The sequence below is a fragment of the Nostoc sp. genome, assembly GCF_036917535.1.
Classification (GTDB): Bacteria; Cyanobacteriota; Cyanobacteriia; order Cyanobacteriales; family Nostocaceae; genus Nostoc.
This window is the reverse complement of sequence record NZ_JBALDA010000058.1, coordinates 1-49404: the sequence shown is the minus strand read 5'-3', so window position 1 is coordinate 49404 and position 49404 is coordinate 1. Positions and strand designations below refer to the sequence as shown.

Annotated in this window: 45 protein-coding genes, 1 tRNA gene and 3 pseudogenes; 31 read left to right on the top strand and 18 right to left on the bottom strand. The window is 41.8% G+C overall.

The features are described from left to right. On the top strand, positions 1-424 hold a 424-nt coding region (locus tag V7K56_RS19355), incomplete at its 5' end, for a hypothetical protein (RefSeq protein ID WP_334912589.1). A 103-nt stretch (positions 425-527) separates the two neighbouring features. Next, the gene (locus tag V7K56_RS19350) at positions 528-2666 is read left to right on the top strand and encodes a tetratricopeptide repeat protein (RefSeq protein ID WP_334912587.1); all 2139 of its coding nucleotides are present in this window, start codon (positions 528-530) and stop codon (positions 2664-2666) included. Between the two features lie 199 nt (positions 2667-2865). Here V7K56_RS19350 and V7K56_RS19345 read toward each other — a convergent pair whose 3' ends face one another. The 4 genes from V7K56_RS19345 to lepA all read right to left on the bottom strand — a co-directional run bounded on the left by V7K56_RS19345 (position 2866) and on the right by lepA (position 9628). After that, on the bottom strand, positions 2866-3909 hold the full coding sequence (locus V7K56_RS19345; protein ID WP_334912585.1) for a cyanophycinase: 1044 nt from the start codon (positions 3907-3909) through the stop codon (positions 2866-2868). A 438-nt stretch (positions 3910-4347) separates the two neighbouring features. Continuing rightward, positions 4348-6195, bottom strand: coding sequence for an alpha-amylase family glycosyl hydrolase (locus V7K56_RS19340; RefSeq protein ID WP_334912583.1), 1848 nt, complete (start codon positions 6193-6195; stop codon positions 4348-4350). Positions 6196-6397: 202 nt separating this feature from the next. After that, positions 6398-7585: a glycosyltransferase family 4 protein gene (locus V7K56_RS19335; protein ID WP_334912581.1), complete on the bottom strand. Its 1188-nt coding sequence runs from the start codon at positions 7583-7585 to the stop codon at positions 6398-6400. Positions 7586-7816: 231 nt separating this feature from the next. Beyond that, the gene (gene lepA / locus V7K56_RS19330) at positions 7817-9628 is read right to left on the bottom strand and encodes a translation elongation factor 4 (RefSeq protein ID WP_334912579.1); all 1812 of its coding nucleotides are present in this window, start codon (positions 9626-9628) and stop codon (positions 7817-7819) included. A gap of 614 nt (positions 9629-10242) precedes the next feature. Between lepA and V7K56_RS19325 the strand changes: the two genes are divergently transcribed. Continuing rightward, positions 10243-10479: a hypothetical protein gene (locus tag V7K56_RS19325; protein ID WP_334912577.1), complete on the top strand. Its 237-nt coding sequence runs from the start codon at positions 10243-10245 to the stop codon at positions 10477-10479. Positions 10480-10652: 173 nt separating this feature from the next. After that, positions 10653-12434 (top strand): sensor histidine kinase, encoded by a 1782-nt coding sequence (locus tag V7K56_RS19320; RefSeq protein ID WP_334912575.1) that lies wholly within the window; start codon positions 10653-10655, stop codon positions 12432-12434. A gap of 249 nt (positions 12435-12683) precedes the next feature. On the opposite strand, the gene V7K56_RS19315 is transcribed toward V7K56_RS19320, so the two are convergent. Beyond that, complete coding sequence (locus tag V7K56_RS19315; RefSeq protein ID WP_334912573.1) at positions 12684-13052, bottom strand: ArsR/SmtB family transcription factor; 369 nt, start codon at positions 13050-13052, stop codon at positions 12684-12686. Between the two features lie 219 nt (positions 13053-13271). On the opposite strand from V7K56_RS19315, the gene V7K56_RS19310 reads away from it, so the two are divergent. The 3 genes from V7K56_RS19310 (at position 13272) to V7K56_RS19300 (ending at position 14449) form a co-directional block, all read left to right on the top strand. Beyond that, entirely contained in the window at positions 13272-13382 is a 111-nt protein-coding gene (locus V7K56_RS19310) for a heavy-metal-associated domain-containing protein (RefSeq protein ID WP_334912571.1), read from the top strand. 55 nt (positions 13383-13437) lie between these two features. Further along, a complete protein-coding gene (locus tag V7K56_RS19305; RefSeq protein ID WP_334912569.1) occupies positions 13438-13587 on the top strand; it encodes a heavy metal-associated domain-containing protein in 150 nt (49 codons plus the stop codon). Positions 13588-13669: 82 nt separating this feature from the next. Further along, positions 13670-14449: an OBAP family protein gene (locus V7K56_RS19300; protein WP_334912567.1), complete on the top strand. Its 780-nt coding sequence runs from the start codon at positions 13670-13672 to the stop codon at positions 14447-14449. A gap of 41 nt (positions 14450-14490) precedes the next feature. On the opposite strand, the gene V7K56_RS19295 is transcribed toward V7K56_RS19300, so the two are convergent. After that, positions 14491-14739, bottom strand: coding sequence for a transposase (locus tag V7K56_RS19295; protein WP_334912565.1), 249 nt, complete (start codon positions 14737-14739; stop codon positions 14491-14493). Positions 14740-15155: 416 nt separating this feature from the next. Here V7K56_RS19295 and V7K56_RS19290 point away from each other — a divergent pair, with 416 nt between their 5' ends. From V7K56_RS19290 to V7K56_RS19275, 4 genes are all read left to right on the top strand, one after another. Further along, positions 15156-15386 (top strand): NifU family protein, encoded by a 231-nt coding sequence (locus V7K56_RS19290; RefSeq protein ID WP_012408256.1) that lies wholly within the window; start codon positions 15156-15158, stop codon positions 15384-15386. Between the two features lie 78 nt (positions 15387-15464). Further along, on the top strand, positions 15465-17699 hold the full coding sequence (locus tag V7K56_RS19285; RefSeq protein ID WP_334912563.1) for a glycoside hydrolase: 2235 nt from the start codon (positions 15465-15467) through the stop codon (positions 17697-17699). A gap of 184 nt (positions 17700-17883) precedes the next feature. Next, positions 17884-18510: a DUF1003 domain-containing protein gene (locus V7K56_RS19280; protein WP_334912561.1), complete on the top strand. Its 627-nt coding sequence runs from the start codon at positions 17884-17886 to the stop codon at positions 18508-18510. 114 nt (positions 18511-18624) lie between these two features. Then, complete coding sequence (locus tag V7K56_RS19275; RefSeq protein ID WP_334912559.1) at positions 18625-20103, top strand: alpha-amylase; 1479 nt, start codon at positions 18625-18627, stop codon at positions 20101-20103. A 394-nt stretch (positions 20104-20497) separates the two neighbouring features. Here the strand turns inward: V7K56_RS19275 and V7K56_RS19270 are convergent. After that, positions 20498-20582: transfer RNA gene (locus V7K56_RS19270), tRNA-Ser, on the bottom strand. 106 nt (positions 20583-20688) lie between these two features. On the opposite strand from V7K56_RS19270, the gene V7K56_RS19265 reads away from it, so the two are divergent. The 5 genes from V7K56_RS19265 to V7K56_RS19245 all read left to right on the top strand — a co-directional run bounded on the left by V7K56_RS19265 (position 20689) and on the right by V7K56_RS19245 (position 24919). Beyond that, complete coding sequence (locus V7K56_RS19265; protein WP_292867508.1) at positions 20689-21057, top strand: 2Fe-2S iron-sulfur cluster-binding protein; 369 nt, start codon at positions 20689-20691, stop codon at positions 21055-21057. 70 nt (positions 21058-21127) lie between these two features. Continuing rightward, on the top strand, positions 21128-21673 hold the full coding sequence (locus tag V7K56_RS19260; protein WP_334912599.1) for a thermonuclease family protein: 546 nt from the start codon (positions 21128-21130) through the stop codon (positions 21671-21673). Between the two features lie 192 nt (positions 21674-21865). Next, on the top strand, positions 21866-22678 hold the full coding sequence (locus V7K56_RS19255) for an inositol monophosphatase family protein (RefSeq protein ID WP_334912557.1): 813 nt from the start codon (positions 21866-21868) through the stop codon (positions 22676-22678). Positions 22679-22751: 73 nt separating this feature from the next. Then, positions 22752-23705 carry a J domain-containing protein gene (locus tag V7K56_RS19250; RefSeq protein WP_334912555.1) on the top strand — a complete coding sequence of 318 codons (954 nt, stop codon included), beginning with the start codon at positions 22752-22754 and terminating at the stop codon, positions 23703-23705. Further along, positions 23705-24919, top strand: a complete 1215-nt coding sequence (locus V7K56_RS19245; protein ID WP_334912553.1) for an ATP phosphoribosyltransferase regulatory subunit — start codon at positions 23705-23707, stop codon at positions 24917-24919. The genes V7K56_RS19250 and V7K56_RS19245 overlap by 1 nt, the downstream gene beginning before the upstream one ends. 189 nt (positions 24920-25108) lie before the next feature. On the opposite strand, the gene V7K56_RS37160 is transcribed toward V7K56_RS19245, so the two are convergent. Both V7K56_RS37160 and V7K56_RS19240 read right to left on the bottom strand, forming a co-directional pair. Further along, positions 25109-25195: a hypothetical protein gene (locus V7K56_RS37160; protein ID WP_442940104.1), complete on the bottom strand. Its 87-nt coding sequence runs from the start codon at positions 25193-25195 to the stop codon at positions 25109-25111. Positions 25196-25220: 25 nt separating this feature from the next. Further along, positions 25221-25613 (bottom strand): hypothetical protein, encoded by a 393-nt coding sequence (locus V7K56_RS19240; protein WP_334912551.1) that lies wholly within the window; start codon positions 25611-25613, stop codon positions 25221-25223. 763 nt (positions 25614-26376) lie between these two features. Here V7K56_RS19240 and V7K56_RS19235 point away from each other — a divergent pair. Next, complete coding sequence (locus V7K56_RS19235) at positions 26377-26769, top strand: MarR family winged helix-turn-helix transcriptional regulator (RefSeq protein ID WP_334912597.1); 393 nt, start codon at positions 26377-26379, stop codon at positions 26767-26769. An 18-nt stretch (positions 26770-26787) separates the two neighbouring features. Here the strand turns inward: V7K56_RS19235 and V7K56_RS19230 are convergent, their stop codons facing one another. Beyond that, positions 26788-27093, bottom strand: coding sequence for a hypothetical protein (locus tag V7K56_RS19230; RefSeq protein WP_334912601.1), 306 nt, complete (start codon positions 27091-27093; stop codon positions 26788-26790). On the opposite strand from V7K56_RS19230, the gene V7K56_RS19225 reads away from it, so the two are divergent. The 3 genes from V7K56_RS19225 to V7K56_RS19215 all read left to right on the top strand — a co-directional run bounded on the left by V7K56_RS19225 (position 26999) and on the right by V7K56_RS19215 (position 28602). Continuing rightward, positions 26999-27829 (top strand): NmrA family NAD(P)-binding protein, encoded by an 831-nt coding sequence (locus tag V7K56_RS19225; protein ID WP_334912595.1) that lies wholly within the window; start codon positions 26999-27001, stop codon positions 27827-27829. The genes V7K56_RS19230 and V7K56_RS19225 overlap by 95 nt on opposite strands. Before the next feature lie 80 nt (positions 27830-27909). Then, positions 27910-28092 carry a hypothetical protein gene (locus V7K56_RS19220; RefSeq protein WP_334912549.1) on the top strand — a complete coding sequence of 61 codons (183 nt, stop codon included), beginning with the start codon at positions 27910-27912 and terminating at the stop codon, positions 28090-28092. 63 nt (positions 28093-28155) lie between these two features. Further along, positions 28156-28602, top strand: a complete 447-nt coding sequence (locus V7K56_RS19215; protein WP_334912547.1) for a hypothetical protein — start codon at positions 28156-28158, stop codon at positions 28600-28602. Between the two features lie 369 nt (positions 28603-28971). On the opposite strand, the gene V7K56_RS19210 is transcribed toward V7K56_RS19215, so the two are convergent. Continuing rightward, on the bottom strand, positions 28972-29259 hold the full coding sequence (locus tag V7K56_RS19210) for a hypothetical protein (RefSeq protein WP_334912545.1): 288 nt from the start codon (positions 29257-29259) through the stop codon (positions 28972-28974). 76 nt (positions 29260-29335) lie between these two features. On the opposite strand from V7K56_RS19210, the gene V7K56_RS19205 reads away from it, so the two are divergent. The 3 genes and pseudogenes from V7K56_RS19205 to V7K56_RS19195 all read left to right on the top strand — a co-directional run. Then, positions 29336-29560: an indolepyruvate ferredoxin oxidoreductase subunit alpha gene (locus V7K56_RS19205; RefSeq protein ID WP_104907250.1), complete on the top strand. Its 225-nt coding sequence runs from the start codon at positions 29336-29338 to the stop codon at positions 29558-29560. 77 nt (positions 29561-29637) lie between these two features. Then, on the top strand, positions 29638-30366 hold the full coding sequence (locus V7K56_RS19200) for an ABC transporter ATP-binding protein (protein WP_334912543.1): 729 nt from the start codon (positions 29638-29640) through the stop codon (positions 30364-30366). Positions 30367-30952: 586 nt separating this feature from the next. Beyond that, positions 30953-31176: pseudogene (locus V7K56_RS19195) on the top strand (IS4 family transposase); the annotation flags it as partial. Between the two features lie 87 nt (positions 31177-31263). On the opposite strand, the gene V7K56_RS19190 reads toward V7K56_RS19195, so the two are convergent. Next, a complete protein-coding gene (locus V7K56_RS19190) occupies positions 31264-32796 on the bottom strand; it encodes a SagB/ThcOx family dehydrogenase (RefSeq protein ID WP_334912593.1) in 1533 nt (510 codons plus the stop codon). Positions 32797-33086: 290 nt separating this feature from the next. Between V7K56_RS19190 and V7K56_RS19185 the strand changes: the two genes are divergently transcribed. The 7 genes from V7K56_RS19185 to V7K56_RS19155 all read left to right on the top strand — a co-directional run bounded on the left by V7K56_RS19185 (position 33087) and on the right by V7K56_RS19155 (position 41114). Next, positions 33087-33935, top strand: coding sequence for an alpha/beta fold hydrolase (locus tag V7K56_RS19185; RefSeq protein ID WP_334912591.1), 849 nt, complete (start codon positions 33087-33089; stop codon positions 33933-33935). Between the two features lie 222 nt (positions 33936-34157). Continuing rightward, on the top strand, positions 34158-35879 hold the full coding sequence (locus tag V7K56_RS19180) for a serine/threonine-protein kinase (protein WP_334912541.1): 1722 nt from the start codon (positions 34158-34160) through the stop codon (positions 35877-35879). Positions 35880-35920: 41 nt separating this feature from the next. Beyond that, the gene (locus tag V7K56_RS19175; RefSeq protein ID WP_334912539.1) at positions 35921-36130 is read left to right on the top strand and encodes a hypothetical protein; all 210 of its coding nucleotides are present in this window, start codon (positions 35921-35923) and stop codon (positions 36128-36130) included. Positions 36131-36452: 322 nt separating this feature from the next. Next, positions 36453-36767, top strand: coding sequence for a YkvA family protein (locus V7K56_RS19170; RefSeq protein ID WP_322729522.1), 315 nt, complete (start codon positions 36453-36455; stop codon positions 36765-36767). A 428-nt stretch (positions 36768-37195) separates the two neighbouring features. Continuing rightward, positions 37196-39013 carry a tetratricopeptide repeat protein gene (locus V7K56_RS19165; protein WP_334912536.1) on the top strand — a complete coding sequence of 606 codons (1818 nt, stop codon included), beginning with the start codon at positions 37196-37198 and terminating at the stop codon, positions 39011-39013. 18 nt (positions 39014-39031) lie between these two features. Beyond that, on the top strand, positions 39032-39712 hold the full coding sequence (locus V7K56_RS19160) for a hypothetical protein (RefSeq protein WP_334912534.1): 681 nt from the start codon (positions 39032-39034) through the stop codon (positions 39710-39712). A 28-nt stretch (positions 39713-39740) separates the two neighbouring features. Next, positions 39741-41114, top strand: coding sequence for a hypothetical protein (locus tag V7K56_RS19155; protein WP_334912532.1), 1374 nt, complete (start codon positions 39741-39743; stop codon positions 41112-41114). Positions 41115-41137: 23 nt separating this feature from the next. Here V7K56_RS19155 and V7K56_RS19150 read toward each other — a convergent pair. The 6 genes and pseudogenes from V7K56_RS19150 to V7K56_RS19125 form a co-directional block, all read right to left on the bottom strand. After that, positions 41138-41278, bottom strand: a pseudogene (locus V7K56_RS19150) (hypothetical protein); the annotation flags it as partial. A 16-nt stretch (positions 41279-41294) separates the two neighbouring features. Beyond that, positions 41295-41681, bottom strand: coding sequence for a DUF3368 domain-containing protein (locus tag V7K56_RS19145; protein ID WP_334912528.1), 387 nt, complete (start codon positions 41679-41681; stop codon positions 41295-41297). A 64-nt stretch (positions 41682-41745) separates the two neighbouring features. Further along, positions 41746-41964, bottom strand: a complete 219-nt coding sequence (locus tag V7K56_RS19140) for a UPF0175 family protein (RefSeq protein WP_334912526.1) — start codon at positions 41962-41964, stop codon at positions 41746-41748. A 93-nt stretch (positions 41965-42057) separates the two neighbouring features. Beyond that, a complete protein-coding gene (locus V7K56_RS19135; protein WP_334912524.1) occupies positions 42058-45270 on the bottom strand; it encodes a glycoside hydrolase family 15 protein in 3213 nt (1070 codons plus the stop codon). 572 nt (positions 45271-45842) lie between these two features. Further along, positions 45843-45932 (bottom strand): annotated as a pseudogene (locus V7K56_RS19130) (ABC transporter ATP-binding protein); the annotation flags it as partial. 156 nt (positions 45933-46088) lie between these two features. Continuing rightward, on the bottom strand, positions 46089-47123 hold the full coding sequence (locus V7K56_RS19125; RefSeq protein WP_334912522.1) for a fatty acid desaturase family protein: 1035 nt from the start codon (positions 47121-47123) through the stop codon (positions 46089-46091). A gap of 752 nt (positions 47124-47875) precedes the next feature. Here V7K56_RS19125 and mgtE point away from each other — a divergent pair. Then, positions 47876-49228: a magnesium transporter gene (gene mgtE / locus V7K56_RS19120; RefSeq protein WP_334912520.1), complete on the top strand. Its 1353-nt coding sequence runs from the start codon at positions 47876-47878 to the stop codon at positions 49226-49228. Positions 49229-49404: the final 176 nt, after the last annotated feature.

Here is a 49404-nt window from a genome sequence, read left to right as displayed (position 1 = left end):
TGCACCTTTTTGCTTGAACGTTGAACCTTTGAACTCGAAAGTTGCACCTTTTTGCTTGAACGTTGAACCTTTGAACTCGAAAGTTGCACCTTTTTACTTGAACGTTGAACCTTTGAACTCGGAAGTTGCACCTTTTTGCTTGAACGTTGAACCTTTGAACTCGAAAGTTGCACCTTTTTGCTTGAACGTTGAGCCTTTGAACTCGGAAGTTGCACCTTTTTGCTTGAACGTTGAACCTTTGAACTCGGAAGTTGCACCTTTTTGCTTGAACGTTGAACCTTTGAACTCGAAAGTTGCACCTTTTTGCTTGAGCGTTGAACCTTTGAACTCGGAAGTTGCACCTTTTTGCTTGAGCGTTGAACCTTTGAACTCGGAAGTTGCACCTTTTTGCTTGGACGTTGAACCTTTGAACTCGAAACTTTAACCTTAGCACTCAACACTCAGCACTCAGCAGTCCCCAATCCCCATTCCTCCAACCTGTGGCAAGATTGAAATCAGATCGCATCGCACTTAACTAGGCAAACGAGATGCTGGGAAACATACTTGTAGGAAGATACCAAATTATTAGTAACTTAGGAGGTGGGGGTTTTGGTGAAACTTTTGTGGCTTGTGATACCCAATTACCCGGTTCACCTCTATGTGTTGTTAAGAGACTCAAACCCCAGGCAAGCGATCCGGTAACTTTGGAAACAGCTAGGCGTTTATTTGATACGGAAGCACAAGTTCTGTATAAATTAGGAACTCACGATCGCATTCCCCAACTTTTAGCTTACTTTGAGGAAAATGCCGAATTCTATCTTGTACAGGAATTGATCGAAGGTCATGACCTGAGCCAAGAATTAACATCAGGTAAAATCCTCAGTCAAGAGGAAGTCATTTCACTTTTACAAGAACTTTTGACAATCTTAGAATTTGTCCATCAACAGAATGTAATTCATCGTGATGTCAATCCCCACAATATCCTCAGACGCCAACCAGATGGCAAATTAATTTTAATTGATTTTGGTGCAGTGAAACAAATTGCTACTCAAGTTATTACTCCTCAAGGTCAAACTCTCGCAACAGTAGCTATTGGTACGCCTGGATATATTCCTGGCGAACAAGCTCATGGTACGCCAAAATTAAGCAGTGATATCTATGCTGCGGGAATAATTGCTATTCAAGCTCTCACTGGATTATCAGCAGAGGAAATAGTAAAAGATGCTGATACTAATGAAATTATCTGGCATGATAAAGCCACAGTAACACCAGAATTTGCTCAATTCTTAGATAAAATGGTGTGCTACGACTTTCGGCAACGCTATGCTTCGGCAACTGTCGCATTACAAGCGCTGAAAGAGTTAAGACAACCACCTGTTCAGACAATAGCGTTAACTCCTCCTTCTCCACCAAAAAATATTAACAAATCTCAACCCAAAAAAGGTATATTAGGTAAAATTTTACTAACAATATTTTTCCTGACTGTTGGCGGAGTAGCATCAATATTTATTTGGAGTTACATTAATTCAAATAATGCCATAGAATTATCTAAACAAGGAAATACGTTTTTTGATTTACAACGTTATCAAGACGCGCTAGAAGTATATGAAAAAGCCGTTAATCTTAGACCAGATTATGCTCAAGCTTGGAATGGTCAAGGCAAAACACTAAATAAATTAAGAAAATACAAAGAAGCATTAGTGGCTTATGACAAAGCAATTCAAATTCAGCCAGATTATTTAGATGCTTGGATTGGACGTGGCACTGTATTGGGAAATTTACAGCGATATCAAGAAGCGATCGCCTCTTTTGACAAAGCCTTAGAATTAAATAATGGCAATTCAGAAGTCTGGAATGCTAAAGGTGAAGCTTTTAGTAATTTAAACCAATATGACCAAGCAATTAAGTCTTATGAAAAGGCGATTGAACTCAAACCAGATAATTATGAAGCTTGGTATAAAAAAGGATTAGCTTTGCAGAATTCTAGGCAATATGAAGAAGCGATCGCAGCCTATCAAAAAGTCGTTGATTTAAAACCAGACTACGAGCAAGCCTGGTATAATCTAGGAAATGCACTAGTCAATTTAAAACGCTATCAAGATGCATTTACAGCTTATGATAAATCGGTACAATATCAGCCAGATTATTACCAAGCTTGGTTGTCTAGAGGTAATATACTACTGAATTTACAACATTATCCAGAAGCAATTGAATCTTTTAATCAAGTAATTAAATATAGTCCCAGAAACTATCAAGCTTGGTATAATTTGGGCTGGTCACTGCATCAAAACCAACGCTATGAAGAAGCAATAAAAGCTTATAATAAAGCGGCAACAATTAAGCAAAATGACTATCAACTCTGGTATAATTTGGGAAATTCACAATACATATTGCAGAAATACGAAGATGCGATCGCGTCTTATAATAAGGCAGTTCGTTATAAACCAGACCATTCCGAAAGCTGGTTTAGCAGAGGCAATGCTCTATTAAATTTGAAACGGTTTCAAGATGCGATCGCTTCTTACGATCGAGCAATAAAATACAAGCCTAATTACCAACAAGCAATAGACGGTCGCAATCAAGCCCAAATTCAACTGCAAGGCGTGCAAGGCGAAAAACCAAAGCCTGTAATTGTACCAACTCTTCCATTTCCTAATTCCACCAATCCACCGCAGACGACACCCTAAGCAACCTATCAAATTGACGGTTTAGGATTGATAAGCTGTTACGCATTTAAGTTGTATGTTTACTCGTCAGGGTTGTCATTAGTCATTAGTTATTAGTCATTAGTTATTAGTCATTTGTTATTTGTATTTCAAAAGACAAATGACCAATGACAAAGGACACTCTTAAAGGCTTAGGGAATAAAACAGTTCTGCTCCTTATTCAATAGGGATTTGAATCAATCCGTCCCCTTTTGACACTCCTGAGATAGTACCCAGAGGTTGGTCTGTTTCTCAAGTTGAAGGTGTCGCCACTGCGAACTTTCCAAATTTTGTAATTGGAAAAGGTCAAAGGCGTTCGGGGTTCGCATACTTCCGGCAGATGATTGCCAAGTACAAAGTATGCCGCACCCCTACCCATAACTTTCACCAAACCGTTTTTATCCACAAGAACCGATGTACTTTCACTAACCGCTATACCTAAAACACTGCTAGATACACCGTCTTTAATTTGACGGGCAATGAAAGTCATAATTCGACCCATTCTTTCCCGCCTGTCGAAGTGCGTATCTACGATAGTTCCCTTTAAATTACTCCAATTGAAAAAGTTGTAAGTAAAAGTAATGTCCCGGTAAGGATCTTCGAGTGCGTCTCTAGTTTCAATGCCTTTTTCGGAAGAAGCGCAAGCATCGTAAACATACTCACTTTGAATCATTGCACCCGCACTGGTGCCACCAACACCACCTCCCTTAAGGTAAACTGACTTAACGGCAGTTTCCAGCTTGGTATCTTTCCAGTTGCGGATGTATTGACATTGGTCGCCGCCAGCAAAGAAAACTACATCAGCATTTTTGACTTTTTCAAAAATCTCGGCTTTGTTTGCCTCTTGTCTATTTCTAACCACAAGAGTTTCTACAGAGTTTACGCCCCTCATGGCATAAATTAGCCGATTGTAATCGTAATTACCATTAGTGCGGAGAACTACAACATTAACTTTAGTACCAGAGTTACGACCTCCCCTAACTTGGTTAATCATCCACTGGATAGCATCATCGACATCGGGGCCTCCCCCACCTAAACTCAGGACTGGGCCCGCTAAGGAGGAACGGACATCAAAGGAGGGGGAGGGGCGGATATCAACAGTGTCACCCAGGAAGAAGCGTTTCCAGCTTTCGATAAAACGGGTTATGAGGAAGGTTCCCATGTTCAATAACTTGATTCCTGTACTTTTCAAGCGCCTTGCTTTGCTTGGGAATGCCTTTGTCATACTAAACTTCTGGAGCAAACTGCAATTATTGCTAGGCTATTACGCATTTTAATTGCTTATTTATTCGTGAAATTCGTCCTTTGTCATTTATCAGTTGTCCTTTGTGAATAACCAATAATACCAATTCAAAATTCAAAATTCAAAATTTAAAATTTAAAATTAAGAAAGCCAGACAGAACAAAGGTATGTCTGTATGTATCTGTCGCGTTCTTTTTTCAAATTGGTATGACAAATGACAGTCTTAACAAAAAATGTGCAATTGAGACGCGCGTTAGCTTAACTGTCGCACTATAGAGGGTAAAATTTCCAGCGTACAGGGCTTGTACTGTTTTTTAACGCAAAATAACGCAGAGTAATTATTAATTCTCTACGCTACTGTGCGAAAATCTCTACATTGCTTACAGCGTTTAATTCCAACCAGATAAAATCTAAAACAGATTAGGTGTTGGTTGTCCAGATGCTTCCGTAGTTACTGGGAATAGTTACCCAATATTCTGAATTACTAGGAACGCCGATTAAATTGTTTTTACCATTTAGTTCTTCCTGATAATTGCCAGCAATTGGGAACCAGAAGGGTACATTTTGATCGCGATCGCTAAAGTTAAGTGCTACTAGGCTAAACTTGTTACCATGTTTGCGCGAGAATAATAGCACGTTGTTGGAATGATAGCGATCGTAATCGTTGTAAAAGAAATATTCACCTTCCGTAAACTGCGGTTGCTGACGACGCAGTTTAATCAACTTGCGTACTAAGGAAAGTACGTTCTTACCAATGGGGTCGTAAAAATAATCCCATCGTACAGGTCGAAGCAACATGACTCTACCAAAACCTTGTTCTGGCAGGAAATAGTTTTCTGCCAATTCCTGACCTTGCCACAGTAGCGGAATCCCTTTACCAGTGAAAATCCCAATTAGGTAAGGCTGGACTTTGTACCACAAGTCACGATTACCTTCTTGTAATAAATCATTATCGTGGGCGATCGTACCAAAGTTACAGACAAAACGGGAATGGTCATGATTTTCTATATATTGCAGCGCTGTTTTAGCAATTTTGTCACCGTTGTTTGTAACCTCCAAGGGATAGCAATCTAGACCAAGTTTAAAACCAAGTTTAGCTAAATCACCTTTATTTCCATGAGCTACACTTTCAGCTGCACCAAAAGTTTCATTTTGCCAGGTAGAGTTGGTATAAGTTTGTTCGAGAATCTCCTTTGGCCCTTCTAATTGTTCAGCACACTGAATCAAATTGATTGTGTCATTGTTAAAGAATCTCTGCCAGTACTCGCCAGCTTGTATCTTTTCTTTGACTGTTCTATAAGTGTTAAAAACTAAGTTAGCGTAACCAACTCCTGTACCACCATCCCAGTAATTGGGTACGCAGTCATAGCGAAAGCCATCAACATGATAAACATCTAACCAATGATAATTGACTGTATAGAAAAAGTCTTGGGTAAACTTGCGATTATAGTCTGTGCTTTCGCCAAATAAATCTTTAGCAAATGTTCCCATAAAAGGATTATCGCTATACCCTAGTTTTTTGTAAACATAAGAGTATGGAAAATTATCACCAGTGTGACCATAAACGGCATCTACAATTACAGCAATGTTGTTTTGATGTGCCGCATCAATTAAACCTTGTAAATCTTTTCTTTTACCAAATCGTTCATCTACACCAAAATAGCCAATTGGTAAAAAGCCCCAATCTACTGTTAAAGCTACATTGGAAATTGGCATTATTTCCAGGCAGTTAACTCCCAAATCTGCTAGATAGCCGAGTTTTTCAATTGTCCCATCAATATTGCTGCCGAATTCATCAATCATCAATTCGTAGAGAACAATATCTTTTAAGTTTGGAGTTTTCCAGGTTTTTTCCTTCTGGCTCCACTCATATTGTTGATAGCCAAGCGTGAAGGCAGATAATTTACCCACACCAAATTCTCTGGCAAAAGGGTCAATAATCCAATCTATTTCTCCCTGATTGGGATTTTGTAAACAATAGCGGTAAACATATCTACCTGGTTCTCCCCATGCAGATTTAGCACTGGGTTTTGATTGAGTTTTGATATCTATCTGAGTTGACCAATAATCACCATATTCTGAGTCAATAGAATGCTTAAGTTCAAATTCTAGAGGCGGAATATCTTGGATAAATTGGTCTTTTTCATGGATAATTTTAATTATTAACCGATTTTCATCCTTTTGAGAAACCCAAGGTAGAAATAGTCCAAAATCAACAATACCACTGGCTTCTCTAGCTCCTAGTTTATCTAAAGGAAGCAGTTTCATATAGTCGTCCTTGATGAATTAGCTTTTTCTAGTGTTACTGATTTCGGAATTCTAAAAATGGTATCCGAAACTAGATTAAATTTGCACTACTCCAGAAATTGAAGCAGTGCTAGCTATGGATTTATCAAAGGTTGATTGAGGATTTATGCAAGTTCAAATAAAATTTTAGATTCCCAACTTCTTCAAGAAGCGAGGATCTATCTTACCAGGCAATTTGCGATCGCTCTTGTACAACTTGCTGATACACTTCCTCTGTTTGCTTGGCTAGTTTCAACCAGCTAAAGCGTCGCTCTAAATCCTCATAAGCGTTATCTATTAGCCATTGGCGATAACCTGGATTTTTCAACACTTCCAAAATTCCCCAAGCTAAAGAATCGGGATTGTTCACCCAAGTGACAATGCCTGTTTTGGTGTGTTGCACTACTTCTGGAAAACCACCAGTATCAGAAACTACTACAGGTACACGAGAAGCAAAGCTTTCTAAAGCGACAATCCCAAAGGGTTCGTAAAGACTCGGAAATACCGCACAGTCAGCGACAGTTTGAAATTTATCTAAGTATTCATCAGAGAGAAAACCGGTAAAATAGCAATGATGCCAAATTCCTAAATTCCAGGCTTGGCGCTTGAGATGGTCAGTATTACCGCCACCAACGATGACAAATTTGACATTACCCCCTATTTGGTAAAGGATTTTAGGTGCAGCATTGAGTAATATCGGTACACCCTTTTCGTAGGTCATGCGACCGAGGTAATAAACGATTTTCTCATTGTCTGTGGCAAATTGGCGGCGAAAATCCAGAGCGTGAAAATCTATGTGATGCTGTTTTTTTTCGGCTCGGATACCGTTATAAATGACATCGATTTTATCCCAAGGACTATGCAATGCTCTTTCTACTTCTTGGCGCATATAGTCGCTACAAACAATAATTCGCCAAGCGTTGTAAGCTAACAAGGTTTCTTTGCCATTTATATAACCTTGGATATCTGTGTGAATACCGTTATAGCGACCGTATTCGGTAGCATGAATTGTAGCAATTAGTGGTATTTTAAAATTATGCTTAAGAGCGATCGCAGCATCTCCGACTAACCAATCATGGGCATGAATTAAATCAAAGGGCCCTTCTTCTAAAATCAACTTACCACCGTGATCTCCCATACTCAGGTTGAGATTGACTACCCAGTGGAAAAAGTCGTTGCTATATGCCACTGGCACTCGATGTATCTTTACTCCTTCAACTACTTCATACATCGACGCATGACCAAACTCCGCTGTAATCAGGTGGATTTCATGTCCTAGCTTGACCAGTTCCGGGTACAACTCCGCCACGTGTCGCGCAATTCCCCCAACAATCCTTGGTGGAAACTCCCAACTCAGTACCAGTATCTTCATTTACTAGACTCCCCGACTCTTTATAAGTATCTAACAAACTACATTTACCTAAAAATACAAGTCTGGGCAATGCGGTAAGTACTTTTACTAAAATTTTTAGATTTTTTAACAGTGATTTTGTTAAAGCTGATCAACAGTAGGCAGGGGGCAGGCGGCAGGAGGAACCTACCCTACGCGCCAATACGTGATTTAGCTAAATTCTGAATTCTGACTTCTGACTCCTGAATTTTATTAGCTTTGATCCAAGCGCAGTACTGCCATAAAGGCTTCCTGGGGTACATCTACAGTACCTACAGATTTCATCCGCTTTTTACCTTTTGCTTGCTTCTGCAAAAGTTTTTTCTTCCGACTGATGTCACCACCGTAACATTTGGCTAGCACATCTTTCCGCAAAGCGGGGATGTGTTCGCTGGCAATAACTTTACTGCCAATAGATGCCTGAATTGGCACTTTGAATTGATGACGGGGAATTAATTCTTTAAGTTTTTCTGCCATTGCCCGCCCAACGTTGTAAGCTTTATCTCGATGCACAATCATCGCCAAAGAATCCACGGGATCGCCATTAATCATGATATCCAGCTTCACCAAAGGATTTTCACGGTAGCCGATGAGGTGATATTCCATACTGGCATAACCGCGCGATCGCGACTTCATCTGATCGAAAAAGTCAGTCACAACTTCCGCCAAGGGTAGCTCATAAGTAAGGGTGGTTCGTCCTTGGGCGAGATATTTCATATCTTTGAAGATGCCCCGACGATTTTGTGACAACTCCATCAAGGTGCCAACATAAGTTTCCGGGGTAATCATCTCTACTTGCACGTAAGGTTCTTCAATTCTTTCGCGATCGTTGGGAGAAGGTAAACGGCTAGGATTATCGATGTACAGTTCCTCACCTTTAATAGTAATCACCTTATAAACCACAGAAGGGGCTGTAATGATTAAATCTAGGTTATACTCTCGCTCTAGACGTTCTTGGACAATTTCCATGTGCAGCAAACCCAAGAACCCGCAACGGAAGCCAAACCCCATCGCGCTGGAAGTTTCTGGTTCGTAGTGCAGCGCTGCGTCGTTGAGTTCCAGCTTTTCCAAGGCTTCGCGCAAATCTTCAAATTGATCGGCATCAATCGGGAACATCCCGCAAAAAACCATTGGGTTCGCTTCTGCGTAACCTGGTAAAGGTGCATCTGCTTTTGCTTTACTGAGGGTAATTGTGTCTCCTACCCGGGCATCAGCTACAGCTTTAATTGCCGCTCCCAAATAGCCGACTTCCCCAGCGTGTAGTTCTTCAACTTGCTTTTGAGTCGGAGAAAGGACACCCACTTCATCAATTTCAAATTCTTTACCAGATGCCATTAAATGGATGCGATCGCCTTTTTTCACGGTGCCATCCATCACCCGGAAATACACAATTACTCCCCGGTAACTGTCGTAATAGCTATCAAATATTAATGCTCGTAAGCGTTCATTTATCGTATTTGGCGGTGGCGGTATCCGCTCGACAACTGCTTCTAAAATCTCATCAATACCAATTCCTTCTTTAGCAGAAGCCAGAATCGCCTCACTGCAATCTAGACCGATAATTTCTTCAATTTCGCCAATTACCCGTTCTGGTTCAGCCCCTGGCAAATCAATTTTATTCAAAACCGGGATAATTTCCAGGTTATTCTCTAACGCTAAATATACATTAGCCAAAGTTTGCGCCTCCACACCTTGGGACGCATCTACTACCAATAGCGCTCCTTCGCAAGCAACAAGAGAGCGGGAGACTTCATAAGAGAAATCCACGTGTCCAGGTGTATCAATTAGGTTCAGCACATACTGCTGACCATCTTTGGCTGTGTAGTTCATCCGGGCAGCTTGCAGCTTAATCGTAATGCCGCGCTCCCGTTCCAAATCCATATTGTCGAGAAACTGTTCCTTCATCTGTCGGTCTTCAACAGTGCCAGTAGCTTGTAGCAAGCGATCGGCGAGGGTTGATTTCCCGTGGTCGATGTGAGCAATAATACAAAAATTGCGAATGCGAACTGCGGGAACGTCAGTCATATACTATCTTTGCCTTAGCAGCAACCAAAGTTAAAAGGGCAATTTACTTAATGTATTTTAATGCTTTCTTAGCCAAGACGCTGCTAGCTTTTTAGTGCCGAGTTAGGAGACGCGATTAACCCTTGTCTGTACAAGAGTTAGGAGTAGAGACGCGATTAACCCTTGTCTGTAAAAGAGTTAGGAGTTAGAAGTTATTATTTCTCTCCCGCCCAATGCCCAATACCCCTCTTCACCCCATCTTTAACTTTCGATCTAAATAGGTGGACATTTAAGAATATTATGAAAGTCTATTTGTCGCTGCTAGTATTCAACAGCTAGGGGCGTACAATAAATGTAAATAAGTACATGTAGGGATCGTGTTGGGAGCGTGGGCAATTGCGACTGGTAATTGCTCATAATCGCTGGTTTCTCGGCAAAACTTCTAAAGCCATTGTCTAGTCAGTTATATGAAAAATTGTGATTTAAAACTTAAAGCTGTTACTTTGGTGCTATTTCAGGGAAGTATTTAACTGTACCCTTGAAAATTTTTCAGCGAATTAGTCCAAATAATGAATATAACTACTTTACAAAGCTTTAGACAAAACCAATTCAAAGAATTCAGAGTATATAAACCTATGAATATGAGAGAGAAAACTACCAAAGCGGAAAATACACAAGCCGATAAGGTAGAAATTGCTGTCCGGCTAGACTCCGAGTTACTAAAGCAAATTCAGCATCTCACCAATGACCCAAGTAAAGTAATTGAAGTGGCGATTCGCCAGTGGTTACGGGGTGAAATCCTTAGAGATGACGAACTAACGCGCACACCTGTGCGTACCCCTGTTCCTCCTCGCGGTGAATGGAATGATTGACGCCATTATTTAACTGTCAATGCAAGTTAAAAAAAGTAAAGTTTGCCAATCTGATTTTCAAAACACCAAAAAATACCCTATCAAACACAAAAAAGCTGTAAAAATTTATGTATAAATTTCAGCGGCTTTAGTAAAATTACGGTCGGATACTTTTTGTCTATCCAACTCAATTAATGACTATTACTGCCAATTCCCAATTGTCGAATGTATTTTCCCAAAATCTGGAATCTGTTACCAGTAAGACTGATGGCTCATTACCAACTCTAGGAGCCGAGTTGGTTTATACCCAAGAAGGGGCAGGGCGCTATCTGACCTTTTATTGGCAGTACAGCGAACTCTTGGGGTTAAATACTGAAAAAATAGTTGACGATCTAAACCAGACTCAAACCTTTGCTCCTGTGGATAAGGTTACTTATTTGGAACGATTGCACCGAATTTTGACAAGTTTGGTGCCAGAAAGGTTTCAATGTTGGTTTAGCTATCACAAGGAATTATTTGAGTTGGACTTAGTGATTAGTCCGATTATGCCGAGTTTGGGAACAACTGCCACTACAGTTTTAGTGATGGGACGGTTAGTGCAAGCAACACTAAACAAAAAACAAGCGCGTACGGCATCAAAAACGCCCACACAAATAGAGTTGGCAATCCGATCACAGCAACACCAAAAATTGGTAAATCGCATTACCAGAAATATTCGCCGGACATTGGATTTGGATATTATTTGGCAGCAAACAGTTGATAGTTTGGGGAAAGCACTGCGGCTAGAACGCTGCATTATTTGTCCTTATCAGCCCTCAAGCTCCAAAGTGCAAGTGAAAGCTGAGTATCGCCAGTCAGAACTCAAATCAATGCTTGGCTTGGATATAGATATAGCTTCTGAGCCTGCCTTTGCTCAAGCCTTGGCAACCCTAGAACCAGTTATGATGGAAGTGCCTGGATACAAAGAGTCTGGGCGGCAGAAAACTTTGGTAGTTGCGACTTGTTATCAAGATCAAGCTAATGGATTGGTTGCCTTGAATTGGCAAGATGAATGCTATACATTAACAGAATCAGAATTAGAACTGGCAAAAGAAGCAGCAGATCAATTGGGAACTGCGATCGCTCATGCTACTTTATATGAAGAATTAGAAATAGCGCGTCAAAAAGCCGAAGAAGCTTCCCGCCTCAAAAGTGAGTTTCTGGCTAATGTATCCCATGAAATTCGTACTCCCCTCAACGGTATGATTGGCTTTTTGAAGCTGATTTTAGAAGGGATGGCAGACGATCCAGAAGAACAAAATCAGTTTTTGGCAGAAGCTCACCACTTATCGATACATCTGCTGAATATCATCAACGATATTTTGGACATTGCCAAAATCGAAGCTGGAAAAATGGAGCTAGCTTACGCTCCAGTCAAGCTAGATGAGTTATTCAATCATGTAGAAGGTTTTATGCGTCCCCAAGCAGAAATGAGAAACCTTAGCTTTCGGATGCAAATGCCTGCTACCTCTGATGAAATCATTGTCCAAAGCAATTACCAACGGTTACTACAAGTGATGCTCAATTTGGTAGGTAATGCGATCAAATTTACCCATGAGGGTGGCGTTACCGTCAGTGCCGATTTAGTACTCAAAAAGGCGAACTTTCAAGATCAGCTATTTCCTGGCATGGTCAGAGTACGTGTAGCAGACACTGGTATTGGTGTTTCCTTAGACAAACAAGATAAACTATTTCAATTATTCTCTCAAGTGGATGGTTCCCGCACTCGCCAGTACGGCGGCACAGGTTTGGGACTGGCAATATCCCAAAAGCTAGTAGAGGCAATGGGCGGCGAGGTACATTTTTATAGTTTGGGCGAAGGACTTGGCTCAACAGTCACATTCACTGTGCCACTATATCAACAACCAGTCATGGTTTCCTCTAATGATAGCGACTCAACGAGTAGTGCTGTTAGCGATAGCGGGGCGTTGAGCTAGTGATGAATTAGTCATTGGTCATTGGTCATCTGGAACATTACCAGTGCTGGGTTTTGGGTTTTAGTTTTTTAACAATTATTATTTAATAACTATATTTATATAGAACCCATTTGGCATCTTTTACTGTCCTGAAGGAAAGTCAATAGTATTTATGATGGATGTCATCTTCTCTGGGGTAATATACGTAAATACCTTTAAAAAAGTAGTATTTAGTACACTTTGCATTATCAATTTGACTAGGTAGCAACCTCAATGGTTATTGCATTTATCATTTTTATGCTCTTTTGGCAGATCGTAGTGAGTGCATTCGTAGATACCCTTGGCTACGTCCGCTAGCAGTTCATCTGCCAAGTCTAGAAACTTGGCTACTCTTGCATCAGCCAGTTGATAATACACGTAACGTCCTTGCTGGGAGCGAACAACCAGATCGCAACAGCGGAGACACCCAAGATGGTTAGAAACATTAGATTGGTTTAGTCCTGTAGCTTCAACAATATCGTTGACAGTTAACGGCCCGACACGCAATGCATTGAGGATGGATAAACGCGAGGAGTCGGAAAAGCCGCGAAACAGCTTGGCTTTCAAGTCAGCTTTATTAGTTTGAGCAATCATTGACATTAGTAAAGTTCTAAAATATTAGCTTATTAGCCACTAATAATATTTTGCTGATTTATCCAAGCAACTCTCTATCTAGTGATAGACTAACATATCAGTAAATGATAATATGCTGATATGTTAGTCTAGAAGCAGATCGGCTTTGGCGTACCCAGTTTGGAATAAGCGATTGAATAGTCAGAAAGCTTTCCATAATTAAAATCTTTTAACGAATCACCAAAGATGACATCCACTTCCTCCATCAAAATCCGACAAGCGCAGATTGGTAATATGGATTGTGGCGGCTGTGCCAAAACAATTGAAGCGAGTTTGCAGCAGCTGCCTGGTCACTGAGGTATCCGTGAGTTTTGCTACAAAGCGATTAAATGTGTCTTTTAACCTTGAGTTCGTGAATAAATCTATCATTCGCGATCGCATTACTGCTCTGGGTTACACCACTGACATCGTTCCAGCCAATCGGGGCAAAACGCTTCAAGCCAAGATTAGTGGAATGGATTGTGCTGGATGTGCCAAGACCATTGAAGCCGCCCTTTCATGACAATCCCTAACAAGACAGCGTTTAGCAAATCTCTAGAGCAGAGTATCTATCGCTGCTTACAGTCCTTCACAAGCTATTACTGATGAAATTGTCCAGAATACCATCAATCATCCTTGTTGTCGTCATCATCCTTCTGGTTTATCTTCCAGCAGCGTGGGCAGATGGCAACACTGCTCCCAACGTTACACCCCCAGGGGGAGAGAAATCGACTCAGACCAAAATCCTGGAAACGGGCGCGAAGGTATTGCAAAGTAAAACACCGCTTAATGCCCTTAATGTCTACGTAGATGGTTTTCACTTTCACAACGGAGACATGAACAGACAGGTGGAAGCTCATCATTACTGTAATGTAGCCAACGAGGACTTGATCCAGTGCGTGATCTACAATGGCAACGGTGAGAACGCACGGTTGATGGGCATCGAGTATATTGTCAGCGAGAAAATCTTCCAAACTTTACCCCAAGACGAGAAGAAGTTGTGGCACAGCCATGCCTATGAGGTGAAATCGGGTCAGTTGATCGCACCCAGTATCCCTGAGATAGCCGAGCACGCTCTGATAGAGAAGCTTGCTTCAACTTATGGCAAGACGTGGCATACTTGGCAGGCAGAACAGCCAAACATGACTCTACCGCTCGGTTTACCAGAACTAATGATGGGGTTCACGGCTGATGGTCAAATTAATCCCGCACTGGTGAGCGATCGTGACCAGCGATTCAACATCTCCAAATCGAAAAAACACAACCGAGCAGATATTTCGATTCCTCGCGTTCAGCCAGGTGCTGACGCTTGGCAGACTGGTCAAACTGTTCAGTTGCAGCTAGTGCCGTTATCAAACGTCGGTAATCAAGCCTCTTCGTCTTGACAGAGGTAAGGCTAATCCTTGTAATAAAATGTCCCGCCCTATCAAATATATTTTGGGTAAACCCAAGGACTGGTTAGCGTTTTCCCTGAGTGAAAACGATGAAAGTCGGGACATTTTATTTTCTGGAGATCCATAAAGGTAGCGCCGCATAAGTCCTGGAGAATTCCATTGAAGATATCTCGCTTTCTCCGGTTGCTTGGTCGAGTCTTCTTCTTAGTCGGTAATATCTTTTGCAATAAGGGTTCAAAAATTTCCCATTCTGCATCAGTGAGGTCGCTGGAATACGCCATTAGTATTGGATTTTAGATGTTGAGGAGTACCTGAATTCAAAACCTCATAAGATGTCAAATGGGTTCTATAGAGTATGGGGTATTGGGAAAAAACCTTCCTTGTCCTCACCTCCTTGCGTTCTCTTCAGCACTTTAAAGGCTAAAGTAGAGTAGGAGGGCTTGCACGAGAAATTGTTCAGCTAATCTAATATCAAGTTGCTAAAACCAGCAGTGGTTTAGTCAAAAGTCATTAAAAACTGACACCTGACAATCTAGCGGCAACTAGATTTAGGATCGATTTAACAAAGCTGGAAAATAAAACTTTGGATAATGGTTAATGAGTAAAAGTGCATTGGTGACAGGGATCGTTATTATTCAATGCCCCATGCCCCATTCTCCATTCCCCATACCCATCCTTAACTTAGCAGGTCTAAACTATGGAACTCACAATTGACAACGTTGAAACAGTCTTGGATGAAATGCGCCCTTATCTGATGTCTGATGGCGGCAATGTGGAACTTGTAGAACTTGATGGGCCTGTTGTAAAACTGCGGCTGCAAGGTGCTTGTGGTTCTTGTCCTAGTTCTGCAATGACCCTGAGAATGGGTATTGAGCGCCGTCTTAAGGAAATGATTCCTGAAATTGCAGAAATTGAGCAAGTGGTGTAAAAGTTAGGAGTTAGGAGTTAGGAGTTTTGAGTTTTGAATCAACTCCTAACTCCTCATTCTTAACTCCTAACCATTCTTATGTCCCATCCTCTCTACGTTGCTTTTATCTGGCATCAACATCAGCCGCTGTACAAATCTCCTGGCAGCGGCGTTTCGCTATCTCCAAGTCAGCAGTACCGCCTACCTTGGGTACGTTTGCATGGAACTAAAGATTATCTGGATTTAGTATTACTCTTAGAGCGATATCCTAAGTTACACCAAACGGTGAATTTAGTTCCATCACTGATATTGCAACTCGAAGATTATATTGCCGGCACTGCTTTTGACCCTTACCTCACAGCTAGCTTAACGCCAGATGAACAACTCACCTACCAACAGCGCGAATTTATTATCCAACACTTTTTTGATGCCAATCACCATACCTTGATCGATCCTCATCCCCGCTATGCCGAGTTGTACCAACAAAGGCAGGAAAAAGGGCAAGCTTGGTGTTTGGCAAATTGGGAATTGTCAGATTATGGTGATTTGCTAGCTTGGCACAATTTGGCTTGGATCGATCCGCTGTTTTGGGATGATCCAGAAATTGCTGCTTGGTTAAAACAGGGTCGGAATTTTACTTTAAGCGATCGCCAGCGCATTTATTCTAAACAGCGAGAAATCTTGAGTCAGATTATTCCCCAACATCGGAAAATGCAGGAGGCGGGGCAGCTAGAAGTTACCACCACGCCTTATACCCACCCGATTTTGCCGTTGCTAGCTGATACTAACTCCGGTCGGGTAGCTGTGCCCAATATGACACTACCTAAGCTACGCTTTGAGTGGGCAGAAGATATCCCCCGCCACTTGCGAAAAGCTTGGGACTTTTATAAAGATCGCTTTGGACAGATACCACGTGGTTTGTGGCCTTCAGAACAATCTGTAAGTCCACAGATACTTCCAGATATTATTAATCAAGGATTTAAGTGGATATGCTCAGATGAAGCTGTCTTGGGGTGGACGCTGAAACACCTTTTTCATCGGGATGGGGCGGGGAATGTACAACAACCAGAACTGTTGTATCGACCCTATCGCCTCCAAACCGCCGAGGGTGATTTATCAATTGTATTTCGTGACCACAGATTATCAGATTTGATTGGCTTTACTTATAGTGCAATGCCTGCAAAAAAGGCAGCAGCAGATTTAGTAGGACATTTGCAAGCGATCGCTAAAATGCAAAGAGATAGTCAAAGCGAACAACCTTGGCTAGTTACCATCGCTTTGGATGGCGAGAATTGCTGGGAATTTTATCCCCAAGATGGCAAACCCTTTCTAGAAGCTTTGTATCAAAGTCTAAGCGATGAACCTCGCCTCAAACTCGTCACCGTCTCCGAATTTCTCGAAGAATTTCCAGCTACAGCCACCATTCCCGGAGGACAACTACATAGTGGTTCTTGGGTAGATGGTAGTTTCACCACTTGGATCGGCGATCCCGCCAAAAATCGTGCTTGGGATTATTTGACAGAAGCCAGGAAAATGCTCGCAAGTCATCCCGAAGCGACGGAAGAAAACAATCCAGAAGCGTGGGAAGCATTGTATGCCGCAGAGGGTTCCGATTGGTTCTGGTGGTTTGGTGCAGGACATTCCTCAAATCAGGATGCCATTTTTGATCGGTTGTTTCGAGAACACTTATTTGGTATTTACAAGGCATTAAATGAACCTGTACCGCCTTATCTCAAGCAACCAGTGGAAAACCACCAAGCACAGGGAAACCACACCCCACAAGGGTTTATTCATCCCGTGATTGATGGTAGAGGTGACGAACAAGACTGGGATAAAGCTGGACGCATAGAAATCGGTGGGGCGCGGGGAACAATGCACAATAGCAGTGTCATCCAGCGACTTTGGTATGGGGTGGATCACTTAAATTTCTATTTGCGGCTAGACTTTAAAAGTGGCGCTGCACCAGGGCAGGATTTGCCAGCAGAGTTGAATTTGCTATGGTTCTATCCAGAAAAAACAATGGTCAATAGCCCAGTTCCCTTGGCAGATGTACCAGATGCAGCCCCACTTAATTACCTTTTTCACCATCTTTTAGAAGTTAACTTGCTGACGCAATCGATTCAGTTTCGGGAAGCTGGAGACAATCATCAATGGTATCCCCGTTTCAGTCGCGCTCAAGTAGCTTTAAATAGTTGTTTAGAGTTGGCAGTGCCGTGGGCAGACTTGCAAGTTCCGCCAGATTATCCTTTACGCCTGATTTTGGTGCTTGCAGATGAAGGGCGTTTTTCCAACTATTTGCCAGAAAATGCTTTGATTCCCATTGAGGTACCTTAGAACTCAATATCTTTGGTTTTACGAAATACTGATTAGGGGCGTACAAATGTACGCCCCTAATTGCATAAGTCCTATATTCTTAATTGAGCAGTATTAGGATGCGATCACCTGCGGTGGGGTAAAACGCCATCGTCAGTGGAAGATAAGCAATAATCGAATAACATCGAGATTCAGGAATTGGTGCATGACCCATAACGCAGACGACACAGCCGACGGATACTTCAGTTCAAGTGTTAACAAACCCAAGGAGAAAGCTTCTCGAAATCAAGTGATCACGGCTCCATTACCAGAGCCGATTGCAAAAAATATTGAAGCGATTATTTCACTTCATACCCAGGAAGTTCAAGATATTCCCGTCCACCAGCGGATATTAGAAGCGATCGCTACATTCTTTGGGCGATCAATATTTCTGTATAGTTTGCTAGTCATACTGGCTCTCTGGATTTTCAGCAGTTTTTTTGATCGCTTTTTGCCATTCAATCTGCCCTCGTTTAGCTGGTCAGGTCAAGGCTTAGACGCAGCTGCATTGGTGATCTCAACCGGAGTACTGGTACGACAAACTCGCCAAGAAAATTTTGCCGAACAACGGGCGCAATTGATGCTACAGCTTAACCTGCTCTCCGAGCAAAAAATTGCCAAGATTATTGCTCTATTAGAAGAACTCCGTACCGATTTGCCTAATGTGATAAATCGGTATGATTCTGAAGCTGAATTGATGCAGGAACCCACTGACCCGATCGCGGTATTGTCAGTACTTCAGAAAAACCTAGCTGAAGAACTGTCATCCACAGAAGAAAATAATATGAGTTGATCCCAGTTTGTTAGTAGACTTTTGTTTCTAATGAAAGACAAAAAATAAAACTTAATGTACAGTCTTTGTGTTGGAAATCACAATTATATCGGAAATTTTACTAGAGGGATGCACATGGCTCAACTGAATGGTGTAATGATGCAGTACTTCCATTGGTATATCCCTCCAGATGGCAATCTTTGGAATGAATTGAAAGATAAAGTCAAAGAGTTAGCTGATGCTGGTGTTACATCTGTTTGGCTACCCCCAGCTTATAAAGGAACAGGGGGTGGCTACGATGTCGGCTACGGGGTCTACGATATGTACGATCTAGGCGAGTTTGACCAAAAAGGTTCAGTTCGGACAAAGTACGGCACAAAAGACGAGTATATCGCTGCTGTCAAAGCGGCAAAAGCTGCTGGCATTCGTGTGTATGCTGATGTTGTCCTTAACCACAAGTTAGGTGCAGACCAAGAAGAAGAGGTAGAAGCAACGCCTTATAATCCAGACGATCGCAACCAGCCCATTGGTGAGATGCAAACGATTAAAGTCTGGACTCACTTTACCTTTCCAGGTCGTCAAGGCAAATACTCCGACATGGAATGGCATTGGTGGCACTTCGATGCAGTTGATTACAACGTTTACAACGAGGGTGAAAACGCAGTTTATCTGTTCAAAGATAAACATTTTGATGATAACGTTGACCTGGAAAAAGGCGCTTTCGACTATCTCATGGGATGCGATCTGGATATGGAGAGTCCAGAAGTGCGCGAAGAGTTGAATCGCTGGGGTGAGTGGTTTGTAGAAACTACTGATATAGATGGCTTTCGTTTTGATGCCGTTAAACACGTGAGAGCTGGCTTTTTCCCAGAATGGCTGGTTCACTGTCGCCAAAAGGCAGGTCGCGATCTCTTTGCCGTTGGTGAATATTGGTCTTATGAAGTTGAAGCGCTCCACCATTTCCTTAATATTACTGGTGGCGATGTGATGTTGTTTGATGCGCCATTGCACTATAACTTTAGCGCTGCCAGCAAACAAGGCAATGACTATGATATGCGACAGATATTTGATAACACCTTGGTGCAACAGCAACCTGCTCTAGCTGTCACCTTAGTAGACAATCATGATTCTCAACCTTTGCAGTCGTTGGAGTCTGTAGTAGAAGGTTGGTTTAAACCGTTGGCCTATGCGTTGATCCTACTGCGAAGTGAGGGTTATCCCTGCATATTCTATGCCGATTATTATGGCGCTAATTACAAGGATAAGGGCCCAGATGGCAATGAGTATGAGATTTGGCTCGATAGTCATCAATGGATAATTGATAAATTTTTGTATGCTCGTCAAACCTATGCCTATGGGGACCAATACGATTATTTCGACCACCCTAATACAATCGGCTGGACACGCTTAGGAGATGAACAACATCCTGGCGGTATGGCAGTTGTTCTGAGTAATGGAGGAGAGGGGACAAAGTGGATGGAAGTTGGGCAACCCAACAGCACTTACATTGACATCACCGAACATATCAGCGAACCCATCACAACCAATGATCAGGGTTGGGCTGATTTTCGCTGCAATGCTGGTTCTGTTTCTGTGTGGGTTACACAGTCTTAGTCGGAGTTTTAGTAGCATTCAGGCAGAAAGTTACCAAGAAAGTCAGAGGGCAGGATACAGAAGGATATACTCTGCCCTTTGCCCACGACTGAAAGGAGTAAGGGTATAAAGCTCCCATTGACCAACAGTCCAGTAGCTCCAAGTCAGAAAAAGTCCGAATCCCCTTCATTAAACCTTATCAGCGATTTTGCTATCTGCTGAAAATGGGTATTGTGTACGAACCAGCCTCTGCGGCGATCGCCTATTTATTATGATTGCCAGTAGTACAAGCAATAGCAATTGGTGTTATTAATTCAACCAATCACTAAACCATTTTATTAAACTATAAGTCAGTGTATAAAACGGTAAAATGGCAAATACCTAAGTTTGAAAGCTTTGCATTGTATACATTCAACGGAGAGGGAGGGATTCGAACCCTCGTTAAGTTTCCCTAAACAGACTTTCCAGGTCTGCGCCTTAAACCGCTCGGCCACCTCTCCAGGTGCCACAATTTACGATCGTACTACACAATCCCAGAAAATGCAAAGATAAAGAAAGATATTCTAGATTGAATTTGATAGTCCTAATCCCAAAACGCAAATCCAGATGTCCCGTACATACACAATTAAAGTTCGCGATCGCGCTACTGGCAAAACATACACTTTACAAGTGCCAGAAGACCGCTACATCCTGCACACTGGCGAAAAACAAGGGGTGGAACTACCATTTTCCTGCCGCAACGGGGCTTGCACTGCTTGTGCTGTGAGAGTATTATCAGGAGAAATTTACCAACCAGAGGCGATCGGCTTGTCGCCAGATTTACGTCGCCAAGGTTATGCCTTGTTGTGTGTGAGTTACCCCCGTTCTGACTTAGAAGTGGAGACGCAAGATGAAGATGAAGTCTACGAACTCCAGTTTGGACGCTATTTTGCTAGGGGAAGAATTAAAGCGGGTTTACCCTTAGATGAGGAATAAACAATTAAAGGAGGCGGGAGGCAAGAGGTTCTGCTTGCTACGTGCAGCAGCAACCATAGGAGAATTTATAATGCCTGTGTATCTCGGTCACTGGGTACGAAAAATAGCTATTTTGGCTTGCTTATTACTCTTGGTGAGTTGCCAAGGTAAAAACCAGCTGCCAAACAATCAGGCTCAGGTGAAAGTAGCGCGGGTAGTTAGTGGGCAAAGTTTGGAAGTTTTAGGCATGGCTGAACAACCAAATTTGATTTCTCAAGTGCGGTTAGTGGGTATTGATGCACCAGATTTGCGACAGCGCCCTTGGGGGGAAGCAGCAAAAGAACAGCTAGAGAATCTAATTGGTGGCGTTGAACAATCGGTAACGCTGGAGTTTGATTTAGAAGCAAAAGACAAAATTGGGCGAACTCTAGCTTATGTGTGGAAAAATAAGGTGTTATTGAATGAAGAATTAGTCAAACAAGGGAATGCAATGTTTGTGGGGCGATCGCCTAACCATAAGTATGACCTGCGTTTAGAACGTGCCCAACAATGGGCTAGACTCATGGGGCAAGGAATTTGGAACCCAGAAAAACCGATGCGCCTCACTCCCGCCGAGTTTCGCCGCCAAAATCTTTAATTAGTGCTGAGTGCTGAGTGCTGAGAGGGAGAGTGGGGGAGTAGGGGACAAGGGGACAAGGGGACAAAAGGGAATTATTGAACAAATCTTTCCCAAGTCTCCCCCCTCTTCCTTGTCCACCTTGTCTCTTCTTCATGCCCTGTTTGGCCAATGCCCCATGCCCCATGCCCAATGACAAATGACAAATGACAAATGACTAATCTACAAATTTTTCTCGATATTGCCACAGAAACGGCCTTGACTGCTGGTGCTATTTTACAAGGTTACTTGGGTAAGTTAGAAGACGCAATTATTGAAAAAGGACGCCCTGGGGATTTAGTCACTGCTGCTGATAAAGCCTCAGAGGAGTTGATTTTAGAAATTTTGCGCCGCCACTTTCCCCAGCACTCGATCCTTGCTGAAGAATCAGGAAAATTAGGTAATCAACAGAGTGAGTACCTCTGGGCAATAGATCCTCTCGATGGCACAACCAACTATGCTCATCAATACCCATTTTTCGCCGTTTCCATCGGGCTGTTAATTAATGGCGTTCCTCAAGTTGGTGTTATTTATGACCCATTTCACAATGAGTTATTCCGTGCTGCTGCTGGCTTAGGAGCAACGCGTAACCGTCAGCCCATCAAGGTTTCAATAACATCTGAACTGAGTAAAAGCTTACTAGTAACAGGGTTTGCCTATGATCGCCGCGAAACCTCTGATAACAACTACGCAGAATTTAGTCACCTCACCCATCTTAGCCAAGGAGTTAGACGTAGCGGTTCAGCATCGCTAGATTTGGCTTATGTTGCCTGTGGACGTGTCGATGGTTACTGGGAAAGGGGACTTTCTCCTTGGGATATTGCCGCTGGGATAATTTTGGTAAAAGAAGCCGGGGGCAAAGTCACCGCCTACGATGGCACTACTGTCAAAATTGAGTCAGGTAAAATTCTTGCCACAAATAGTTATATTCACGACTCTATGAGTAACGAACTTTTACAGGTTCCACCACTGTCAGCCTGGGTATAGCAGATGGGGCTTTCCCTTAGACTTTGGGTAAACTAAAAGCAATCTAACTGCTCCCTTGTTGCAAAAACTCTATATGTCTTTCAAAATAGATCGTGGACTATTTAAATATGATTTCATAGATCATCACGCAGTATTGTGCGTTCCAGTTGATGCCGATGTCAAAGAGATTCGTAAACGCTATCTCCAAGTCGCCCGTCGTTTGCACCCAGACAGTAGTCTTACTGAAACTGCTGCTCAAAAACATCTCGGTAATGAATTGTTATCAAAGCTGGTTAACCCAGCTTACGAAAAACTCTCTAGCGATCGCACTCGCACTGAATATATTCTAATTTTGTCGCAAATTGGCAAGCGTCTGATACAAGAGTCTACTTCGGTAACTCTAAACACCGACTTGGCTAAACAGTTAGTTGAGGCGGCTAATATCGATCATTTTTATAAAACTGCGATCTCGAAACTAGCCCAAACCCAATATGATTCTTTAGAACAAGCGCTGCAAGTTATTGCCCAAGCTAGTGAGTTGAATTTAGTGTATTTAATGCGGAGTGCAGGTAAAGCATCCGCAGCGCCGCCACCACCTGCTCAACCCAAAGCCCAATCAGGTACATCTCAGCCAAATACACCGAAAAATACAGCACCAGCACCAGCGCCACCAAAAGAAGACTTGATTGTAGAACAGTATATTCGTCGCGCTCAATCTTTGATTGACAAAAATCAATTTGCCCAAGCCAAAGTAGAGTTGCAAGATGCCCTGAAGCTAGAACCGAAAAATAGTCGCTGTCATAGCTTAATTGCAATGGTGTATTTGAAGCAAAATCAGCTAAAAATGGCAAAAATCCACTTTGACAACGCTCTAAAATTAGACCCCAGTGACGAAACGGCATTGCAATGGAAACCTAAAATAGATAGGGCTTTAGGACAACAACTTAGCGATCAGAAGGTGACTTCATCCTTCAATAATGGAGATAAGCAATCAGATAAATCTGGTAGTGGTTTGTTCGGTGGTTTGTTTGGTGGGAAGAAAAAATAATGGTGTATCAACCAGCAGCGGGAGCCAGGGATTTATTACCCTTGGATGTAGAGAAAAAACGCTGGATTGAAGATCGGTTACAGCAGGTGTTTGATCGTTGGGGATATCACAGGATAATCACCTCGACTTTAGAGCGCATGGATACCCTAATGGCAGGGGAAGCAATCCAGCGTCAGATGGTGATTCAACTACAACAAAATGGCGAAGATGATGAATTAGGGCTGCGTCCAGAATTAACAGCATCTATTGCTCGTACTGTTGTGACTCGGATGGCTGGTGTCACTTATCCACAACGGTTGTACTACAATGCCAATGTGTTTCGCCGCACTTGGGAAAGTAGACACAATCGCCAACAAGAATTTTATCAAGCTGGGGTGGAATTGTTAGGTGCTGGCGGATTGCTGGCGAATGCCGAAGTACTGCTGTTAGTCGCAGATTGTTTAGCAGCATTGGGTTTGCAGGAATGGCATTTAATTTTAGGTGAGGCGGGAATTACCCGATCGCTCCTGAGTGCCTTTCCTGATAATCTCCAAGATCAAGTTCGCAGTGCGATCGCTCATCTTGACCGAATCACTATAGATAATTTACCCCTAAGTGACAAACTGCGCGATCGCGCCCAACTCATCCTGGATTTACGCGGCCCAAGTGCAGATGTATTACAAAAAGTCAGTAGTTTGGATCTAGATGAAGAACAGCGAGAGGCAGTGAATAACCTCAAATCCCTAGTAGAATTACTAGAATCAGAGAAAAAAATTCCGTTAATCCTCGACCTCAGCCTGATCCAAACTATAGATTACTACACTGGTATCGTCTTTGAAGTTGTCAGCGATACCGAATCCCAAGCCAGAGTTTTAGGGCGCGGTGGTCGCTATGACCAGCTTTTGGGGCTATATCATCCTCAAGGTGAAAACATTCCCGGAATTGGTTTTGGACTAAGTATTGAAGATTTATACCAAGTTTTGTTGTCTACTCAGCAATTACCACAAGATACTCCAGCCAGTGACTGGTTGGTAGCACCAGAGACAGCTAATGCTAACGCCGCTGCCTTTGTCTACGCGCAAAAACTCAGAAATTCTACTGATTTGGTGCGGGTAGAAATTGATTTGGGCGGAAGGGATGCAGAAGCGATTCGCCAATATGCAAGCGATCGCGGCATTGCCCAAATTGCCTGGATCAAAGCTGATGGCTCACCAAAAATAGAACCATTGCGTTAGGTGAATTGGGCATGGGGCATTTGGGCATTGGGGAGCCAGCGCGGTATTGGGGGTTTCCCCCATGAGCGACTGGCGTCATTGGGCATTGGTTATTAATTCTTCTCCCTCGCTCCCTCACTTCCCTCACTCCCCTTGTCCCCTTGTCTCCCTCATCTCCCTCATCTCCCTCATCCCCCCACTCTCCAGTCCCTAATCCCCAAGAGTTTGCTGCTTGACATGTTCTAAAAACTCTTCAACTGTAACTGTTTTCCCCTGATTACGAAGACGTATCGCCATTGCATGAATAGCATCCTCGTCATCTCTATGAGCCAATATCAGTAGACCGAAAAGTTTTACCGCCATCGGCAAAGTGAAAATCGGTCGAATTTATCAATTCGATATGGGAAACGGATTTAATCCTTATCGGCTTGACATGGATTTCAAACCCTGCTGCTCCCGTTTCTATTCTGCCGCTACTCGACGAGTTATCTTTTACCAAAGACAAAAAAAGTTGGGGACAGCTATTTCGGTTCGGACATTTTGAAATTTCCGAAAGTGATTTTATGATGATTGCCAGAGAAATGAACGTCGTGGTCGAATAATCAAAAGAAAATATCAAGATAGCATTACCAAACACTACAATTACCGTCTGAATACTGATGATATTGTCTTCGTGCAGGAGGTGCTGGAGTATCGTCAGCAGCAGCGAGAACACAGGGAACGCAGGCGGCAGTCGGAGCAAGCTCGAAATGCAGTTTATGCAGCTATAATGCAAGCTCAGTATGGCATTAATGCCCCGTCCACACCCACCCATAAAGAGAATAGAAGTAATAATTGGGGGGTATGGACGGACAATCAAACCACGAATAAATACTTAACAATAACTGGGAAAATAGGGTAAAATACTACACTTAATTAGTAACTGAGCAGGTAGAACACGGGGTTAATGCAGTCAAAGAGCTACTCAGTACGCTCACAAGTAACGAGCGGTGGAGAGTAATGTTGTCATTTGAGTCGGTTGAATCGGAGAAATTTGGTCGGTTAATTGCTTCGGCTCCCGATTGGGTGCAGTGGATGGGGTGATTTTTCGACTCCTTGTATTCCTAAGTAGAAATGAAGGACTGGTAAGGCTTTTGGAAAACTTTTCAATCTACTGACTGTTTATTGGCTTTTTACGGGTGTCTACGTTTGGTACAAGATGTGAGCGCCTGACTAGCCGCGTTTTTTCGCTGCTAGCAACAAATGAAACTAGCACATTTTTTTAAAGGAGGGCTAAAAGCCCTGCTATATAAGGCTTATAACATCTGCAAGTTAGGAAATCACTAAAACTTGGGAAGAGTCAGACTTTGACCTGCTTTATCATACTGTTTGACCCTCAAATAATTCTGAACTACGGAAACAAGAACTTGCCTTTTTACCATCATAAAAAAACACCTGCGTCGAACGCTTTAACCGATCTGATTCGCACCGTACTCCGGATGAATGCCACGGTACAAAAATCAGGAACACGCCTGATGCAGGGTACGGGAATCACCAATGCTCGATGGCAAACGCTGAGTGAGTTATTCGCACTCTCTAAGCGCGTCACGGTAAGCGAATTGGCGCGGCATATGGGCTTAACACGGCAAGCCGTACAACGACTCGCTGACGACATGGCAAGCGATGGTCTGGTTGAGTTCGTCGAAAATCCTAGCGATGCCCGAGCGATGCACTTGCTGCTCACGGAAGCTGGCATTGCAACATATCACTCGGCGTTGGAGCGGGAATGGCAGTGGACAAATGCGATCGCCGAAGATTTTGACGCGGAACAAATCGCTTGTGCCGTGGCACTTCTGGAAGCCATTACCCAGAAAATGCAAACCGCTGATTGACAATGTATTGTCAATCAGCTAGTATTGATATTGACAAGATATTGTCAATGCTGCTGGTGAGTCAGCGCCCAACCGCCGCTGAACAGCAACGTTCAGCTGCTGCGCGCGGCTTAGCGGTGGATGAAAAGCATGAACCGAGTCATCAGACGTAGAGGAGCAATCAAAAATGGCTAAATATGTTGTGCTAGGAGCAACGGGGCAGACGGGTGCGGCTACCACAGCAGCCCTTGTGGAACGTGCAACCGTTCGAGTGGCAGTGCGGAGTGAGGATAAAGGCGCGGCTTGGAAAAAGCGAGGTGCGGAGGTTGCAGTTGTTGAAGACATAGCTGATGCTGACGCCTTAACTCGCGCTTTTGAAGGCGTAACGGGAGCTTACGTTCTCAATCCGCCTGATTATCAATCGAATGATATGTTCGCACGAGCCGAACAGGTCGCTTCAGCCATCATTGAAGCCGCGCAGCGAGCGCACCTGCCGAAACTTGTCGCTTTATCATCTATTGGGTCACATCTGCCGCGCAAAACTGGCAACATTCTGACCACCTACATTCTGGAAGAGGCGCTCAAAAGTTTGCAAGCTGAGATCGCCGTCGGCTTTGTGCGCGCCGCATCGATCATGGAGAATTGGCAGGCGCTATTGCCGATAGCGCAACAAAAAGGCATATTACCGTCTTTCCACACTCCATTAGAGCGTGCTATTCCTATGGTCGCCGCCGCCGACATCGGACAGGCGTGCGCTGATGGTTTGATGCAAGAGTGGCAAGGCACACAGATTTGGGAACTCCACGGGCCTGAAGCTGTAAGTCCCAATCAAGTTGCCGCCAGTTTTAGCAGAGCTTTGAAGTGCGACGTTCAAGCAGTTGTCATTCCCGAAAGCGAATGGTCTTCGACGCTGGCACAAATGGGAAACAGCCCCGCAGCCGTTGAGTCATACAGCGAGATGATGCGCGCCTTCAACAACGGGACAATGGTTTTCGAGGAACACGGAACAAAAACAGTTCGAGGAAAAACCACAATCGATGAGGTTGTTCATTCTTGGATAGATAGCAGTAGCCACAGTTGAGGTGTTCTCTGAATTATGCTGGCAACGGCTGAAGATACAGATCGATAGTGTTCCTGTAAGAACTGTTATCATACGAACCATTGGCACTGCCCCACATTCAGATTCGCGCTGCGATTAGGGATTGTGTAAATCGCACTAACCGCAAACCTTTTCGGTGGGGTGGTTTAATGGGCTACCAGCAATTATCAGCTATTGGAGAAGTACTACGTAGTTTACCATGCCGAGAAATTGACACAGATTATTTGTCTGTGTTGTCAATTTAGATTGACCAAGCCTTAACCAATAATCGTTCAGTAGCGTTGGACTTGGAAGAAGCCCATTAGTGGTTGCGACGAATTGCTGAATGTCTACGCTACCCTAATAACTCCGATACCAATTCAGACAATGTAACTAATATTACAGAAAAGCCCAAATTATCTTTAACAAGCTTTCAAGTCCGATGCGAGATGGAAGAGTTATTACAGCAGTTTGTACCTGCTCCTCAACAAAATCCCGCACAGTTTACCCTCAAGAACAAGTTACAACGACTATGGCATAAGTACGGGACTAATTTGTTGCACTGCTATGATATCCCTGGCTTGCCGCCAGATAACCTGAAAATCGAGTCTTTGTTTAGCAATTTGCGTCGCCACCAGCGGCGCATTAGTGGGCGTAAATCAACTGTTGAATTACGTGATTTGGGCCAATATCAAGTTCTATTTATAGCTCAAAGCGAAAAACAGTTACTTGAACAAATTCGGGAAGTACTTATAACAGGACTTAAACATTTTTGAAGCATAAACAAGCCTTAAACCCATACAGGGCAAGGAAAATACACCAAAGGCTCAAAAATGCTTGAAACCCAGATATATCAATCAACTAGGCAAAACGATGTCAAAGTCTCTCTGTATATACATTTGAGTGTTTTTTCTGGCTATTTTTTGTCTAAGTCCCAATAACTGAGTACAAAACTCAACGTCGTAGATTAGCGATCGCAGAAGCTCCTCGCCAACAAAAACGTCGCCTTCATCGTAATCCAGTTAGCACAATACAATCTTTGGTTAATCGACATCAGGAACTTCTAACTGTGCTTGAGTTTCAAGCTCTTAAATACTGATTAGACAGCCAGGGTACTGTGGCGAGATGTGGCGGGAGTCAGGGAGCTAACAAGAATTTTGTACTTCAGCTTCATTATCTATTAGGGCTAGATCCTCATCTTTAAGCTTCAGATATTGCTGCAATTTCTTCAAATCTGCTTTAGCTTTTTCCCCTAACAGATATCCTTGTTCATCTACTAATTTGGTAAAAATTTGCTTATATTTGTCGAGATTTTCCTTGTATTTTCCATGAGGTTCTAATGCTTTGTCTCGAACTGTACGAGCTTCTTCATCAGTTAATCCTAGTCTTTCCTGTAAATCCTTCAATATTTGTGATTCCACAAACCTTGACACCAGTATCTCCAATCCCCACTCCCCACTCCCCTGCTAGGCTAGAAATAGCCGATACAGAAAAGAGGGAATCGAGAACATGCCGCATACAATTGTTACAGAAGTCTGTGAAGGCGTTGCAGACTGCGTAGATGCCTGTCCAGTAGCTTGTATTCATGATGGCCCAGGCAAAAATGCCAAGGGAACTGATTGGTACTGGATTGACTTTGCCACTTGCATCGACTGTGGCATCTGTCTCCAAGTTTGTCCAGTAGAAGGGGCGATTCTTCCAGAAGAACGACCGGAGTTGCAAAAAACCCCGTAATAGTCCATAGTCAACAGTCAATAGTTAATAGTTATGCTTGACTTGACTATTGACCAATGACCAATGACAAGTGACCAATGACAAATGATTATTTATTAGAAGTTCAAAATGTTCACGCTGGATACATCAAAGATGTAGATATCCTGCAAGGTGTGAATTTTCGGGTTGCACCAGGGGAATTGGTGACAGTGATTGGCCCCAATGGTGCGGGTAAATCTACTTTGGCAAAAGCAATTTTTGGGCTTTTACTCCCCCACACAGGCACAATTACCTTCAAAGGTGAAAATATTGTGGGGCTAAAGTCCAATCAAATTGTCCAACGAGGAATGTGCTACGTACCGCAAATCGCCAATGTTTTCCCTTCTTTGAGTGTTGAAGAGAATTTGGAGATGGGTGCTTTTGTGCTTAACGTTCCTTTGAAACCAATTAAAGATAAAATATTTACTATGTTTCCTAGATTAAGCGATCGCCGTCGTCAACGCGCTGGTACTCTCTCTGGAGGAGAACGCCAGATGCTAGCGATGGGCAAAGCTTTGATGTTGGAACCTGGTTTGCTGATTTTAGATGAACCATCTGCTGCTTTGTCGCCGATTTTGGTGACACAAGTATTTGAGCAGATTAAACAAATTAATCAGGCAGGTACTGCAATCGTATTAGTAGAACAAAATGCTCGTAAAGCTTTAGAGATGGCTAATCGTGGATATGTATTAGAATCAGGACGTGATGCGATCTCCGGCCCTGGTGAAGAATTGTTGAATGACCCGAAAGTGGGTGAGCTATATCTGGGAGCAGGTAAGAGACATTAACCCTTTTTTATCACTCTTGCCCCATTCAACATAACACCAGCTTCATATTGGTGCTTCACCAGTCTATAGCGATGACTAGATTGGGCTGCGCCGACGCTATCTATAACTAATACAATAAGCCATAACACTACCTGCCACTGCCGCGACCGTCGTTTTCGATGCTCAAAGAATTCTCCCTAATAATCATCCGTTTCTAATCACATCTACAGCTAGTCGAGATGCAAAACAGGACATTCATTCAGGAAAAACTGACCAAAACGTAAATTACCCGGATTTACCAAAATCCCCATTCGCAATTCGCAATTCTGAATTACGTCATGGATGGGCATTTAGACCCCAACTATAAATAATCAATTCAAAATTCAAAATGACGCTCTCTACGAGACGCTAAAAGCGAACGCGGACTCGCTAACGCTGCGCTAACAAAATTCACGCATTAAATTTAGCCACCCACAAGGGGGAGCCAGTCCCGTGGGTGGGTTTCCCAACTTGAGAGAACTGGCGTTGGGGTTTCTACCTACCGAGTGAGATAAGGATTCTTTCGCGCCACTTGCGGGCAAAGTTTAAAACCTAACTTTTTTCATAAATTAAATTTAAAGGTATCCAAAAATACATCGGTCTAATTAAAGAATCTGGACGGATTATTCGCCGTTATAGCAGTTTTTATATTGGATTATATGGATCTAATGGGTCAATTTCATGGAAGATTCCTACGAGTTAGTTGTTGGATTATTAACACTAAGTCCTAACAAGCGCAAGTACTATCAACAAGGAGAAAAGGCGATGAGGCTTATTTTATGTCCATCCTAGCCCTTTTTGTAGCCCCGTAAGCTTGTACAGAGACGTAAAGGACACACAAAGAAATTCTCTGGATTCTTTACGCCTCTGAAATTATTTTTATCTTGGGCGTCCCAATGTAGTAATATATAAAACAGCTTCACCAGCAGGAATACCCAAAACTTCATTTACTTGATCGTCAAAGAATCCACCAATACCACTGACCCCTACATTCAGGTGCATTGCAGCTAAATTCAGGCGTTGTCCCAAATGACCTGCATCCATGTGCAAGTAACGGTAAACACGATCGCCATATTGTGCGATCGCAGCTTTCAAATCGGCTGTATGAAATAACACCGCTGCTGCATCCCGTCCTAATTCTTGTCCTAAACAGAGAAAATGTAACTCTTGCCGAAAGTTTTTAAACCGAATTTGGCGTAATTCTTGGGCTTTGGGTGCATAATAGTAACAACCCGCCTCCAGTCCTTTGACTCCACAAACAGCAATGAATGTTTCGATTAAATTTAGATCAAAGTAGTCTGGAGAAATATCTAAGCTTTGGTCGAGGTAATTTTGCGGTTGGTAAGTGAAATCAAGTAAACTTTTCAATTCATCAAAGCTTAAATCATCACCATTGTAAGCGCGGGTAGAGCGTCGCTTATACATAGTGCTTTCCAGTTCTGATAGTTTTTGTCCCCAGTTTATCGGTACGGTAGTGGTGGAAATTTTTAAACAGAAAGGAAAATTGTATTTATCCTCTAAAGATTTTTCTTGTTTAATAGTTGGTAGATTAAAATTACCAGTTACACTTGATTGGATCTGGGTGTGTCGATGGAAATATGTTAGTAGCTCGCCATCGGGGATTTGAGGATAACTGGTTTCAGTCGCGGAAGGTAAAGCAGTACATCCCAATGGTAAATTTTGATTAACATCTAACAAGTCTGCCAGAGGTAAAACAGCGATCGCACCTTCTTGTTGCGGATCGACATAAAGCAGATCATTGACCGATTCATCCATAAAACCGCCGATTAAATGGGGGCGATAATCAGTAACTGCACTAGCCAACTCGATATTACCCAACAGATGTCCCGTATCCAGAAAAATCCGACGGTAAGCTCGATCTTCATAGCGCCATGCAGAACGATAGAATACCGCAGTCACAATAATTGCTAATTGGGTATTTTCTAAAGAAGGATGCCAGAAACAAGCTGCTTGCAGAGTTTGCCAAACATTACTTTCCCAATAATGCATGAGAGAATGAGTTCGACACTGGTAGTTATATAGACCAGGCGGCAATAACGACGTACCACGGGAAACCACATACACCTCGGCAGGGTATAGTCCGCCTGCACTGGGAGCAGCGCGTAAATACACTGCACTACCCATAGAAGGCATTTTCGCTGTTAATCCATAACTGCGAAACAATAACCGTGAAAGTCTTTGCCACCATTGAGCATCTGGGTTATTAGCATAAGCCTCTGTTTTTTCTTGAATATAAGGTTTGAGATCAAAAGTAGAGCCAATTTTGTACTCTTTGAAGGGCACTGGCTGTTTAGTCCAGTCTAACCGCTGACTTTTGGAAGCGAGAGTCTCAGGGTTATATTTAGTCCGTTCGTGATAATGCTGGGCAATCGATTGGTGTAATTCTGGCATAGTACTTTTAATATCCTTGGGGCATCCTTTTCTTGATCTTGGCATTCATTAGCCTCATTATTTCGTGTCAATTGGTACAATCCTCAGAGTCATAAAGTGGTAAATGGTAACAATTGAATTGGGTATGGGGCATTGGCCAAACAGGGCATGAAGAAGAGACAAGGTAGAGGGGGGAGACAAGGCAGAGATTTGTTCAATAATTCCCCTTTGTCCCCCTTGTCTTTTCTGCCCCCTATCTTCTTTGGCTGTACCATATAAACGCAAAACTATCTAAGCCTGGATGTGCAATGATGCCTGTACGTCAAACTTTATCAAAGCCTGATATCCAACTTTCTTATTTAGAATGGAATCAAGGTCAAGAACCTTTACTGCTGTTACATGGCTTAGGCGATCATGCTCTGGTGTGGTCTAGTTTAGGAAATTACTTGGCGGCGGATTACCACATAGTTGCGCCAGATATGCGCGGACATGGCCAAAGTAGTAAACCAGAGATAGATTATAGCTTTGAGAGTGCGATCGCAGACCTTGAAGCGCTTATGGATAGTCTTGGATGGACTTTTGCCCATATTGTAAGTCACTCTTGGACAGGTAAATTAGCCGTCATCTGGGCAAGACAAAACCCAAAGCGTTTACGGAGTATAATTCTCGTCGATCCGATTTTTATCTGGAAAATGCCCAGTCTTCTCAGGGTAACTTTCCCAATGTTATATCGCTTCTTGCCTTTTCTTAAAAGCATGGGGCCCTTTGCCAGTCAAGAAGAAGCCGAACAACAAGCACGGCAATTAAAGCAATATCAAGGATGGACTTCTTTACAGCAGCAAGTTTTCCAAGCAGGAATAGAACAAAAACCCGATGGGAATTGGGGCAGCAAATTTACCATAGCCGCTCGCGACGGAATTTTTGAGGCAGTCATGCAAGTGCCCGGTTTTACAATTCCCCTTGACACCTCTGCCCTATTCGTCCAGCCAAAACAAGGACTGAACCGCCAAAATTGGCAAATTCAACGCTACAAAACCTATCTTCAAAACTTACGTATCTGCCAAGTTCCCGGTAATCATTGGCCATTTTTGACACAACCAGAGGCATTTAACCAAACCGTGGCAGCTTTCTTGGCAGAACACAGATCAAAAATCTCATGATTATTAGACGGGATTAGTCATACAGCAACAGAAGAATTAATAGGAGCAATGTTTAGGGGGATTGGCCAAACAGGGCATGAAGAAGAGACAAGGTAGACAAGGAAGAGGGGGGAGACTTGGGAGAGATTAGTTCAATAATTCTCCCTTGTCCCCCTTGTCCCCCTTGTCCCCTGCTCCCGTGCTCCCCTGCTCCCGTGCTCCCCCACTCCCCACTCCCCTGTCATGAGCCTTTGTATCAATCCCATTTGCCCTAAACCAAATCACCCAAATAATCAGCAAAACCGCTTTTGTCAAAGTTGTGGTTCCCATCTAGAATTGCTAGGGCGTTATCGGGTGAGGTGCCTGTTGAGTGACAAAACAGGTTTTAGTAAAGTTTATGAGGCATACGAGCAAGATACCCCCAAAATTCTCAAAATACTCAAAGAGGATTTATCAGGCGACACCAAAGCAGTAGAACTATTTCAGCAAGAAGTAACGGTGTTGGGACAATTCAAGCATCCTGGAATTCCCAAAGAAGATAGTTACTTCCAGTATCAAACCCGAAATGGTTTAGTGCTACATTGCATTGCAATGGAAAAAATTAATGGCTACAACTTAGAACAGTGGCTACAGCAGCAAAATAGCCCCATATCCCAAGAACAAGCCATAGATTGGTTAAGACAGTTGATAAAAATTTTAGATGTATTACATAGCAAACGGTACCTACATCGAGATATTAAGCCATCTAATATCATGATTAGATCCCCCCTTGAGAAAGATTGGGGGAATTTAGTACTGATTGATTTTGGCACCGCCAGTGAAATGAATAAAACCTACCAAGACCAACTAAGCAATGGTGACAAGATGACAGCACTTATGTCATCTGGTTACAGCGCCCTAGAACAAATGAATGGTCAAGCAGTACCGCAGTCAGATTTCTTTGCTTTGGGACGCACTTTTGTGTTTTTGCTAACAGGATATCATCCTTTGGAGATGTATGATGTCCAGCAAAATTTGTTGCACTGGCAAAATCATGCTACCCATATTTCACCCTTACTATTAAATTTAATTGATTGGCTAACAGCGTCAGATATAGAAAAACGTCCTGCCAGTACTCAAGAAATTTTGCATTCCCTAGAAGAAATCGAAACTCAATTAACAGACACTACTCCGACAAATAGTAATATCCTAGAATCTTCTAACCTTGAACATTTAACTGGAGATATTAAGAACAACCCATTATCTCCCAGTAAGCAGCCAGAAAAAGCGCCAATATTAGCATTTTTTGCAGTTCTATTAGTAGTATTAGGATTACTCAGTATAGTGGCTTTAGCCACTCGTAAATCAGATTTCTCTGAAACATCTTATTACAGACAATATCCAGAAAAAAAAGGTAACATCGATTATTTTTCTTATCAAGAAGGTAGGGATAGTCAGGGAAGGATAGCTGAGTTTAATATAGCCGTTTTATCACGAAAATATAAATGGCTTTTAGGTAGCAAGTTTCAAATTCAATACAATGATGAAATTATTAGTGTTGACCTTTTGAAGTTGAACTTAGAACAAGAAGGTATAGAGAAGATAATGGAAGCTCCCAATGAAATTATCTCTGTCGGCACAGCTTCTTGTAAAGGTGATAGATTAGTTCAAGAACGTGTGGCTTTAGAACGTTCTAAACAAATACAACTTTTGGTTAAAAATTTATTTATTAATACATCAAGTGTCAAAAGTTATCGCTTATTGAATTTGGGTCAATTTCAACGGAGTGATTGTCAGGCAAATCAGGATTTAACTACCTATCAGACAAGTCTGATAATTATTGGTGTTAAAAGAGAATCATCAGGTGTTATTATTGACGAGGCGCTACGGAATAGGTTAGAAAAGAAGCCTTTTGCTGATTTTAAATTAGAAGATTATTCTTTGGGATCTGCACAGAAGTTTAAGACTATACCGAGCAATTTATAAAATCTCTAGCAAAGTAAAATCAGTATATAGGTATATCTCTTATGGGTAGAGCAGCAGATATCAGCACCAAGCGATTAATCAGCCTTGTACCCGAAAATTGGGTAAAAAAGGAGAAAGGCTTTGAATCTTATACCAATTCAATTAATGATTGCAACACATCATTAGGTAAAGACGCGATGAATCGCGTCTCTACAAACGATCTATTTGTCGCATTCTTTTTTCAAATTCATATTACTCGCCAACACTACTAGGAAAGGGGTTGTTCTTGTTCGGTCTATATTGGACTCATGTCTGTTTAGGATGAACCCGCTACCTACTTATTTATCTTTGTTGACAAATTACTAGTAGTGTAAGTTGCTAGTTAATTGTCCATAAACTGTATCAAATTTTGATACAGAAAGCTAGTATTTAAGTATTTTTTGTAACCTAAGGTAAAATTATATACTCAAAAGATGCTTTTTGATAACTAGCAACTTGGGTTGGTAGCATCTTCCCAACTAACTAGGACGGTTATTCGCACCGTGAGTTTTTAGCATAATTTGTCAAAATAAAAGATAACTGGAGGTTCAAAATATGAAATTTTCAATCCAATCACTTTACACCTGGTATCGCAGTGTACTTCGTAACCCCAAATACCGTTGGTGGGTAATTTTAGGAACGTTGGTCTATTTGGTCAGCCCATTTGATGTTCTCCCAGATTTTATACCCGTTGTGGGACAGATTGATGATGTTTTCCTTCTGACTCTGTTAGTTAGTGAGGTGTCTGGGCTAGTAATTGAGGGCTGGAAAGCTCGTAAGGGTGAGGTGGGTACTGAAGTACCTAATACTCCAGAAGGTTCTACCTCTAGTGCAAGCACCATTGATGTCGATGCTGTCTCTGTTAAGTAGTTTTAACAATAAAATAAAATTTAATAAACCTCTACTTTTGGCGTCTGCTCATAACTGCGCTCCTGAAGTGGGGGATATTTTTTTAGTCAATGGTCAATAGTTAAACTTAATTTAATGTGTTGGCAAACAATAGAGTGGGAAAGTTGCGTGATTTCATGTTATTCATAATTGCTGTTCTGTATTAACCCAAGTTGCTAGTTATCAAAAAGTGCCTTTACTTAAGTACAACATTTTATTTTTTGGTATTTAGCAGTACTTAAAAACTAACTTTTTGTATCATTAATGATACAGTTTATGAACACTAACTAGCAACTTCCGTTATTAGCGTTATCTAGTTATTCAAAATATTTATTTACATATGTAAATGCCGAAAATTTACATAAAAAGATATAAATTAAAGAAAATATAGTTTGTAATATTTTTGAATTGTGCGATCGCCTAAATTCTTAGCCTTCTTACTCATATTACCATTAGTAATCAACTCCCCAGTTGCTATTGCTCAAAGCACTAGTCAGTTATTCGACCAACGAAAAGCTGCTCACGATGCTAGAGACTACCAAAAAGCTGAAAATAACTGGCGTCAGGTTATTAGACGCGAACCGAGCAATGCACAAGCTCACTATAGATTGGGTAAAATATTACAGCAGCAAAAGCGATCGGATGAAGCAATTGCTGAATTTCGCGAAGCAATCAAGCTGAATTCTAAACACTCCTATGCTTATAATAGTCTTGGTACCGTCTTGCAATATAATCAAAATAAGCTAGATGAGGCTATTATTAATTATCGCAAGGCTATCGAACTTAACCCAAGTAATTTTTATGCTTATTGGAATTGGGGTAATGCATTAGTTGCTCAAAATAGGGTAAATGAGTCCATTAAGCTTTACTCTCAAGCACTCAAACTCGATCCACGTAATCCTTACAAGTACACGTCTTTAGGTAGAGCATATTATTTACAAAAGAATTTTAAAGCAGCCATTGCTGTTTATCGCCGAGCTATCGAACTTAACCCAAAGAATTTTTATGCTTATATAGATTTGGGTAATGCATTAACTAAACAAAAAAGGTTTAATGATGCAATCAAAGTTTACTTTTGGGCAATCCAAGTCGATCCATACAATGCTGATAGTTACATATCTTTGGGAAGAGTATATTATTTAAAAAAGGATTTTCCAAAAGCGATTAGTTTTTGTAACAAAGCTATCCCATTGTATAACATAGCTATCCAAAAAAGTCCCAAAGATCCTTATCTTTACAATGGCTTAGGTATTGCATTGATGGCTCAAGGAAAGCTGCAAGAAGCAAGTACTAAGTTACAACATGCTATTAACTTAGATCCAAATTTTCAAGAGGCTCAAAATAACCTCAAGAAAGTGGAACGACTGTTAGCACTTCAGAATCCAAAGCCTATCACAGAAAATACACAGCGATCGCCTGGAGAAAGAGTATCAGATGAACCTTATAAGGCGGTGGCTACAGCACTAATTGTTACTGAAGCAGCCTTAGTACTTCAGAATCCAAAACCTAACACAGAAAATACACAGCGATCTCCTGAAGAAGGAGTATCAGATGAACTTTATAAGGCGGCTACAGTGCTAATCACTACTAAAGCAGCCGATGGCAACTTGAGTCAGGGAACTGGTTGGGTATTAAAGCAGAAGGATAAAACAGTTTGGGTTGTGACAACTGGTCATGTAGTCAGTAACGAACGATTAAAACAAATTAGTAAAGATATTTTTGTGGAATTTTACAGTAGCAATCTCCCAGACGCTAAGCGTCCCCGATACCCTGCCACAATAGAAAAAATTACTAATTTTAATAATTCAGGACTTGACTTAGCAGTTCTTAAAGTTACAGAAGTTACATCTGATATAAAATCTTTTAATGACCGTCTCGGCGTCAATCTGCGTGGAACTCGTAGTGTCACAATTATTGGACATCCTATTACAGTTAAGTCCCCGTGGACTATTGTTTCTGGAAAAGTTATTAATCAAGACTTGCAAGCAAGAGATATGGATATCGATGCAAATCTTGCTGAAGGAAACTCTGGTAGCCCTGTAGTTGATGAACAGCAGCAGTTGATTGGTATGGTTGTGCAAATCGGCACGAAGCGCGATATTAGCCCCGATCCGCAAGAGTCAACCCCACCAATACCTGAAGATACAACTTCTACTAGGGGAGTTGGTAAAGCTTATCGAATTGATAAGGTGATTGAACAGCTGCGTAATTGGAACATTTTGAAGTAAACATCGAATGCTGAGTCTATGAAATGGCAACTCACACTTACAAGTCTATTGTTACTTGGCTTGAGTCCCCTAACAGCCCAAGCTTGCCTTTCAGGTAATCCCGAATCTCTTGCCTATATACGACGCGATAATAACCGCTGTGAAGGTTTACAAAAACGTAATGTTAGCTCTGGATTAGAATTGATTTCTTTATCAACAGGTAAATTAAATAGCTATCCCGATATTTTAAATATTAGACTCTCCGCGCTCGGCAATACAGCACCGGAATTACAAGTTCAATCATATTATCGAAAATACTTGTTGAACGAAATTAATCTTCAGTCTAGTGAAAATGGCTTTACCTTTCCCTTAGAGACAACTGTTCTAAAAAAAGCAGGTATTCCCAGTAATACCCTTCGGGCGATCGCTTACATAAATCGGAATGGAGAGATCACTTATGTTCCTGTAATTTTAGGAGAAGTTATAGGCAAATATGAGTTTGTAGTATATAGCTCTGAGCGTCGGAAATTTCATACAATTGAAATCCGCCACAAAGGCAAAGCGTTAGTAAAAGAATCTCGCAATATACCCCAACAAGGACAAATTCAGTTTACCTGGACTTATGGTGATGCTCCTAATGGCATCTATGAGCTTTACCTTAAAGACGATCGCAATCAGCCCTATACCTTTCGGTTTCAACATAATCCAAATTTGCTTTGATCTGAATCGATAATATTTTGCGTAATTAATGCCTCCAAATCCTAATCGCCCACAAATACCTAATACCCAACGTATTATACAAGCATTATCTTGGATTAAAAGAAGACTAAGAATAATATTTGCTGCAATCAGGTGGCTAACACTAGGCTTGCTAGGAATATTTGTAGAAGTGTTTAACTTTCTACGAAGGCAAAAACGCGATCGCATTTTAGCGATCGTATTTTTATTGATATCGGTGGCGATTATTATTGGCTATTATTACTTTCCAGGTAGCTATAACTTTGAAGGGAGCATTGTTGCTCAAGGCATGAGCTTTACATACATCGGACAACAAGAAAAGCTCATCTTCAATACGATTAGAGATATTAAAAATTTAGATATTCAAGGTAGACAACCCCAGGCTTTAGTCCTGAGAGGTCAATTTTATAGTAAATCTAATCCTACTCTTAATCAAAAGCTAAGCCAACTTAAACAACTAACAGTTGAACTTCCCTACGCAACTAGTCGCCTAATTCTGACTCCTGCAAATCTCAGTAAAAGCGAACTCTCGATTTTGGAGTTTCGGCTTCTACGTCAAAGCCGAGTCAGTCAGCTAGTGTACGAACCCAAGAATAATCAAATGTCTTTGTGTCTTCAAGCTGCTACTCTACCTCCACAAATCTGCGTATTCCCTGAAGAATTTTCAGACAAATTGGTTCTAGCAGAAAAAACATCACTTGGTAGCTTGAAAGTACAATTAGGACAAGAGGAACTGATTGTGAGTCTAGCCGGTATTAACCTACCAGAATTAGGTATTCGCAGTGTTCCTGATGCTTATCAGGAATTATTATTGCAGTTTAAACCAAATATTGATGAATTCCTTTTCTCCTTACTCACACCAACCTACTTGTCTATCAAACTACCCGATCCTGTTAAGCTCAATAAGTCTACAGCCAACGATGCTGCTGATTGGTTTCGTAGAGATTTGGAGGTGAGCGAAGTAAGTTTTTCACGCTTTGATATGAATGGTTATGTGAAAGATGAACTCCAAATTTCAACAATTTTGGAAGGAAAACTTCGCATGGGAGCGCAGATGATGGATATTCAACCAGAGCAGTTTTTGATTATTCCACCAGGACAAAAAGGAGTTCATAAATTGCGATCTATCCGTATTAATCCTCAACAGGGTTTACAAACGCTGATTTTAGGAGAAAGTAATAGCATTGCTGTAGGTTTATATCCAGAATTTCCTGTGCAAACCATCAAAACTACTTGGCTATCGAAGTACCTTTCCCAAGAGGCAATAAATGCATTATTAGCATTTATTGCCGCATTTACTGCTATTCTCTATCCTCGTCTTTTTCCTGAACCTGCTCAGACAACAAACGTGTCTCAACAACACAATCAGGGTGGTAATCCCTAAATGCAACAATACATTTATGCTAATTAAGCTGCACTGACTTCGCCAAATTGTGTTAACAAACGGAAGGCTTTGAGGATATAATTGGCACAATTTCTAGGTGAGGTGTTGTAAAGCGATCGCCACGCACTCGCTTTATTTTTGTCATAGCGATCGCTTCTATTTGGATCGTTTGTTTTCAAGCTACAATTCTCCAGGAAGGCGTAGGGCATTCTGGACTAAAGGCTCTGCGATGCGAAAATCTGCTGCTTCCAAAGCGGTTAGTAATGGTTTAATCTCAGCAATTACACTGTTTTGTTTGGCACGTAGCAGCATTCCCACTATTCCAATAACTTTTAAGCCAATTTGTTGAGCAATCCGGCGAGCATTTCGATCATCAAGAATTATGAAAACATCTTCTATTTCCATTGCCAGGGCTATTGCTTCTGCTTCCCCAGCATCAATTTGAGTTTTTAAAGTTGCAACCACTGCTAAATTTTTGACTGCTTGAACTGTTAACCATTCTGCCGATAACCCCACTTCGGACTCTACTGCAAAAGGTATAATTACTGGGAAAAAGACTTGAGGCAATATATCTAGTCTTCCAATCTGTTCCAAACCAATTAAACAGGTACTATTAGTAACCGTTTGTACCTCAAAGGTTAATCTCCTGTTCTAATTCCTCGGCTGGATAATTGATTATCGGAATTTCCATTTTTCCTAGTAACTCTATAAATGTTGGTTTGGAATAACCTGCTAATTTTGCAGCTTTTCCTAGTGATAGCTTGCCAATTTCAAATAGTTTAACTGCCAGCAATAATCGTGCCTCGTCTGTAGAGATATATGGGGGTAGTTCTACTGTTAGTTGACTCATGTTATTGCCTCTGCAAAATAATTGATATTAGGTTGTTCACGGGTAGACGTAAACTGGGTTTGTGAACATAGTGTAACGCAAGCTAGGCGCTAATTAAGCTATACTGACTTCGCCAAATTCCGTCAAGAACCTGAATGCCTTCAAAATATAACTAGCGCAATCTCTAGGAGAAGTATTGTAAAACGATCGCCACGCACTCGCTTTATCCTCATCATAGCGATCACTGCGATCAGCATGGTTTTCTAACCACGCCAATCGCACTGCATGTCCAATTAATACATCCAACACAATATATTCTTCGATTTGCAGCTTAGGATTATTAGCTGCGATCGCTCCTAATTCGATTAATGCTTCAATATTAACTTGGCGATATTCTGGAGCTTCGATTTTATTTAGCAAATGCTCAATTAACAGAGCAAAATTTCTTTCCCCTGCTGTCATTTCCGACAGCATTATCTCACTATCTAAACGATTGCGGCGCTCTAATTTATCGCCAATCACTAAACCCTTGCAATGTTGCATTAATAGCCAAACTTGCTTAAAAAATTCTTTTGGTACGCGCCCCGTCGCACCCTCGGCTTGGCGAAACCGCCGCCAACCACCCGGCGGAACTTCTATCCCTTCGGCGATTCCTGGTAAAACCACCCAAGCAATATCACTTTCTTTTTGTTTGACGTGGAGTGATTCTTGCTGGCGTAACAGGTTACTCATGCCACTATATCCAGTTAATACCTGACGCAAGCGCACTTTCACTTCAAAGGGAGAAAGTTGCATTAAGCGATCATAAGCTTCATCTTGAGTAACATGCAATTCTCGCGCTAGTTCGCTGGTTATCAACAGGATGAGATAGCCGACTCTCAGCGTTAGTAGTCCCTGAAATAGTTTGGGTTCTGAGCGAATTAAAATGCCAACATAGATTAAAATCTCTTGAGTGAGGACGCGATCGCGTATATCCTCACGACAAAAATGATTAATTTTATCGGCAATTTCATCGTGAGACATGGGTACGGTAATCAAGGACGCTTCACTGTAAGCTTTACCCACAGCAATTTGCTTACCTCGCACTAAAATACTCGTGACTGCATCTGATAGGCTGATATCAACCATTTGCCGTAACCCCGCAGCCCGACGCACTACTGCCCAAATGCCTAAATCTCCAGCTTTGGTGTAAACTTCGTCCAGTAAATCGCCTACAGTAACAGGATATCCTGGGCCGCCATATCCTGTATCAAATTTCATTCCCTGCAAGCGTGTTAAAGTTTGCAATAACTCAATTTGTTCGTAGATATTCTCTGATGAACGCAAATAAGAAAGTAATAATCCCAAGTTAGTTTCATACTCCATTTGAAATTCTTGGGTATGTCCTAAGCGCCAGTTTTTATCAGGATGATATGCTAGATAATAGCAACATGGACTAGCATTTTTCACAGGCGATCGCGAAAATTCTGCATTAGGGAGAAAATCAATTCTTTGGATTCCGGCTGTTAGCATTAACTGATTTAGCCGCCCTAATTTTACCCGCACCCCGTTACAAACACCATTTTTCAGTTCTTGCATCAATTCTAGTAATGCTTCCGAACCTGCTTCTAACATAGTGTGCGTTAACATTAAAGTTAAGGTAGGACGTCCTAAATCGCTCCAATATTTTTGAATGTAAGCTAGTTCGCTTCTAATTTGATCCAGCAAAAAATGGTAATCAAGGGTTAAGTAAAACTGTTGAGAGTCTGAGAATGCAGGCAAAAATACAATTGTTTCACCGCTAATCCGAAAGATTCTAGATGTTGTCAAACTCCGTAGCCGCCGCACTGGTCGCCCAGTTAAACCAAGTTTATTGTTACGTCCGATTTGGGTATAAATAGCAGAAAATTCTCCCGCTTTTCTCACTTGAATCGGTTCTACTTGGGCGGGTGTTTGCGCTTCAATTCCGTGAACTTCTAGTTTAATTTGTAAATCTTCATCTTCTGCTAACAAGGCAATTTGTACCAAGGCTTCGCGCTGTTTACCCACACACAAATGTCTTCCCAAAGGGTCGATATCACCAACCGCTATTAAACCTTCACTCAACATTTCACTGAGAAAATATAAACTCTGCGCCCATACCAAAGGAATATTTTCATTGGGCAAACGTGGTTGCGTTTGGGGTAAGAACCTTTCTGCTTCGATATTTTCTGCGGGAACATAATAAAGTTCTGGCAATAAACGCAAACCATCTTGTTCTATGAGTAATGATTCCAAAAGCTCTTGGTATTTTTTAACTTGTTCTTGTTCGCCGCGAAATAATCCATCTAGAACTAAATAAGTGAAAAATAACGGCCATTCGCATTCAATATGCTCAAATTGCTTGAGTTCCCACGGTTCGTAGTGCAAGCGATGATGATCTTCTAAAATGGTTTGGTGTCCATCGCGCAGAAAACGTTTGCAGCCGTATTTACCAGCAAGTTTATTGATAATATCGTTTAAAGTGCGATCGCGTAACTCCAAATCTTCTACTGCAAAGGCAGGATAACTAATAATACTTAACAGTGCTGCATCAATTTCTTTGGAACCAGATTCTCTTGGTAATAGTGATTCTAAAGTAATCCGGGCACGGGCGATTTCATCTGGTAGCACATGAATTACCGATGCTTGACTACCACGCACACCAAACAAATCCAGTCCATTGATAGCTTCTAAAGCAGCTTTTGCCATGCCTACAGAACTGGCATTTAACTCAGCACTACCACGATTAATTTTATTACCACGTTCCCAAATGCCGTAATCTGGTGTGCGGTAAGTTCGTCCAATATAGTAAACTAAATTTTGGACGAAATTCACTTCATCAATCGTATAAATTATTTGCAATCCTGCTGCTGTCATTTGCGCCAATATCAGCAAAAATATAGATGTGGCATCAAGTTGCAAATGTCCCCATTCATTATCACCAACAACAATGTCACCAGTCGCGGTATTATATTTGGCGTGCAGTCCATCTAGTAGCGACTGAGTATGTTTAAATCTCTCTACTTTATGAGCCTGTCGCATCATTGCAAAGAGCAACCCACGCATCAGTTTGATAACGCTGTGTTCTAATTCATAGGTGCGTCCTTCATCGTCGTCAATCTTGCGGTATGCAAGTCCTAAACCCCAAACTGCCAAAATGCTGTAAACATTGTCTCGCACCCAGGCATCTGTATAATCGCCGTGGGCTGTAATCGCTGTACTCGCGGGTAACAAACCAGTAATTGGATTCTGGCGAGTCAGGATGATCGTTTTAATTTGCTGGTAGTAATAGTCCAGGCGAGATAGCAATTTGGTAGATGTTTTCATGGTTTGGTTGAGAACAACTTGCAAAATTTGACCCTATGGCTGTGAAGCAAATTATCTAAACCAAGCCAGAATAAGTTCTGTAATGGTTAATGGGACAACAGCTAAGGGTGTGTGAGTTTATTATTATCGCCTGTTAATACGCTTCTGGGTACTGAATTTTAGCGATCGCTTCCTATACTGGTTATCATCCCTCGGCAATGGTAGCTGAGAATCCTTTCAAAAATGCTGCAATGCACTCCAACTTCAAGAACACAAACGCATCTAACAACGGTTACGCTTATTAGGACATCCTGAATCTTCACTAGACGGTTCCAAATGGTCGGCGGCTTCTTCAGCTATTGTTAAAATTAACTCGTATACTTCCGATTTTATACTGTGTGGTCAACGCAGTATCAGCTTACTCAAACAATTAGAAAAATATGGTATTGTAGTATCTATTACTCATCAGCCGAGAGGGGAGACGCCACCTTACATTCAATTGGCGGTGAATAACCCTGATGCGATCGCAAATAATTTTCCAATCATCAATGCGGGTGAAGTATCCACACGACTTGCCCAGATTCTACCTGATATTGTATATGCAAATTGATGTTTTTAAGTACAGTCAACAAACCACGTCTAGTTTGAAATTGTTTGTGGAGTTGATTAACTTCTAAATGCATACAGAATCGATTTGAGATTAATTACGAATTACGAATTACCTAATCTTCAGCCCACTTACAAAAAACGTGTAGTAACAACCGAAACATCAGGTCATTGGTTGACCTCAATCTTGACGTATTTGCTGCGAATATCGCCAATTTAGGCTTTATTTGGGTTTAAGGCGGTGTTAGAAAAGAGACACCCACTCCGCCTGTAAAGTTCTCCATAGAGAATCCGCCTTCCTTAGTACAAACTTCTCCCTGGTTTTTGCCTACACGAGCAGTTCTCAACGTATGATAGGTTGCGAACATTTGCCAAAATGAAATGAAATTACCAGCCGCTTCACCATAGTTTCCAGAAGCTTCGCCAAAAACACTCTTGTGCAACTGGGGCAATTCATGCCAGGGGTATCGCATATTGTAATGATGGGCATTATGATAGCCAAAGTTTAAGTAAAACAAATTCAACCAAGGATAGCGAACGGAAACAACATTGGAAAAAGTATTCTTCTGTTCGTAAATGCGATCGCGCTTTAGTGGCGTTTCTCCTTGAACCGTATACTCAAAAGTGTGGTGAAATGTTTCAACTAGGCGCATCATCGAAACAAAACAGAAATAAGCCAGGATATATAGCAAAAAGGCTTTTAATGAAACCAAGGCAAGTAGAATAAATAATCCAGCGCGATAGGTAAAGATGAATAGCGTTCGGACGCGCAAATGACGCTTCTTGGGGTTGATGAACGGTGAGGTGATTACATCAAGACGAATCAGGTATTCAAATGCAGGAATGTATAGCCACTCTAGCGTTTGAATAGTCTTTCTCAACCAAGGCGACCAGTTTTTTACGATTGCATAGTCGAATGGAATAAAGTCTGTGATCTGAATGTGATGGTTGAAATGGTGTTCGGAAATTTGTGACCAAGTTGCATAGCAAGCCCCATTCAAGTGCATCATAACTCGCCCCCAGAAAACATTGAGCGCTCGCGACTTGAAAACACTACCGTGAATAAATTCATGAATGAATACCGAGGCAATGAGCAAAGAGTGTGCAGTCAAGATCGCACCTAGTAAATTGCCCCACCAAGGCTGAACGAATAGTAATACAATACCAGAAATATACGCCGCAAAAACATAGATAAGTGCAACGAGATTTTTGATTAGCGACGAAATTTTTGCTCGGTTATATTGTTCAAGTGATTGTGAAATACTCATAAACAAAGAACTTAAAAAGTTTCAATGGTATTCTTCATTCTGTAGCTAATACTAACAAAAGTTTAGTAAATGAACAGGGCAAATGCTGGGTTATTGCCGATGTTTGGCTTTCCGACGCGGGTGCAATCGCTTTATCAGAAACTTTTATTGATGAACCAGCCCATAATTTACAAACATACAAACCGTTATTTCGGACTTTAGACTATTAGAAAAACTACTTTTAATTGATTCTATTAGTAATAATGATCAATGGAAAATTAAGCAATCATTTCATATAGTTATTGCTTCACAAAATATATTTGAAAAAGAGGCTAAACTAAAAAATCTAAAAAGTAAGAGTATCTCAATTTAGATTACTGAACCTCAAGCATTTGTTAATATGCAGTTTGCTAATCCCTTGTTTGGAGACGACTCTTTTTTTAGCCATCCGTATGGTTATTTATTAGCGATCGCCAGTTATCACAGATTATACAAGTAGCAAAACTTACTACGAGCGCAAAATAATTCCCCAAAAAATCCGGTTAGTAAGCTAAAAAATGTACATAAAGCTACTAAAAGTCTAAAAATTTCTCAGTATCTACCGGAGAGCGCTATTCCGGGTTAGGATGATGACTAGCAATCCTTTGATCTAGATATCGATATTGAATTGTTGAAATTTTATGGACCATAGTCCACAAGATGGCAGTATCAACCTCCTCTGAGCTGTGGTGAGGAAGTCTCCCAGCGCGGGGGAGACTTAGGAGATATATATTATGCTCACAGAAGATATTCGTGATTTGCTGAGTGATACTACCGATTTAAACCAGTTGAAATGGGATTTAAATCGCTTGCAACCTGTGGATGTGGGAGAATACATTACACAATTGCCTGAACAACAACGGGCGATCGCCTTCCGTTTACTCAACAAAGGTCAGGCAATTAATGTATTTGAATATCTGCCGACAGAGGTACAGGAAGAACTAATTAATTCTCTGCATGATGTCCAGGTGGTGCATCTTGTAGAAGAAATGAGTCCTGACGAACGGGCAGAATTGTTTGATGAACTACCTGCTGGGGTAATCAAACGGCTATTGCAAGAACTGAGTCCAGAACAAAGGCAAGCAACAGCAACGATTCTCGGCTATCCAGAAGGTACTGCTGGGCGGGTGATGACAACCGAATATGTTCGGTTGCGACAAGGATTGACTGTGGGCGAAGCCTTGAGCAAAATCCGCCGTCAGGACGAAGACAAGGAGTCGATTTACTACGCATACGTCACAGATGACAATCGGACACTGGTGAGAGTAGTTTCACTACGTCAATTACTGTTTACCTTTCCTGATGTTTTCATTAAAGATATTGCTAGCGCTCGCGTCATCAAAGTTAGAACTGAAACTCCTCAAGAAGAAGTGGCGCGAATTATGCAGCGTTACGACTTAATTGCGATCCCCGTAGTCGATCGAGAAGACCGATTGGTGGGCATTGTCACCATTGATGATGTCATGGATATTTTGGAAGAGGAAGCTACAGAAGATATCCAAAAACTGGCGGGTGTGAGTGGTGATGAAGCAGCTTTATCCTCTCCCTTACTCACCATCCGTAACCGCTTACCTTGGCTGTTGGGGATCATGGCTCTGTATATTGGTGCAGCCAGTGCGATCGCCCCTTTTCAATCTGTAATTGCCGCAGTGCCAGTTCTGGCAGTAATCATGCCGATTTTTTCTAACACTGGTGGTACTGTCGGTATTCAATCATTAACGGTGACAATCCGCGGCTTGGGAGTGGGAGAGGTAACACCCAAAGATACTCTAAAAATTCTCCGCAAGGAACTTTTAGCTGGTTTAGGTACAGCTCTGGCTTTAGCCACAACCATGATCCTGCTTTCTTTAATTTGGGCGCAACCCCAAGAACGATGGGTGGCTTTTATTGCCGGAATGGTAATGGCAACTAATACAATTGTGGCTGTTTCACTCGGTACTTTACTGCCAATGGGTTTGACACGGCTGAAGCTTGACCCTGCTTTGGTTAGTGGCCCGTTAGTGACTACAATGCTAGATACAATTGGGTTTTTAACGTTCCTCAGCTTAATTTCTTTAGCTTTAAACGTTTTCCATTTGCCAACATGAAGGAAATGGGGGATTGGGTATTGGGGATGGGGCATTGGGCATGGAGAATAGGGAATAGAGAATGAGTCTTTAATACTCGCTGACGAGTCTTTGATACTTGTGAATGAGTATTTGATACTCGCCGACGAGTCTTTGATACTTGTGAATGAGTATTTGATACTCGCCGACGAGTCTTT

Excerpts from the sequence above, each read along its gene's own strand:
- V7K56_RS19345 (WP_334912585.1), bottom strand. The coding sequence starts at position 3,909 with ATGACAAAGGCATTCCCAAGCAAAGCAAGGCGCTTGAAAAGTACAGGA.
- V7K56_RS19180 (WP_334912541.1), top strand. The coding sequence starts at position 34,158 with ATGAGCCTTTGTATCAATCCCATTTGCCCTAAACCAAATCACCCAAAT.
- V7K56_RS19350 (WP_334912587.1), top strand. The coding sequence starts at position 528 with ATGCTGGGAAACATACTTGTAGGAAGATACCAAATTATTAGTAACTTA.
- V7K56_RS19260 (WP_334912599.1), top strand. The coding sequence starts at position 21,128 with ATGCCTGTGTATCTCGGTCACTGGGTACGAAAAATAGCTATTTTGGCT.
- V7K56_RS19125 (WP_334912522.1), bottom strand. The coding sequence starts at position 47,123 with ATGAGTATTTCACAATCACTTGAACAATATAACCGAGCAAAAATTTCG.
- V7K56_RS19255 (WP_334912557.1), top strand. The coding sequence starts at position 21,866 with ATGACTAATCTACAAATTTTTCTCGATATTGCCACAGAAACGGCCTTG.
- V7K56_RS19290 (WP_012408256.1), top strand. The coding sequence starts at position 15,156 with ATGGAACTCACAATTGACAACGTTGAAACAGTCTTGGATGAAATGCGC.
- V7K56_RS19250 (WP_334912555.1), top strand. The coding sequence starts at position 22,752 with ATGTCTTTCAAAATAGATCGTGGACTATTTAAATATGATTTCATAGAT.
- V7K56_RS19200 (WP_334912543.1), top strand. The coding sequence starts at position 29,638 with ATGACAAATGATTATTTATTAGAAGTTCAAAATGTTCACGCTGGATAC.
- V7K56_RS19315 (WP_334912573.1), bottom strand. The coding sequence starts at position 13,052 with ATGTCAATGATTGCTCAAACTAATAAAGCTGACTTGAAAGCCAAGCTG.
- V7K56_RS19310 (WP_334912571.1), top strand. The coding sequence starts at position 13,272 with ATGACATCCACTTCCTCCATCAAAATCCGACAAGCGCAGATTGGTAAT.
- V7K56_RS19205 (WP_104907250.1), top strand. The coding sequence starts at position 29,336 with ATGCCGCATACAATTGTTACAGAAGTCTGTGAAGGCGTTGCAGACTGC.
- V7K56_RS19190 (WP_334912593.1), bottom strand. The coding sequence starts at position 32,796 with ATGCCAGAATTACACCAATCGATTGCCCAGCATTATCACGAACGGACT.
- V7K56_RS19245 (WP_334912553.1), top strand. The coding sequence starts at position 23,705 with ATGGTGTATCAACCAGCAGCGGGAGCCAGGGATTTATTACCCTTGGAT.
- V7K56_RS19325 (WP_334912577.1), top strand. The coding sequence starts at position 10,243 with ATGAATATGAGAGAGAAAACTACCAAAGCGGAAAATACACAAGCCGAT.
- V7K56_RS19230 (WP_334912601.1), bottom strand. The coding sequence starts at position 27,093 with ATGTCTTCAACAACTGCAACCTCCGCACCTCGCTTTTTCCAAGCCGCG.
- V7K56_RS19280 (WP_334912561.1), top strand. The coding sequence starts at position 17,884 with ATGACCCATAACGCAGACGACACAGCCGACGGATACTTCAGTTCAAGT.
- V7K56_RS19235 (WP_334912597.1), top strand. The coding sequence starts at position 26,377 with ATGAATGCCACGGTACAAAAATCAGGAACACGCCTGATGCAGGGTACG.
- mgtE (WP_334912520.1), top strand. The coding sequence starts at position 47,876 with ATGCTCACAGAAGATATTCGTGATTTGCTGAGTGATACTACCGATTTA.
- V7K56_RS37160 (WP_442940104.1), bottom strand. The coding sequence starts at position 25,195 with ATGGCGATACGTCTTCGTAATCAGGGGAAAACAGTTACAGTTGAAGAG.
- V7K56_RS19275 (WP_334912559.1), top strand. The coding sequence starts at position 18,625 with ATGGCTCAACTGAATGGTGTAATGATGCAGTACTTCCATTGGTATATC.
- lepA (WP_334912579.1), bottom strand. The coding sequence starts at position 9,628 with ATGACTGACGTTCCCGCAGTTCGCATTCGCAATTTTTGTATTATTGCT.
- V7K56_RS19140 (WP_334912526.1), bottom strand. The coding sequence starts at position 41,964 with ATGAGTCAACTAACAGTAGAACTACCCCCATATATCTCTACAGACGAG.
- V7K56_RS19170 (WP_322729522.1), top strand. The coding sequence starts at position 36,453 with ATGAAATTTTCAATCCAATCACTTTACACCTGGTATCGCAGTGTACTT.
- V7K56_RS19300 (WP_334912567.1), top strand. The coding sequence starts at position 13,670 with ATGAAATTGTCCAGAATACCATCAATCATCCTTGTTGTCGTCATCATC.
- V7K56_RS19175 (WP_334912539.1), top strand. The coding sequence starts at position 35,921 with ATGGGTAGAGCAGCAGATATCAGCACCAAGCGATTAATCAGCCTTGTA.
- V7K56_RS19160 (WP_334912534.1), top strand. The coding sequence starts at position 39,032 with ATGAAATGGCAACTCACACTTACAAGTCTATTGTTACTTGGCTTGAGT.
- V7K56_RS19155 (WP_334912532.1), top strand. The coding sequence starts at position 39,741 with ATGCCTCCAAATCCTAATCGCCCACAAATACCTAATACCCAACGTATT.
- V7K56_RS19185 (WP_334912591.1), top strand. The coding sequence starts at position 33,087 with ATGCCTGTACGTCAAACTTTATCAAAGCCTGATATCCAACTTTCTTAT.
- V7K56_RS19135 (WP_334912524.1), bottom strand. The coding sequence starts at position 45,270 with ATGAAAACATCTACCAAATTGCTATCTCGCCTGGACTATTACTACCAG.
- V7K56_RS19285 (WP_334912563.1), top strand. The coding sequence starts at position 15,465 with ATGTCCCATCCTCTCTACGTTGCTTTTATCTGGCATCAACATCAGCCG.
- V7K56_RS19340 (WP_334912583.1), bottom strand. The coding sequence starts at position 6,195 with ATGAAACTGCTTCCTTTAGATAAACTAGGAGCTAGAGAAGCCAGTGGT.
- V7K56_RS19265 (WP_292867508.1), top strand. The coding sequence starts at position 20,689 with ATGTCCCGTACATACACAATTAAAGTTCGCGATCGCGCTACTGGCAAA.
- V7K56_RS19295 (WP_334912565.1), bottom strand. The coding sequence starts at position 14,739 with ATGGCGTATTCCAGCGACCTCACTGATGCAGAATGGGAAATTTTTGAA.
- V7K56_RS19335 (WP_334912581.1), bottom strand. The coding sequence starts at position 7,585 with ATGAAGATACTGGTACTGAGTTGGGAGTTTCCACCAAGGATTGTTGGG.
- V7K56_RS19320 (WP_334912575.1), top strand. The coding sequence starts at position 10,653 with ATGACTATTACTGCCAATTCCCAATTGTCGAATGTATTTTCCCAAAAT.